The sequence below is a fragment of the Thermococcus peptonophilus genome, assembly GCF_001592435.1.
Taxonomy (GTDB): Archaea; Methanobacteriota_B; Thermococci; order Thermococcales; family Thermococcaceae; genus Thermococcus; species Thermococcus peptonophilus.
This window is the reverse complement of record NZ_CP014750.1, coordinates 390653-444347: the sequence shown is the minus strand read 5'-3', so window position 1 is coordinate 444347 and position 53695 is coordinate 390653. Positions and strand designations below refer to the sequence as shown.

65 protein-coding genes, 1 tRNA gene and 3 pseudogenes (1 of these 69 only partly in view) are annotated in these 53695 nt (G+C 52.1%); 44 read left to right on the top strand and 25 right to left on the bottom strand.

Translation table 11 applies throughout. The features are described 5' to 3' along the window. Window positions 1-147 carry the 5' portion of a cysteine--tRNA ligase gene (gene cysS, locus A0127_RS02295; protein WP_062387466.1) on the bottom strand. The gene continues 1284 nt to the left of window position 1, outside the view, so 147 of the gene's 1431 nt are visible here — the first part of the coding sequence; the start codon lies at window positions 145-147; its stop codon lies off the left edge, out of view. 109 nt (window positions 148-256) lie between these two features. Here cysS and A0127_RS02290 point away from each other — a divergent pair, with 109 nt between their 5' ends. Genes A0127_RS02290 through mrtA form a run of 3 tightly spaced genes read left to right on the top strand, consistent with a single transcriptional unit; the run spans window position 257 to window position 2848 of the window. After that, entirely contained in the window at window positions 257-1309 is a 1053-nt protein-coding gene (locus A0127_RS02290) for an FKBP-type peptidyl-prolyl cis-trans isomerase (RefSeq protein WP_062387463.1), read from the top strand. Between the two features lie 45 nt (window positions 1310-1354). Beyond that, on the top strand, window positions 1355-2257 hold the full coding sequence (locus A0127_RS02285) for a hypothetical protein (protein WP_062387460.1): 903 nt from the start codon (window positions 1355-1357) through the stop codon (window positions 2255-2257). Window positions 2258-2260: 3 nt separating this feature from the next. Further along, window positions 2261-2848 (top strand): CPBP family archaeomyxosortase MrtA, encoded by a 588-nt coding sequence (gene mrtA / locus A0127_RS02280; RefSeq protein ID WP_062387458.1) that lies wholly within the window; start codon window positions 2261-2263, stop codon window positions 2846-2848. Here the strand turns inward: mrtA and A0127_RS02275 are convergent. Next, window positions 2803-4728: a GNAT family N-acetyltransferase gene (locus A0127_RS02275; protein ID WP_062387455.1), complete on the bottom strand. Its 1926-nt coding sequence runs from the start codon at window positions 4726-4728 to the stop codon at window positions 2803-2805. The two genes, mrtA and A0127_RS02275, sit on opposite strands and share 46 nt — an antisense overlap. Before the next feature lie 98 nt (window positions 4729-4826). Here A0127_RS02275 and A0127_RS02270 point away from each other — a divergent pair, with 98 nt between their 5' ends. Beyond that, the gene (locus tag A0127_RS02270) at window positions 4827-5579 is read left to right on the top strand and encodes a heparan-alpha-glucosaminide N-acetyltransferase (protein WP_062387451.1); all 753 of its coding nucleotides are present in this window, start codon (window positions 4827-4829) and stop codon (window positions 5577-5579) included. Window positions 5580-5598: 19 nt separating this feature from the next. Here the strand turns inward: A0127_RS02270 and thiD are convergent, their stop codons facing one another. Together thiD and A0127_RS02260 are read right to left on the bottom strand one after the other, a co-directional pair. Further along, window positions 5599-6903: a bifunctional hydroxymethylpyrimidine kinase/phosphomethylpyrimidine kinase gene (thiD, locus tag A0127_RS02265; RefSeq protein WP_231855788.1), complete on the bottom strand. Its 1305-nt coding sequence runs from the start codon at window positions 6901-6903 to the stop codon at window positions 5599-5601. After that, window positions 6903-7658, bottom strand: a complete 756-nt coding sequence (locus tag A0127_RS02260) for a sulfide-dependent adenosine diphosphate thiazole synthase (protein WP_062387444.1) — start codon at window positions 7656-7658, stop codon at window positions 6903-6905. Before A0127_RS02260 ends, thiD begins: the two co-directional genes overlap by 1 nt. Window positions 7659-7753: 95 nt before the next feature. Here A0127_RS02260 and thiC point away from each other — a divergent pair, with 95 nt between their 5' ends. From thiC to A0127_RS02240, 4 genes are read left to right on the top strand one after another with little or no spacing between them, the layout of a single operon-like run. Beyond that, window positions 7754-9040 (top strand): phosphomethylpyrimidine synthase ThiC, encoded by a 1287-nt coding sequence (thiC, locus tag A0127_RS02255; protein ID WP_062387441.1) that lies wholly within the window; start codon window positions 7754-7756, stop codon window positions 9038-9040. Continuing rightward, a complete protein-coding gene (locus tag A0127_RS02250) occupies window positions 9037-9696 on the top strand; it encodes a phosphoribosylaminoimidazolesuccinocarboxamide synthase (protein WP_062387437.1) in 660 nt (219 codons plus the stop codon). Before thiC ends, A0127_RS02250 begins: the two co-directional genes overlap by 4 nt. Further along, the gene (locus A0127_RS02245; RefSeq protein ID WP_062387434.1) at window positions 9693-10625 is read left to right on the top strand and encodes a formate--phosphoribosylaminoimidazolecarboxamide ligase; all 933 of its coding nucleotides are present in this window, start codon (window positions 9693-9695) and stop codon (window positions 10623-10625) included. The genes A0127_RS02250 and A0127_RS02245 overlap by 4 nt, the downstream gene beginning before the upstream one ends. After that, window positions 10622-11212, top strand: a complete 591-nt coding sequence (locus A0127_RS02240) for an IMP cyclohydrolase (protein ID WP_062387430.1) — start codon at window positions 10622-10624, stop codon at window positions 11210-11212. Before A0127_RS02245 ends, A0127_RS02240 begins: the two co-directional genes overlap by 4 nt. On the opposite strand, the gene A0127_RS02235 is transcribed toward A0127_RS02240, so the two are convergent. The 6 genes and pseudogenes from A0127_RS02235 to ribD all read right to left on the bottom strand — a co-directional run. After that, window positions 11213-12499: a sodium:solute symporter family protein gene (locus tag A0127_RS02235; protein WP_082781377.1), complete on the bottom strand. Its 1287-nt coding sequence runs from the start codon at window positions 12497-12499 to the stop codon at window positions 11213-11215. Continuing rightward, window positions 12468-12656 (bottom strand): hypothetical protein, encoded by a 189-nt coding sequence (locus A0127_RS02230; RefSeq protein WP_054841198.1) that lies wholly within the window; start codon window positions 12654-12656, stop codon window positions 12468-12470. Before A0127_RS02230 ends, A0127_RS02235 begins: the two co-directional genes overlap by 32 nt. A 130-nt stretch (window positions 12657-12786) precedes the next feature. Next, the gene (gene ribH, locus A0127_RS02225) at window positions 12787-13251 is read right to left on the bottom strand and encodes a 6,7-dimethyl-8-ribityllumazine synthase (RefSeq protein ID WP_062387427.1); all 465 of its coding nucleotides are present in this window, start codon (window positions 13249-13251) and stop codon (window positions 12787-12789) included. A 14-nt stretch (window positions 13252-13265) separates the two neighbouring features. After that, the gene (locus tag A0127_RS02220; protein ID WP_062387425.1) at window positions 13266-14426 is read right to left on the bottom strand and encodes a bifunctional 3,4-dihydroxy-2-butanone-4-phosphate synthase/GTP cyclohydrolase II; all 1161 of its coding nucleotides are present in this window, start codon (window positions 14424-14426) and stop codon (window positions 13266-13268) included. After that, the gene (locus A0127_RS02215) at window positions 14423-14995 is read right to left on the bottom strand and encodes a riboflavin synthase (protein ID WP_062387422.1); all 573 of its coding nucleotides are present in this window, start codon (window positions 14993-14995) and stop codon (window positions 14423-14425) included. The genes A0127_RS02220 and A0127_RS02215 overlap by 4 nt, the downstream gene beginning before the upstream one ends. Then, a pseudogene (ribD, locus tag A0127_RS02210) lies at window positions 14968-15873 on the bottom strand (bifunctional diaminohydroxyphosphoribosylaminopyrimidine deaminase/5-amino-6-(5-phosphoribosylamino)uracil reductase RibD); the annotation flags it as partial. The pseudogene ribD and the gene A0127_RS02215, both read right to left, overlap by 28 nt. A gap of 129 nt (window positions 15874-16002) precedes the next feature. On the opposite strand from ribD, the pseudogene A0127_RS10380 reads away from it, so the two are divergent. After that, window positions 16003-17193 (top strand): annotated as a pseudogene (locus A0127_RS10380) (prolyl oligopeptidase family serine peptidase); the annotation flags it as partial. On the opposite strand, the gene A0127_RS02195 reads toward A0127_RS10380, so the two are convergent. The 3 genes from A0127_RS02195 to A0127_RS10465 form a co-directional block, all read right to left on the bottom strand. Further along, window positions 17191-18558 (bottom strand): MATE family efflux transporter, encoded by a 1368-nt coding sequence (locus A0127_RS02195; RefSeq protein WP_062387413.1) that lies wholly within the window; start codon window positions 18556-18558, stop codon window positions 17191-17193. The pseudogene A0127_RS10380 and the gene A0127_RS02195 overlap by 3 nt on opposite strands. Before the next feature lie 41 nt (window positions 18559-18599). Further along, window positions 18600-19727 carry a radical SAM/SPASM domain-containing protein gene (locus tag A0127_RS02190; protein WP_062387409.1) on the bottom strand — a complete coding sequence of 376 codons (1128 nt, stop codon included), beginning with the start codon at window positions 19725-19727 and terminating at the stop codon, window positions 18600-18602. Window positions 19728-19806: 79 nt separating this feature from the next. After that, on the bottom strand, window positions 19807-19977 hold the full coding sequence (locus A0127_RS10465; RefSeq protein ID WP_156471141.1) for a hypothetical protein: 171 nt from the start codon (window positions 19975-19977) through the stop codon (window positions 19807-19809). Window positions 19978-20272: 295 nt separating this feature from the next. Here A0127_RS10465 and A0127_RS10375 point away from each other — a divergent pair. Beyond that, a pseudogene (locus A0127_RS10375) lies at window positions 20273-20431 on the top strand (prolyl oligopeptidase family serine peptidase); the annotation flags it as partial. A gap of 110 nt (window positions 20432-20541) precedes the next feature. Here A0127_RS10375 and trm10 read toward each other — a convergent pair. Continuing rightward, on the bottom strand, window positions 20542-21654 hold the full coding sequence (gene trm10, locus A0127_RS02185) for a tRNA (guanine(9)-/adenine(9)-N1)-methyltransferase (RefSeq protein ID WP_062387406.1): 1113 nt from the start codon (window positions 21652-21654) through the stop codon (window positions 20542-20544). 139 nt (window positions 21655-21793) lie between these two features. Between trm10 and A0127_RS02180 the strand changes: the two genes are divergently transcribed. Beyond that, a tRNA-Glu gene (locus A0127_RS02180) sits at window positions 21794-21871 on the top strand. A 124-nt stretch (window positions 21872-21995) separates the two neighbouring features. On the opposite strand, the gene A0127_RS02175 is transcribed toward A0127_RS02180, so the two are convergent. Further along, a complete protein-coding gene (locus A0127_RS02175; RefSeq protein ID WP_156471140.1) occupies window positions 21996-23435 on the bottom strand; it encodes a hypothetical protein in 1440 nt (479 codons plus the stop codon). A 171-nt stretch (window positions 23436-23606) separates the two neighbouring features. On the opposite strand from A0127_RS02175, the gene A0127_RS02170 reads away from it, so the two are divergent. Genes A0127_RS02170 through A0127_RS02120 form a run of 11 tightly spaced genes read left to right on the top strand, consistent with a single transcriptional unit; the run spans window position 23607 to window position 28544 of the window. After that, the gene (locus A0127_RS02170) at window positions 23607-23867 is read left to right on the top strand and encodes a 50S ribosomal protein L37ae (protein WP_054841189.1); all 261 of its coding nucleotides are present in this window, start codon (window positions 23607-23609) and stop codon (window positions 23865-23867) included. Window positions 23868-23892: 25 nt separating this feature from the next. After that, entirely contained in the window at window positions 23893-24042 is a 150-nt protein-coding gene (locus A0127_RS02165) for a DNA-directed RNA polymerase subunit P (RefSeq protein WP_011249567.1), read from the top strand. Window positions 24043-24095: 53 nt separating this feature from the next. Next, complete coding sequence (locus A0127_RS02160; RefSeq protein ID WP_062387400.1) at window positions 24096-24722, top strand: ribosomal biogenesis protein; 627 nt, start codon at window positions 24096-24098, stop codon at window positions 24720-24722. 39 nt (window positions 24723-24761) lie between these two features. Further along, on the top strand, window positions 24762-25367 hold the full coding sequence (locus A0127_RS02155; protein WP_062387397.1) for a Na+/H+ antiporter subunit E: 606 nt from the start codon (window positions 24762-24764) through the stop codon (window positions 25365-25367). Beyond that, complete coding sequence (locus tag A0127_RS02150) at window positions 25343-25615, top strand: monovalent cation/H+ antiporter complex subunit F (RefSeq protein ID WP_054841186.1); 273 nt, start codon at window positions 25343-25345, stop codon at window positions 25613-25615. Before A0127_RS02155 ends, A0127_RS02150 begins: the two co-directional genes overlap by 25 nt. After that, entirely contained in the window at window positions 25612-25926 is a 315-nt protein-coding gene (gene mnhG, locus A0127_RS02145) for a monovalent cation/H(+) antiporter subunit G (RefSeq protein ID WP_062387394.1), read from the top strand. The genes A0127_RS02150 and mnhG overlap by 4 nt, the downstream gene beginning before the upstream one ends. Next, window positions 25907-26137: a hydrogenase subunit MbhD domain-containing protein gene (locus tag A0127_RS02140; RefSeq protein WP_062387391.1), complete on the top strand. Its 231-nt coding sequence runs from the start codon at window positions 25907-25909 to the stop codon at window positions 26135-26137. Before mnhG ends, A0127_RS02140 begins: the two co-directional genes overlap by 20 nt. Beyond that, window positions 26134-26379 carry a hypothetical protein gene (locus tag A0127_RS02135; protein ID WP_062387388.1) on the top strand — a complete coding sequence of 82 codons (246 nt, stop codon included), beginning with the start codon at window positions 26134-26136 and terminating at the stop codon, window positions 26377-26379. Before A0127_RS02140 ends, A0127_RS02135 begins: the two co-directional genes overlap by 4 nt. Further along, complete coding sequence (locus A0127_RS02130) at window positions 26376-26783, top strand: Na(+)/H(+) antiporter subunit B (protein ID WP_062390818.1); 408 nt, start codon at window positions 26376-26378, stop codon at window positions 26781-26783. Before A0127_RS02135 ends, A0127_RS02130 begins: the two co-directional genes overlap by 4 nt. Continuing rightward, a complete protein-coding gene (locus A0127_RS02125; protein ID WP_062387385.1) occupies window positions 26776-27066 on the top strand; it encodes a cation:proton antiporter subunit C in 291 nt (96 codons plus the stop codon). The genes A0127_RS02130 and A0127_RS02125 overlap by 8 nt, the downstream gene beginning before the upstream one ends. Then, window positions 27057-28544 carry a proton-conducting transporter transmembrane domain-containing protein gene (locus A0127_RS02120; protein WP_082781375.1) on the top strand — a complete coding sequence of 496 codons (1488 nt, stop codon included), beginning with the start codon at window positions 27057-27059 and terminating at the stop codon, window positions 28542-28544. The genes A0127_RS02125 and A0127_RS02120 overlap by 10 nt, the downstream gene beginning before the upstream one ends. Here A0127_RS02120 and A0127_RS02115 read toward each other — a convergent pair. Further along, window positions 28521-28928: an ACT domain-containing protein gene (locus tag A0127_RS02115; RefSeq protein ID WP_054841182.1), complete on the bottom strand. Its 408-nt coding sequence runs from the start codon at window positions 28926-28928 to the stop codon at window positions 28521-28523. The two genes, A0127_RS02120 and A0127_RS02115, sit on opposite strands and share 24 nt — an antisense overlap. Window positions 28929-29015: 87 nt before the next feature. On the opposite strand from A0127_RS02115, the gene A0127_RS02110 reads away from it, so the two are divergent. The 15 genes from A0127_RS02110 to A0127_RS02045 all read left to right on the top strand — a co-directional run bounded on the left by A0127_RS02110 (window position 29016) and on the right by A0127_RS02045 (window position 39502). Further along, window positions 29016-30161: a cation:proton antiporter gene (locus A0127_RS02110; protein ID WP_062387380.1), complete on the top strand. Its 1146-nt coding sequence runs from the start codon at window positions 29016-29018 to the stop codon at window positions 30159-30161. Further along, on the top strand, window positions 30154-30399 hold the full coding sequence (gene pcc1 / locus A0127_RS02105) for a KEOPS complex subunit Pcc1 (protein WP_062387377.1): 246 nt from the start codon (window positions 30154-30156) through the stop codon (window positions 30397-30399). Before A0127_RS02110 ends, pcc1 begins: the two co-directional genes overlap by 8 nt. 70 nt (window positions 30400-30469) lie before the next feature. Further along, window positions 30470-30823 carry a prefoldin subunit beta gene (locus A0127_RS02100; RefSeq protein ID WP_054841181.1) on the top strand — a complete coding sequence of 118 codons (354 nt, stop codon included), beginning with the start codon at window positions 30470-30472 and terminating at the stop codon, window positions 30821-30823. Window positions 30824-30866: 43 nt separating this feature from the next. After that, entirely contained in the window at window positions 30867-31193 is a 327-nt protein-coding gene (locus A0127_RS02095) for a DUF3194 domain-containing protein (protein ID WP_082781374.1), read from the top strand. Further along, window positions 31171-32154: a DHH family phosphoesterase gene (locus A0127_RS02090; protein ID WP_062387371.1), complete on the top strand. Its 984-nt coding sequence runs from the start codon at window positions 31171-31173 to the stop codon at window positions 32152-32154. The genes A0127_RS02095 and A0127_RS02090 overlap by 23 nt, the downstream gene beginning before the upstream one ends. Then, complete coding sequence (locus tag A0127_RS02085; protein WP_062387368.1) at window positions 32155-32481, top strand: hypothetical protein; 327 nt, start codon at window positions 32155-32157, stop codon at window positions 32479-32481. Between the two features lie 32 nt (window positions 32482-32513). Beyond that, entirely contained in the window at window positions 32514-33707 is a 1194-nt protein-coding gene (locus tag A0127_RS10670) for a tetratricopeptide repeat protein (RefSeq protein WP_231855787.1), read from the top strand. Then, complete coding sequence (locus A0127_RS02075; RefSeq protein WP_231855786.1) at window positions 33613-34290, top strand: tRNA-binding protein; 678 nt, start codon at window positions 33613-33615, stop codon at window positions 34288-34290. The genes A0127_RS10670 and A0127_RS02075 overlap by 95 nt, the downstream gene beginning before the upstream one ends. A 245-nt stretch (window positions 34291-34535) precedes the next feature. After that, complete coding sequence (gene glyA / locus A0127_RS02070; protein WP_062387362.1) at window positions 34536-35831, top strand: serine hydroxymethyltransferase; 1296 nt, start codon at window positions 34536-34538, stop codon at window positions 35829-35831. Window positions 35832-36115: 284 nt separating this feature from the next. Beyond that, a complete protein-coding gene (locus A0127_RS02065) occupies window positions 36116-36571 on the top strand; it encodes an immunoglobulin-like domain-containing protein (RefSeq protein WP_062387359.1) in 456 nt (151 codons plus the stop codon). Between the two features lie 134 nt (window positions 36572-36705). Then, a complete protein-coding gene (locus A0127_RS02060) occupies window positions 36706-37038 on the top strand; it encodes a transcription factor S (RefSeq protein ID WP_062387356.1) in 333 nt (110 codons plus the stop codon). After that, the gene (locus A0127_RS10580) at window positions 37035-37211 is read left to right on the top strand and encodes a hypothetical protein (protein ID WP_197463593.1); all 177 of its coding nucleotides are present in this window, start codon (window positions 37035-37037) and stop codon (window positions 37209-37211) included. The genes A0127_RS02060 and A0127_RS10580 overlap by 4 nt, the downstream gene beginning before the upstream one ends. A gap of 2 nt (window positions 37212-37213) precedes the next feature. Beyond that, window positions 37214-37963 carry a DNA polymerase sliding clamp gene (locus A0127_RS02055; RefSeq protein WP_062387353.1) on the top strand — a complete coding sequence of 250 codons (750 nt, stop codon included), beginning with the start codon at window positions 37214-37216 and terminating at the stop codon, window positions 37961-37963. A 30-nt stretch (window positions 37964-37993) separates the two neighbouring features. Then, window positions 37994-38560, top strand: coding sequence for a DNA replication complex subunit Gins51 (locus A0127_RS02050; RefSeq protein ID WP_054841175.1), 567 nt, complete (start codon window positions 37994-37996; stop codon window positions 38558-38560). 291 nt (window positions 38561-38851) lie between these two features. Beyond that, the gene (locus A0127_RS02045) at window positions 38852-39502 is read left to right on the top strand and encodes a peroxiredoxin (protein ID WP_062387350.1); all 651 of its coding nucleotides are present in this window, start codon (window positions 38852-38854) and stop codon (window positions 39500-39502) included. Window positions 39503-39513: 11 nt separating this feature from the next. On the opposite strand, the gene A0127_RS02040 is transcribed toward A0127_RS02045, so the two are convergent. Continuing rightward, window positions 39514-40047 (bottom strand): GNAT family N-acetyltransferase, encoded by a 534-nt coding sequence (locus A0127_RS02040; protein ID WP_062387347.1) that lies wholly within the window; start codon window positions 40045-40047, stop codon window positions 39514-39516. Between the two features lie 46 nt (window positions 40048-40093). Between A0127_RS02040 and A0127_RS02035 the strand changes: the two genes are divergently transcribed. Beyond that, a complete protein-coding gene (locus A0127_RS02035; RefSeq protein ID WP_062387343.1) occupies window positions 40094-41050 on the top strand; it encodes a transcriptional regulator in 957 nt (318 codons plus the stop codon). Here A0127_RS02035 and A0127_RS02030 read toward each other — a convergent pair. Next, window positions 41043-42302 (bottom strand): HD domain-containing protein, encoded by a 1260-nt coding sequence (locus tag A0127_RS02030; RefSeq protein WP_062387334.1) that lies wholly within the window; start codon window positions 42300-42302, stop codon window positions 41043-41045. The two genes, A0127_RS02035 and A0127_RS02030, sit on opposite strands and share 8 nt — an antisense overlap. Before the next feature lie 466 nt (window positions 42303-42768). On the opposite strand from A0127_RS02030, the gene A0127_RS02025 reads away from it, so the two are divergent. Then, window positions 42769-42984 carry a hypothetical protein gene (locus tag A0127_RS02025; RefSeq protein WP_156471138.1) on the top strand — a complete coding sequence of 72 codons (216 nt, stop codon included), beginning with the start codon at window positions 42769-42771 and terminating at the stop codon, window positions 42982-42984. A 10-nt stretch (window positions 42985-42994) separates the two neighbouring features. On the opposite strand, the gene A0127_RS02020 is transcribed toward A0127_RS02025, so the two are convergent. Both A0127_RS02020 and A0127_RS02015 read right to left on the bottom strand, forming a co-directional pair. Beyond that, window positions 42995-44185 (bottom strand): molybdopterin molybdotransferase MoeA, encoded by a 1191-nt coding sequence (locus A0127_RS02020; RefSeq protein ID WP_062387331.1) that lies wholly within the window; start codon window positions 44183-44185, stop codon window positions 42995-42997. A 1-nt stretch (window position 44186) separates the two neighbouring features. Continuing rightward, on the bottom strand, window positions 44187-44699 hold the full coding sequence (locus A0127_RS02015; protein WP_062387328.1) for a MogA/MoaB family molybdenum cofactor biosynthesis protein: 513 nt from the start codon (window positions 44697-44699) through the stop codon (window positions 44187-44189). Between the two features lie 102 nt (window positions 44700-44801). On the opposite strand from A0127_RS02015, the gene A0127_RS02010 reads away from it, so the two are divergent. Beyond that, a complete protein-coding gene (locus A0127_RS02010; protein WP_062390816.1) occupies window positions 44802-45413 on the top strand; it encodes an adenosylcobinamide amidohydrolase in 612 nt (203 codons plus the stop codon). Here A0127_RS02010 and cobT read toward each other — a convergent pair. Beyond that, the gene (cobT, locus tag A0127_RS02005) at window positions 45397-46398 is read right to left on the bottom strand and encodes a nicotinate mononucleotide-dependent phosphoribosyltransferase CobT (protein WP_062387325.1); all 1002 of its coding nucleotides are present in this window, start codon (window positions 46396-46398) and stop codon (window positions 45397-45399) included. The genes A0127_RS02010 and cobT overlap by 17 nt on opposite strands. A gap of 67 nt (window positions 46399-46465) precedes the next feature. Between cobT and A0127_RS02000 the strand changes: the two genes are divergently transcribed. Continuing rightward, on the top strand, window positions 46466-47917 hold the full coding sequence (locus A0127_RS02000) for a cobyric acid synthase (RefSeq protein ID WP_062387321.1): 1452 nt from the start codon (window positions 46466-46468) through the stop codon (window positions 47915-47917). On the opposite strand, the gene A0127_RS01995 is transcribed toward A0127_RS02000, so the two are convergent. Together A0127_RS01995 and A0127_RS01990 are read right to left on the bottom strand one after the other, a co-directional pair. After that, a complete protein-coding gene (locus A0127_RS01995; RefSeq protein ID WP_231855785.1) occupies window positions 47914-48108 on the bottom strand; it encodes a hypothetical protein in 195 nt (64 codons plus the stop codon). The genes A0127_RS02000 and A0127_RS01995 overlap by 4 nt on opposite strands. A 4-nt stretch (window positions 48109-48112) precedes the next feature. After that, the gene (locus A0127_RS01990) at window positions 48113-48685 is read right to left on the bottom strand and encodes an NTP transferase domain-containing protein (protein ID WP_062387317.1); all 573 of its coding nucleotides are present in this window, start codon (window positions 48683-48685) and stop codon (window positions 48113-48115) included. Between the two features lie 53 nt (window positions 48686-48738). Between A0127_RS01990 and A0127_RS01985 the strand changes: the two genes are divergently transcribed. Beyond that, on the top strand, window positions 48739-49779 hold the full coding sequence (locus tag A0127_RS01985; RefSeq protein WP_062387313.1) for an MJ1477/TM1410 family putative glycoside hydrolase: 1041 nt from the start codon (window positions 48739-48741) through the stop codon (window positions 49777-49779). Window positions 49780-50088: 309 nt separating this feature from the next. Next, complete coding sequence (locus tag A0127_RS01980; protein ID WP_062387310.1) at window positions 50089-51306, top strand: methionine adenosyltransferase; 1218 nt, start codon at window positions 50089-50091, stop codon at window positions 51304-51306. 68 nt (window positions 51307-51374) lie between these two features. Here A0127_RS01980 and A0127_RS01975 read toward each other — a convergent pair whose 3' ends face one another. Further along, window positions 51375-51590, bottom strand: coding sequence for a hypothetical protein (locus A0127_RS01975; protein WP_011249501.1), 216 nt, complete (start codon window positions 51588-51590; stop codon window positions 51375-51377). 129 nt (window positions 51591-51719) lie between these two features. Between A0127_RS01975 and A0127_RS01970 the strand changes: the two genes are divergently transcribed. After that, complete coding sequence (locus tag A0127_RS01970; RefSeq protein ID WP_054841424.1) at window positions 51720-52376, top strand: YfcE family phosphodiesterase; 657 nt, start codon at window positions 51720-51722, stop codon at window positions 52374-52376. Here A0127_RS01970 and A0127_RS01965 read toward each other — a convergent pair. Beyond that, a complete protein-coding gene (locus tag A0127_RS01965; protein ID WP_062387307.1) occupies window positions 52373-53542 on the bottom strand; it encodes a pyridoxal phosphate-dependent aminotransferase in 1170 nt (389 codons plus the stop codon). The two genes, A0127_RS01970 and A0127_RS01965, sit on opposite strands and share 4 nt — an antisense overlap. Window positions 53543-53695 lie beyond the last annotated feature (153 nt).

The window sequence follows — 53695 nt, the reverse complement described above, 5'->3', positions numbered from 1 at the left end:
GTCGAAGGCTATGTAAGTCCTCGCGTGGCCGATGTGGGTGTAATCGTAAACGGTTGGCCCGCAGACGTACATCCTGACCTCGCCGTCTCTCAAAGGCTTGAACTCCTCTTTCTGCCTCGTCAGGGTGTTGTAGATTTTGATCCCCATTCCCACCACCGGACGCTTTTGGGAGTGGCTTTTTATTAGCTTATCGTTGCGGGAAAGCTTAAAAACCGACCACCCAACTGGGTCTGGAAAAAGAGAGGAGGTCACGAAAATGACCAAGGTTCAGAAGGGTGACGTTATCAGGCTCAAGTACACCGGAAGGATAAAGGAGACCGGTGAAATATTTGATACAACCGAAGAGGAGATCGCAAAGGAAGCTGGAATCTACAAGGAGAACGGCGTTTATGGGCCCGTCCCAATAGCCGTCGGTGCTGGTCACGTGATCCAGGGCCTTGACGAGCAGCTTGAGGGCCTTGAGGTCGGGAAGAAGTATGAAATCGAGGTTCCGCCCGAGAAGGGCTTCGGAAAGCGCGATCCCAAACTCATCAAGACCTTCACCCTCGGTCAGTTCAGGAGGCAGGGCATCATACCCTTCCCGGGAATGCCCGTCGAGATAGAGACCGAGGGCGGCAGGAAGCTCAGGGGCAGGGTTCTGACGGTGAGTGGTGGCCGCGTCAGGGTTGACTTCAACCATCCCTACGCGGGCAAACACCTCGTTTACGAGGTCGAGATCGTCGAGAAGATTGAGGACCCGATTGAGAAGGTCAAGGCCCTCATCGAGCTTCGCCTGCCCAGGATTGATCCGAATAAGGTCGTCATAGAGGTCGGCGAGAAGGACGTTGTCGTTGACTTCACCTCTGTTAAGGACGATGTTGACAAGGGCACCCTCGTTCTCGGCGAGCTCCTTCTCGAGGGCGACCTCAAGTTCCTTGGTTACGAGGAAGTCAAGTTCAGGCCTAGCGTTGACGAGCTCCTCAAGCCACCGGAGACCGAGGAAGGCGAGGCTGCTGAGAGAGAAGCCGGTGAGGCAACCGAAGCTGCTGAAGAGAGAGAAGAGGCACCCGAACAGGAAGCCGCCGAAGAGGCCACCGAGGAAAAGACCGAGGAGAGCGTAGAGACTGAAGAGGCCGGGGAAGAAATGGAGGAGGAAAGCGAAGAGACCTCAGAAAAGGCTGAAGAGGTTGAGGAAGAAAAGCCCAAGAAGAGCACCAAGGGCAGGAAGACGAGGAGAACCACGAGGAAGAAGAGCACAACCAAGAAGAAGGCCAAGGCAGCCGAAGAGAAGAGCGAAGCCGAGGCTGAAAACCCAGAGGACTCCGAGTGAGATTTTTAACCTTCCGTTCTTTTTATTATATTGTGGGGAGATGTCATGAAGTCACGCTTTGAAGTTCTCCTTGAGGATCTTGGCGGAAGGTTCACGAAAGACGACATACCGAAAATGCGTGACGCTATACTCGCGCTCAGACAGGTAATGGAGCTTCCCGTTTCGTATTTAAACCCTTCGAGTGGCTACCATCCCGTTGTCGTGTTCAAAAAGCGCTTTGGACGGATAGTCAAGGAAGTTCCGGTTTCCCTGCTTGAGCTGAAGATCCTCAACCGCTACAACATGCCAGGGTGGAGAAGAGAGGTGGAGTTCTGGCTGGACAACGATATAGCCGTCCACGAAAGCCTTCTGGGTGTGGATGCCGTACTTATTGGCGACCCGAGAACCCTGAACAGAATTGGTGATGCCCTCAGGAGAATAGCCCAATATATGAGCGTCAGACCGAGAAAGCTCGTTCTGTTTTACAACTCCGTTTATCTGGATTACGGCGGCGGAAGATACATCCTCCTAACCCTGAGGGGCAACGACATTGAGCTTAGACTCATCAGAATGAAGCTCAGCGAGGCGGCAAGCTACCTCGGAAAGGCCGTTGAGTACATGGACTCGGCCTTTGGGAACAAGAACATCGAGTTTTACAAGGTTCTCTTCACGTATGCAACGAGCACGTACAGTACTTTTGACTGGTTCTTCCACAAATACCTATATCCAAACCTAAACCCCGAGCAGAGGGAGTTCTTCGAGGAGATGCAGGACTACCGCAACTTCCTCAGACTGCTCTACTCCTATGTGAACAGGCTCAACAAGGACAGACTAGGCGATTCCGTTGGCATCAGGGTGGTTAGAAGGGGAAACCCCCACAGGCCGCTGGAGATCGAGATAACGTTCACAAACCGGGGTATCCAAGTCGAAAGATACGTCAGAACGGCGCACATAAGCTTCATGGTGTGAGCCTTGAGGGAAGTTTTGCTCTTCATACTTTTACTGCCCCTCAGCTTCGTCCCCTGGCTTATTCATACCTCTTTCTGGGAGCACGTTGCCATAGTCAGCCTCTTTTACCTCCTAATTCCGGCGGTAGTCTCAAGACTTATGGGCTTCCAGTGGGGAGAAGTCGGCATAAGTCTACCAAACAAGGTCGGTATAAAGCTCTTTGCCGTTCTCTTTTTGGCTTCAGTCCCACTGAGTATCTACGGGAAAAGCATCCCCGAGATGAGGTCTTACTATCCGGTTTTTCCGTATTCAAGCGTTTTTGACTTCATTCTGGGCGAGCTTGCCATGGGGATTACAATGCTGGCCCACGAGGCTTTTTATCGAGGCTTTCTTCTTTTCCCTCTGGCAAAAAAGAACGAGTGGCTGGCCGTAATCCTCCAGAACCTCCCCTACACAATAGTCCACATCGGAAAGCCCAGGATAGAAGTCCCTTATGCGTTCGTTGCGGGCATTATTTTTGCAAAAATGGACTTAAAAGGAGAAAGCTTCGTCCCAAGCTTCCTCCTTCACTGGCTCGGTTCGGCTTTCTTCGACGTGCTCTGCGCGCTCTGAACCCTCGCGGTTCCGTAGCCGACGAAGAGCACCCTGTCCGGATCAAGGGCCTTTAGGACTTCCGGCCTGTGGGTGATTATGAGCGCGGTTATTCCAGCCTCTCGGATTATCTCGGCAACTTTCCTTGTAACCCTCATGGCCGTTAGAGTGTCAAGGTGTGCCGCGAACTCGTCTATGAGGAGTAGATTAGGTTTCTCAGCGAGGAGCGAGGCTATTCTAGCCCTCTCCTTCTGCCCCGTGCTCAGTTCGGAGTACTTCGCCCTGTAGAGGACTGCGTCGCTCAGTCCAGCCCTGTTAAGGACTTCAACTGCCGCGTTAAGGTCGCCTATCTTCCTGTAAACGTGCTCAAGTATGCTCTCAGTCCCAAAGCTCGGCTCGAACTCACCGGGTATCATAACGGAGACCTTAACGTTCTTGGGGACTTCTATCTCTCCAGTCGTCGGCCTGAAGCGCTCCTCCCACCAGCCGTTGGCCGCCCCCAAAATTAGCCTCAGGAGGGTGGTCTTTCCAGCTCCGCTCGCACCCACGACCGCTATGAGCTCGCCGGGTTTTATCTCGAAGTTGAGGTTCCGAAGGACGGGCCTCTGGATGACGCGGTGCCTGACGCCGAACGCCTCCAAAAGCTCCCTTATCTCCTTTGGAAGACCCTTCACGTCGAGCTCACTCTCGAAGACCTTGCTGACGTCTTTAAAGGCTATCGGCCCGCTCAGAGGCTCGACCTTTCCGTAGCTCGGACGCCAGAGCCTTCCGTCCTTTGGGGCGTGCGGGTCTTCCTTCAGGAAGCGTTCTATGTACTCCCTCGCCTCCTCGGTCAGCGGGTAGAAGAGCACGGGTCTTCCGCTTGCAGTCTCCCAGAGGAACTTGAAGCCAACCTTCTCGAAGAACGGGTTGTAGCGGGCCATCTGGGCTATTGTCTCGACTATGTGCTTCCTCTTCCTCATCTCCGGAATTCTGCGCTCGGCTATCCACTCGAGCGCGGCCTTAACGCTCAGCTGGCCGAGGCCGTCGGAGCGGTAGTCGGGATGAACTACAACCCTGGCTATCCTCGCCCCCGCGGTGTTCGTCTCCTTCAGAGCCTTCCACTTGGCCTCCTCCCAGAGGTACGAGCGGGCAACCCTCTTCTTGTACTTCTTCTTCAGCTCCTCGTAGAGCTCGCGCATTATCCTCTCCGGCCAGAATGCCGGGTGGAACCAGTCCTCTGGGAAGACCCTCTCGCGGATGTTCTTCTCGATTTCTCCGTTCGGCAGTCTGCGGTGCATTAGAGGTATAGGCGGGTCAACGCGGACGTAGCTGAGAATCCTCGGCTCGTACTCCTCTCTCTCAACGAGCTCGAGGATCAGGAAGCGTGAGGCCGGAGTTGAGCCCTTGATTTCGAGTATGTGGACATCCTCGCTCCCACAGACGGGACAGGCCTGCTTCGTGTTAGCCTCGAAGATGTGGCCGTTCTCACAGCGCCACAGCGCTACCTTCTCCTTCTGGCTCGCGTAGTGGTACTGCTCGAGCTCGGCTATCGCCTCGAAGTCGGACTCGTATTTAGCTTCTCTCGCCCGGATTTTGTAGGTATAGAGGAGCTCGCCCGTCAGCGGAGAATAGCGCTTTGCTTCAAGCTCCTTCTCCCAGAGGGGCCAGACCGGGATCTTCTCGCCGTTGTAGAACTTCCAAAGACGGTAGTCGTCGAAGTCAAGAACCTTAACGCCGTTTCTTTCCTTCGGCTTTCCGAGGACTTCAATCTCAACCTCGTCACCGGTCAGAAACCACTGGGCTGCGTTTCCAGTCATATAGAGCCTGTACTTCTCTCCGGCATCAACATCAAGAACGCCGAACCAGCGGTGCTTGAACCTCGGGATTTCGTTTCCAGTGACCTTTCCTCGCACTATCATGAGAGCCACCAGTAAAAATAGGGAAAAGATGTTATAACGTTAGCTCCAAGAGAGGACAAACGAAAACACTATTAACATTTCTTCCAAAAGTAACTCCAATGCTGGGCGCTGAGGTGTATGGAAGGGGACGCTACTGGGAGATAGACCTGCTTAGAGGAGTAGGCATAACGATGATGATAGTCTCGAACTTTGTGACTGATCTACAGCTTTTTCTGGGTTACAATGAACACCGGATGTTCTGGCTTCTCTTTGCGATTGCCACGGCAACGATATTCGTTTTTACTTCAGGTCTCTCCTTCTGGGTGAGCTATTCAAGGGCCCTGAAGCGAAGCTCTTCCCCCTACACCAAGTATTTCAGGCGCTTTCTCAAGCTCTTCGGTCTCGGGATGATCATAACTCTCATCACTTCCTTCCTTCCCGAAAGAATGACGATACACTTTGGGATTCTTCACTTTCTCGGTGCAGCGGCTCTTCTTGGTATTCCGTTTTACAGGTTCGGCATAACAAACATAATTTGGGCGTTGTTTTTCCTTCTTGGGTATTTTCTCGTAAGGAACATCCACGATGGCATTTTTCTCCTTCCCCTGGGCATTATGCCCAAGGATTACTTTGCCCCTGACTACTTCCCTATATTCCCATGGTTCGGTGTCTACCTGCTTGGAATGGCTGGGGGGAGCTTTTTCTATCCAAACGGGACAAGAAAACGACACCTTCCCCTTCCTCAAAGTCCAGCGGTTCACTTCCTGACCTTTATGGGCAGGCATACCCTGAAGGTGTACCTCATCCACCAGCCAATCTTTGTTGGGCTTTTGAGGCTTCTCTATGGCCCAATCCCCGGTCTTCCGTTTTGAATAAATGAAAAGACGAGAACTACTGACTGGCAAAAATAAGGTTTCTTATTCTCTCGACGATCTCTTCAGCATTCCTGCCAAACACGAGTATCATCGGCTCCTTTCCCCAGTCGCCGAGGTGATAGATCACGTTGGGCTTCTCTCCAAGCCTTTTCACGGCGCTCTCAATGCCCCACTCCATTGTACCCCTCTCGGCCCTCTTGACTTCCTCCGGCTCTTCCCTGCGGTCGTAGAAGGAAACCTTCAGTCCAAGCTTTTCTGCCCTCTTGATGAGCTTCTCTGAATAGCGGAGGTTGATAACCGCTCTGACCTCGGGGTAGAACTCCCTCATCTTCAGGAGAGCTCTCCTGAGGTGATCGCTGGCGTTGAGCTCAACCGGCCCCACTGGCTTTATCGTTTTGCCGTAGCGGACAATGCGGCCCTTAACTGCGAAGACTTCGCCGAAGTCAGTTGCCAGGGCAAAGTTGGTGCCTACCTCAGCAACGTGCGGGTTCAGGAGTTCGCCGAGTTTCACAAGCTCACCGACTGCTTTTTCAAGATCTTCCTTGGCCATCCACCTCTGAGTATCTCTCTGAAGCTCCCAGAGAGGATTGACGGCCTCTCCTTCTCCCCCTGAGAACCTTATCGCCCCCTCGACGAAGCGCTTTGCCCTCTCGACGGCCTTCGGAAGCTCAAGGCCCTTGGCTATGAAAGCTGCCAGAGCCGAAGAGAAGACGCAGCCCGTCCCGTGAGTGAAGCCCTCAACCCTCTCCCCTGAAAACTTGAAGACCTCCCCATTCCAGTAGAGGACGTCGGTGAAGTTCAGGTGTCCACCCTTGACAATAGCAGCCTCTGCGCCCAGCTCCTCTACTAGAACTCGTGCAACCCTTTTTATGTCCTCTATGGAGTTTATTTTCAGGCCCGTTAGAACCTCTGCCTCAGGGACGTTCGGGGTAACTATCGAGCCTGGGAGGAGCTCTCTCTTCAGTATCTCGACATCTTCAGGGCTTAAAAACCGAAAGCCTGAAGAGGAAGCTATGACCGGATCGAGGACTCTAATGAGCCCTTTCGTCTCCTCGGCTATGACCTTCACTGCACCGCCGTGAAGAAGGCCTATTTTGACAGCCCTAATTTCAAAGACACCCTTAACGGCCCTTATCTGTTCCCTGATAGTATTTGGTGGTACTGGAAAGACCCCCCTAACCTCGTCCGGGTTTTGATAGGTTATCGCGGAAACTACCGGGAGCGGGTGCTCGCCAAGGGCCGAGACGGTTTCGATGTCAGCCTTCAGCCCTGCCCCGCCGCCAGTGTCGAGGCCAGCTATGATGAGCACGGCCATGGACATCACTTTTCGAGCTTCTGAAGGATTTCAAGGGCAGCTTTCCTCCCGCTCAGGAGCATGCCACCGAATATCGGACCCATCCTCGGAGCTCCGGCCAGGGCGTTAGCCGCCATCCCCGTTGCGTAGAGCCCCGGGAAGACCTCCTTTGTGTGCTCAACGGTGAGTTCCTCGCCCTTCTCGGCCCACATCGGACCCTCTCCTGGTATGGCCTTTATCAGGCCGCGCTTGAGAAGGTGCTGGCTGATCTGCGCTCCGTGACCGGTTGAATCAATCACGAACTTCGCCTCAACGGTGAGCGGATCAACGTGAAGGCCCGTCATCATAACGGGGGTCCAGTTTATTACCAGTCCCGAGACCCTGCCGTCCTTAACCACGAGGTCTTCTACCTCTACCATGTTGAATATCTTCACCCCCATCTTCACCGCCTTGCTGGCGAGCGTCGAGGCGAGCTCTATCGAGTCGAGAACGTAGAGGCCGTTTCCAACTGACCTGTAATCCACGCCAAACTCGTCGAGAACCTCCCTCGCGCTCTCCTGGACGACGACACGGTTGAATCCCATCGCCCCGCCCCAGATTCCTCCTCCCACGGAGAGCTTCTTCTCGAAGATGGCTACTTTCGCGCCGCCCTTGGCGAGGTAATATCCGGCCACCATTCCTGACGGGCCAGCCCCGACTATGGCAACGTCAAGCTGGAGGTTCTGGAGGAAGTCGTTGAAGTATGCCTCAACTATCGCCCTGCTTATCTCTATCTCCCTCATGACCACCACCTAAAACCTTTTAAACCGCGCTCAAAACTTAGTTTTGAAATTTAAAAACTTTGTTATAAACAGGTTTTAAAAACCGGGTGATAGGCATGACCCAGCTTGAGGAAGCCCGGAAGGGCAGCATAACAGAGGAAATGAAGTTTATCGCCGAAAGGGAAGGAATAGACACCGAAAAGCTGAGGAGGAACGTCGCCAAAGGCTATACCGTCATCTTCCGCAACGTCCGCCACGACTGGGTTATGCCTGTGGCTGTAGGTGAAGGCGTCAGGGTCAAGGTGAACGCGAACATTGGCACCTCGCGAGACATCGTAGATGTCAAGGCAGAGATAGAGAAGGCGAAGGTGGCCGTAAAGTATGGCGCCGACACGATAATGGATCTCTCAACCGGCGGCAATCTCGACGAGATAAGGAGGACCATAATGCACGCCGTTGATGTACCCGTTGGTACCGTTCCCATATACCAGGCCGCTGAAGAGATGCTGGCAAAGGGCAAGGCTATCATAGAGATGACCGAGGAGGACATGTGGAGGGCCGTTGAGAAGCACTTCAGGGACGGAGTTGACTACACCACGATTCACGTAGGCGTTACAAAAGAAGTCGTCGAGAAGATGAAGAGAACGAAGAGAGCCGTCGGAATGGTCTCGCGCGGCGGAACGTTTCTGGCAGCTTGGATACTCCACTGGGGAGAGGAGAACCCATTCTATAAGGACTACGACTACCTTCTTGAGCTCGCCAGGGAGTACGACGTTGTCCTGAGCCTCGGCGACGGACTTAGGCCCGGCGGCCTTCCTGACGCCGGGGACGAACTCCAGATGGCTGAGCTTTATACCCTCGGAAGGCTCGTGAAGAGGGCTAGAGAGGCTGGAGTCCAGACCATGGTCGAGGGGCCGGGCCACATCCCCATAGACCAAATAGCAGCCCAGGTGAAGCTAGCCAAAGTAGCCACCGACAACGCGCCTTTCTACGTTCTCGGGCCGATAGTTACGGACATCTTTCCGGGCTACGACCACATAACGGCCGCGATAGGAGGTGCCATAGCTGCCCTCAACGGAGCTGACTTCCTCTGCTACGTGACTCCCGCCGAGCACCTCGGTCTTCCAAATGTGGAGCACGTGAGGGAGGGTGTTATAGCGGCAAAGATAGCGGCCCACGCGGTCAACTTAACCCGCTTCGAGGCCGACTTTAAGAAGGACTACCTCATGGCACTGGCGAGGGGGAAGCTGAACTGGGCTAGGCAGTACGAGCTTTCAATGGATAAGGAGAGGTTCATCGAGATAAGGAAGGAGAGACCGACGAAGACTGAAGCATGCTCCATGTGCGGCGACCTCTGCGCCATAAAGCTCATCAACGACATGCTCGCGGGTGAGAGGGAGTGAGATTAATCTACCGCGGAAAGACAAAGGATGTGTACGAGGACGGCCCTTACCTCGTCTTCTACTTCAAGGATTCGATACTTGGTGAGGATGGGAAAGAGGACACCGGCGGCAACGAGGTAGTAGGCGAGCGAGAAGGAAAGGGAAGCGCAGTCCTCGATGAAACCGAGTTCTTCTTCCGCCTTCTTCAGAAGAACGGGATAAGGACGCACTTCGTCGAGCGGATTGACGGGAGGAGGGCGCGCTTCCTGAAGGCGGAGAGGATACCACTTGAAGTCATCTACCGCGAGCTTGCCTACGGGAGCTTCCTGAGGCGCTATCGCGGCTGGGTGGAGGAGCTGAAGCCGCTCGGGATAGCGGAGTTCACCCTGAAAGACGACTCCCTGAAGGACCCGCTGATAACTGAAGAGGCCATAGTGAAGCTCGGGATAGCGAGTGAGGAAGAAATCCAGGAGATGAAAGAGAAAACCCTGAAAGTGGCAGGGATTCTGAGGGAGTTCTTCTCCTCGAAGGGCCTTCAGCTCGTTGATTTCAAGCTGGAGTTCGGCCGGAGAAACGGCGAGCTTATCATCATAGACGAGCTGAGCGGCGACACGATGCGGATTATGAGGAATGGGAAGCTCCTGAGCCAGGAGGAGCTGAGGGAGGTGATAGTGTGATACTCTCCACGATAGCATCCCACTCCTCGCTCCAGATACTCCTGGGGGCGAAGAAAGAAGGATTTAAGACGAGGCTCTACGTCTCACCTAAGAGAAGGCTCTTCTACTCTTCACTGCCGGTCGTTGATGAGCTCCTAGTCACTGATGACATGAGCGCCATCCTCAGCGATGATGGCATAGTTGTTCCGCACGGCTCCTTCGTTGCCTACCTCGGGCTTGAGGCGATAGAAAACGCTAAAGCAAAGTTCTTCGGGAACAGGCGCTTCCTCAAGTGGGAGACGACCTTTGAGCTCCAGGATAGGGCCCTCGATAGGGCCGGAATTCCGAGGGTTGGGGTGGTTGAGCCAGAGGACGTTAAGCCGGATGAGCTCTACTTCGTCAGGATCGAGGGGCCGAGGGGAGGAAGCGGCCACTTCATAGCCAGGGGCAGCGAGCTCGAGGAGAGGCTTTCCACAGTTGATGACCCTTACCGGGTCGAGCGCTTCATCCCTGGCGTTTACATCTACGTCCACTTCTTCTATTCGCCCGTCCTGGAGAGGCTTGAGCTAATCGGCGTTGACGAGAGGGTTCTAATAGCCGACGGGAACGCCCGCTGGCCTGTGAAGCCGCTCCCCTACACGATAGCAGGCAACAGGGCAGTTGTGCTTAGAGAGTCGCTTCTTCCACAGCTATACGACTATGGAAAAGCTTTCGTTGAGGCCATGAGGGAGCTTGAACCGCCGGGGGTTATCGGCCCGTTCGCCCTCCACTTCGCCTACGACGGCTCTTTCAGGGCGATAGGTATAGCATCGCGCATAGACGGGGGCAGTAATGCTGACCACTGGTACTCCGAGCTCTACTGGGGCGAGAGGCTGAGCATGGGACGGAGGATAGCGAGGGAGCTTAAGCTTGCCGAGGACGAAGACAGGCTTGAGGAGGTGGTAACGTGAGGTACGTGGGGAGAACCCTTGGAATAGGGCTGAACAGCGGAAGGCCATTCGCCTTCTACCTCCTCTGCTCCCGCTCATTCCCGAACAGAAGGGCAGTGGTAGAGGGGAACGCGGTTTACATCCTCAACCAGACCGAGACGGATAATCCTTACGTGAGCTATCCCGTCGTGAGATTAACTAAGGACTACGCGGTCGTCACCAACGGCCTTCATACGGACTTCATAGCTCAGGCCCTTGATTGGGAGAAGCCGAGGAAGGCCCTCGTCCACGTTTTAGATGCCCTCGACTACGAGAGGGACGACTACAACACCCCGAGAATAGCGGGAATAATTCAGCGCGGAGAAAGGAGAGGGTGGCTCGGCTTCGTCGGAAGGGATAAGCTCTGGGTCAGGGAGCTTGAGCTTGAAGAGGGAAAAGCGTTCCTGACGGCGACGTATAGCATTGACAGCTTTGAAGAGGTGGAGATGAGCTTCTCAACGGCCCGGGAGCTGGCGGAGAGAGCTATGAGACTTCCCTTTGAGAACAGGGTGCTGGCGATTGGTGTGGTGGAAAGGAAAGAGGAATGGGAGCTTGGGACGGCTGAGTAGCTAACCGAAGGCCGCCTCAAGCTCCTCGTCGATTTCCTCGACCTTCGTCAGCACGCTGACGGCCACCATAACGAGGGCCGAGACTATAGCCCCGCTCACGTAGATGTACTCCCAGTACGGGAAGTTCAGGACTCCCGCCGCTCCGAGCACCGCCACCAGCGACCCGGCGACCATTCCTGCCAAAGCCCCCTCCTTGGTTGCCCTCTTCCAGTAGAGGCCGAGCACCAGCGGGACGAAGACGCCGGAGGTGTAGACGTCGTAGGAGTATATGAGGAGCTCCACGATTCCCTGGATTGCCAGCGCCGCCCCCAGCGATAGCAGTCCGACAGCTATCGTGGTGAGCATCGAGAGCCGTAGGAGCTTTTTCTCGTCGCTGGTTGTCCCTACCAGTCCCTCGTAGAAGTCCTTGACCACGTGCGAGGTAGCCGCTGAGAGCAGAGAGTCCGCGGTGCTCATTATGGCAGCTAGGACAGCCGCCACGAATATCGCTCCCACAGTTCCGCCGAAGACGGAGATGACGAGCCTCGGAACTGCGGTCTTCGGCGAGTCTATCACCGCTTCGGGGTTGCCGGAAAGGGCTATTGCCAGCATCCCCGCGAGGGCTGGGAACACCGAGAGGGCCATGAGCAGTATTCCAGCATAGATTGCTCCCTTTCTGGCAGTTTTCTCGTCCTTTGCCGCGAAAAGCCTCTGGTAGAAGTCCTGGCCGATTAGGGTGTACATGACTGTTGCTATCAGTGTCAGCGCCAGCAGCGACGGGCCGAGGGAGGTAAGGCTGAAGTACTGATCAGCCGGTTGCGGAAGTCCGCTTATTCCGTCCAGTGTCGCCTCCAGTCCCGAGATGCCTCCGACCTTAATCAGGCCCAGGACCACCGCCACTAGTATCCCTATGCTCCCGATTATGATCTGTATGAAATCCGTTAAGGCCACCGCCCACAGTCCCGAGAGTGCTGTGTAGGCTATGAACACGAGCGTCGCGAAGACCGCTCCAGCTGTCCCTGGAAGGCCTATCGCCTCGAAGACCGCCGAAGCTGCCCACACCTGCGCTCCCAGAATTCCAACGAGTGCCAGCAGAGACAGCGTCGCCGCGAGCAGGCGAATCGCTTTGCTCCTGTAGCGCATCTCAAGGACTTCGGGGACGGTGTAGCGTGCCAGAACGCGCATTGGTCGCGCAAGGGTCAGTCCGAGAATCAAAAGCCCGAGACCGCAGGCGAAGCCGTACCAGATACCGCCTAACCCGTACGTTGCACCCCAGCTAGCTCCGCCCAGGATGAAAGCCACCACCATAGTGGGTGGCTGCGAGGGTTCCTACGAGAAGTCCCAGTCCCAGCCGCCTCCCTGCTAAGAGGAAGTCGGCCGAGGTCTTGACGTACTTCCGCGCGTACGCTGAAACTGCTAGCATTGCTCCCATGTAAACCACTATTGTCGTCCATATCACGTCCATGGCTGACACCTCATGTGTGTCAGCGGGGGAATTCGGGAAGGTTTATATGTCTTTCCGAAAAGATTTCAGAAAAATGATGAAAAATGGAAAGTTTGAACAGGAATTTCCGTCATTCTGCCGAAAAGAGCGCTTATTTTTTCAGTTTTTCCATAAGGTTTGCCATTTCCAGTGCGGCCATCGCATACTCGAAGCCCTTGTTGCTCTTTATCCCTGCCCTGTTCAGTCCCTGGAGCTCGTCTTCAACGGTTATCACCCCGAAGATAACCGGAACGCCACTGTCGAGGGAGACCTTTGCGACGCCCTTTGCAACCTCGTTGGCAACGAGGTCGAAGTGCTTTGTCTCACCCCTGACGACTGCCCCAAGGGCAAGAACCGCGTCGTACTTTCCGCTCTCGGCGAGTTTTTTGGCTACCAATGGGATCTCGAAGCTTCCGGGCACCTTTACGACGTCCACCTTTTCAACGCCGTGCCTCTCAAAGCAGTCGAGGGCACCGCTGAGTAGCTCGTTGGTTAAGAGGTCGTTGAACCTTGCAACCACAATCCCAATCTTTAGACCTTCACCATTGAATTCACCTTCAATCGTGTGGACGTTCATTCCCATCACCCCAATCACAATTCTAAGGGAAGCTTGTGACCGAGCTTCTCAGCCTTAACCTTCAAGTACATCCTGTTGTACTCCGTGACCTCCCCAGGGGCAGGAACTACCTCAACGACTTTGATTCCGAGCTCTTCAAGGGCCTTGGCCTTCCTCGGGTTGTTGGTTATCAGCCTGACCTTCGAAACACCAAGCGCGCGGAGCATCTGAAAGGCCGCTTCGTAAGTTCTCTCGTCCTCTGCATGTCCGAGAGCCTTGTTTGCTTCGACTGTGTCTAGACCTTTGTCCTGGAGCTCGTAGGCCTTTATTTTCTCCTTCAGACCGATCCCCCTGCCTTCCTGGTCCATATAAAGGAGTATTCCACCATCCTGGGCTATCATCCTGAGGGCGTTGGCTAGCTGACTTCCGCAGTCGCACTTGAGTGAAGCCAGAGTGTCCCCGGTGAGACACTTGGAGTGAACCCTGACGAGCGGGACTTCTCCGTAGGGCTCCTTGACTATTGCCACGTGCTCCTTAAAGTCGAGTTCATTGTCGAAGGCAATTATCCTGAAGTCGCCGTACCTAGTCGGGAGCCTCGCGTTGGCGTAAATCCTAATCAACTGCTTCCTCTTCACAAACTCCTTCCAGACATCGTCCGTTGTGAGAACCGGAAGGCCGTACTCCTCTGCAAGCTTTAGGGCGTACTCTCTGTTGTGCGAGTCCCCCTTCTCGTCGAGTATCTCAACTATCAGGGCGTACCTCTTGAAGCCGAGTATCTCCATCAGCTCAAGGGAGCTCTCCGTGTGTCCACGCCTCCTGTTGAGGCCTATCCCCCCGAGTAGGTGGAGATGTCCAGGATAGCGGAAGGCATCTACGCCAAGCCCTTCAGCTATCTTCTTCGCTGTTAGTGCCCTCTCCTTTGCAGTTATGCCTGTGAACGTTTCCTTGTAATCAACTGGAACCAGAAAGTTCGTCTCTCCCTCCTTGCTCGGAAGCTGGAAGAAGCCCCTCCTTAAGGCATCGTCCATGTCCATCGTGAGGCAGAGGAGGTCTTTCATGGAGAGCATGAAGTTGACGACCTCAGGAGAGGCTATCTCGGCCGGATAAACAAGGTCGGCCTCGAACTCCCTTCGGTCGTCTATGAGAACAACCGGCTTCCCCTCAAGGACTTTTCTCCGTATTTCCTCCCAGTTCATCCTCTTACCTCCAGAATTCTCTTCACGTACCTCACCAGGACGTCTATCTCGTAGTTGACCTTTTCTCCCGGTCTGAGAAGGCCGAGATTCGTCTTTTCCAGGGTGTAAGGGATGACCTGAACCCAAAAGCGGCTCGCCTCGATCCTTGCTACAGTCAGGGAGACGCCGTTGAGGGCTATAGAGCCTTTTTCAGCGACCCCCCATTTCTCCTTCGGCATCTCAAAGGCCATCCAGGTCGTGTTTCCGCTTTCTCTTTTCGCTATGAATCTTATCGTTCCATCCACATGACCCGTAACTATGTGACCGTCGAAGCGGCCATTGGCAGGTAAAGCCCTTTCTAAGTTGACGACCCCCGCCTCCCTGAGGTTTGTCCTCGCTAAGGTTTCCTCGCCAATGTCAAAAACTGCCGTCTTTCCGTCGAAGGAAACCACCGTTAGACAGGCCCCGTTTACCGCTACGCTGTCTCCGTCGTTCACCTCAAAGGGGAGCTCAACGTAGAGCTTTCCAGCCGAATAGCGGGCTCTTCCGGTTCCCTCAACTACTTGTCCGCTAAAGGAAGGAACTGACAGGCTATCCTGCCGCCCTCTATCAGGACACTGTCTATACCAAGCTCGCCGACCTTCTTCAGGATCTCCATTGGCTCGGTTATTGGATATGCCTCTGCTATCCCTTTGAATTTCTCAGGCTTTTCCGTGAAGAAGATGGCCCTCCCGTCCTCGAAGAGGCGGAACTTCCGTCCCTTTCTTACCTTATCTGCCACCCTGCCGGAGCGGTCGAGGATGACCTTAACCTTCTCAGGACAGTTCTCAAGCCTGCAGTTGAGTCTTGGGTCGTCGGCTAAAACAGTCCCCGAACCAACCATTATCGCCATGTGCTTCCTCCTGAGTTCCTGAACCCTCTGGCGGGCCTTTTCTCCGGTTATCCACTGGGAAGAACCGGTTTCAGTGGCTATGAAGCCATCTAGAGTGAGGGCGAGCTTTATCGAGACGAAGGGAAGCTTAGTTGTGATGTACTTAAGAAAGATTTCATTGAGCTTCCTCGCTTCCTCTTCTAAGAGACCAACCTCAACCTCTATTCCAGCCTTCCTTATCTTCTCTATTCCCTGGCCGGCAACGAGCGGATTCGGGTCCTTCATCGCCACGACGACACGCTTAAAGCCTTCCTTGATTATTCTATCGGCGCACGGGGGTTGTTTCCCCCAGTGGGAGCAGGGTTCAAGGGTTACGTACATAGTCGCCCCTCTGACGTCGTAACCTTTGGCCTTGGCGTCCTCTATGGCGTTGACCTCGGCGTGCTTCTCACCGAACTTTTTATGCCAACCCACACCTATTATCTTTCCATCCTTGACTATCACTGCCCCAACCATGGGGTTCGGATTTACCCAGCCCTCTCCACGCTTTGCCAGCTCAAGGGCGAGCCTCATGAACTTCTCGTCTTCCTCCCTCATGTTCTCAGATTTGTGACAGTACTTATAAGAATTTGTCTCAAATCTGGAACATTTTCCCAATAAGGCTCGCTGGCGACTCTGAGACAACCTTTTTATTGCTGGAGACTCAACGTTAAGATGGTGGTTTTCATGGAAGATCCCTACATCTGGATGGAGAACCTCCAGGATGAGCGCGTTCTGAAGCTCGTCGAGGAAGAAAACAGGCGTTTTAGGGAATTCATCGGGAAGCTGAGCGACGAGCTGTTCCCGGAGTTATGGGAGCTGTATTCACTTCCAACTCTCCACAGTGCCAGGCTCACGGAGAAGGGCATCATCGCAATGTTCAAGGAGAAGGAGGGGCAGGTTATAAGGTGGCTTAATGGCGATGTCATAGTTAACTCAAAGGCGCTTGAGGCCGAAATCGGCGATGAAGTTCTTCTTCAGGGATTTACTGCCTACGGAAAGGGCAAAAGGTCGTATACAGCTTCTCAATCGACAGGGCGGACGAAGGTGTTACGAGGATAATTAACCTTGAGAGTGGCGAGCTCCTAGATGTGCTCAAGCCCTCTGTGGGGAACGTAACCTTCCTAGAGAACGGCTACTACTTTTCACGCTTTTACAGGTACGGCGAGACTCCAGATGGATGCAAAGCGCCCGCGGTGAGGCTCTTCTGGAAGGACAAGAGCAGAGAGAAAATGGTTTCATCCCAGAGGGGGAGTTACCGCTCGAATGGGCACTGGTCGTTGGCGACAGAATCCTTGCCGGCAGGCTTGTCCACGCGAGCCACAGGCTTGAGGTTTATTCGCTCAACGGTGAAAAGCTCGATGAGATAGCCTTTGATCTTCCCGGGAGTGTATATCCCCTCGGTTCTGATGGCAAAAAGGCTCTCCTCCGCTACGAGAGCTTTACGGTTCCCTACAGGCTCTACGAGTTTGAGGGCGAGCTGAAGCTCATTGGGGAGCAAGAGATCGAAGAGGAGTTCACGGTTGAAGAGGACTTTGCAACATCAAAGGACGGTACCAAGATTCACTACTTCCACGTCAGGGGTGAGAAGGACGATAAAAAGGTCTGGTCTTCGGATACGGAGGATTCAACATCTCGCTCACCCCAAGGTTTTTCCCGCAGGCGATTCCGTTCATCAGACGCGGCGGAACCTTTGCAATGGCCAACCTGCGTGGGGGTAGTGAATACGGCGAGGAGTGGCACAGGGCGGGAATGAGGGAGAACAAGCAGAACGTCTTCGATGATTTCATAGCCGTCCTTGAGAAGCTCAAGAAAAACGGTTACAAGGTCGCTGCATGGGGTAGGAGCAACGGCAGATTATTGAGTTGGTCTACACTAAATAATTTTTTTTGTCCAGGGGATCATGAGGAAGAAAATTATGGCAATGAATGCTGAGACCACATTGCTCATTCCTAAGCCCCAAAACAAACCTGCAGACGAGTTGAAAATAATATATCCAAAAAGATATGCTAGTGGCAATCTAAGGCCCCAAAGCCTTATCATTCTAAGCACCAGGGACTCCCTTGTGTGTCCAGAATACTTGAAGACGTTGTTCACTATTAAGAATATCCCCGTAAAGAAAGGCACCGAGAGAATTAAAGGAATGACATTCTTACTCTCAATCAAGACCTGAACGTCGCTTACAAATACTCTTACAATATACTCTCTTGAAACAACTAAGGATAGAGCTACAATACTAGAAACCCCGAAATTCAATACCATGGCCCTTCTTGCTATTTTTTTTGCCCTTTCATATTTTTCAGCCCCGATATTTTGGGAGATCATTATACCTGTGCCACTTGCTATTCCAACAGTGAAACTCTCTAAGAGCTTCACTATTCTTATAATGATCAAATAAGCTGCGTATGTTGCTATCCCAAATCCATAGATCAATCTAATCATAATGATTGTTGTTATGTCATTTACCAATGAACCAAAGGCGAGTGGTATACCCTTTCTCAGAATTTTCCCATAGAACCTCAAATCAGGTTTAAGGTCCTGAACTTTTACCGATATCTCCATCCCCCCAGAGAAGACAATATAAAGGGAGATTATACAGACGATTACATCCGCTGTAACAGTTGATAGAGCAGCACCCCTAACGCCCAGGCGTGGAAGACTGAACAGACCAAAAATCATTACTGGATCAAGAATCATGTTAATAACAATTGCTAAAATGCTGAGCTTCATAGCAAGTTTGGTTCTCCCGAATGCCTTTATTACAGACAAACTTGCCGCAAACAAAAAAGAGAAGGGAATCCCAATATAGAGTATTATAAGATACTCCCTAACATACGAATAAGCGGAAGGAGGGACCCTCATGAACTCCAAGGCGTAAGGGATTATAAGTATCCCCAAGATTAAGGTGATAACAGAAGAAATAAGCATAAAAGAATAGACCGCACCAATTAATTTTCCGTACTTTTTATATTCCCCCGCTCCAACGTATTGTCCAATGAATATTGCACCCACTGCTGAAAACTCTAGACCAACGTGCATTAAGGTCGTTACCAACGGCAGTGCAGTTCCGGGTGTGGAGAGAGCGATTTTTCCAAAAAATCCGAGCCAAAAAGTATCGACTAAGTTATAAAGCTGCTGAATCAATGTTGAAAAAACTAGAGGCAAAGAAAGTTTAAGAATAGTTTTTGTTATATCTCCAGTAAGTATCTCCTGTCTAATTTCTTGGATTTTGTTGTGCTGCATTTTTCTCACCGCAGGAGAAAAATCAACACAGAGTATTCTGGCTAAGTCAAGTATCCCTCTATCAACTCCCTGCTTTTCCTTGGCAAATAGGGCAATATCTCACTATCAAAAAACTCCATCATCTTGCAGGTAACAGGATCCACTTCAATGAGTTTTCCTGTTTCTAAAAATGCATTAGCTCTACAACCAGCACCGCAGATTTTTACATACTTACAACTTAAGCATTTTTTGATGTCCCTTACTCGTATTCCCAGCACTCTTTCACTACCCGGATCCGGACTCTTCAGAATATCCCTCAGGGGTCTCTCTCGAACATTTCCTATACTAAATGGCAAACTTGGGCAAAGTGTTACAGAACCATCCGTTCTAATTGTTACTGAGGGCAAATAGCTGCATGGATGGGACTCTAGGTCAAAACTATAGATTCTATCTTTGATTTTGTCAGGGTATAGTAGGCTCTCCCTAAATATTGAGAATATTGCAAATTTGAACGGGGGTCTCTCGTCAATGTAACGTAAGATCAATCTTTTTAAAACTGGTGCCATATTTGACCAAGAGGGTCTAAGCGCATCCATCACGGAGATATATCTTCCTCTGATGATTGGAAGATCAATTGACCAACCGGAGATTGCTTCATGTTGCTCAATCCATTCATACATTTTTTCAAGTTCGTGGAGATTTTCAGTTGTTATCATAGTATTTATGTGCACTGGTATATCAGTCATTTTGCCAATAAAGTCAATATTCCGTACGATAACTTTTGCATCCACTCCTCTAACTTTTTTATTTGCATCAAAACCGTCCAGAGAAACTCTTAATTCTAGAAGTTTTGGAATATTTCCCAATTTTCCTACTGTTTGTTCGTCGAGAAGAGTTCCATTAGTTATAATTGTTTTCCAGAAATTCTCTGAAGTTTCACTGCTAAGAATCTCCAAGAAATCCTGTCTCATAAATGCTTCTCCCCCAGAAAAAGTCAGAAACTTAACTCCAACTTCTGCCAACTGGTTCATCCAATCCAAGATTTCATCTTTTGAGGGATCTCCATTAGGCAATTGGACGTAAGGATCCTCATAATAAAAGCAGTACATACATTTCAAATTACATTTATTAGTGACATCTATATGGGCTGAAATCGGTTCAAGATAAAAGCTGCCATTGATGTATCTCATTTAATCACCCCCAACCCTTTTCATTCTACAATGCTGAACATTGTTAGATGATCTCAAAAAATAAAATTATTATTGAAATTCAGAACTCCATTAAAAACGGGTCTGCATTATTGTGATTTGCAAGATGTCCTTTCAGAGTCACCCCAACGAATTTTCCTTCGTCGACTTCACTCCATGCCTGTGCCAATCTTCCTTCAAATCGTTTTATCTTGAAGTTTTCATCCATAGGGCCATCACCAATATTTACCATTAGAATTTGAAATTTAAATTTTTTTGTTGCCATTAAGTTATTAACCAAAAGTTATTAACACTATTATGAGCAATAGTTCTAACTAACCTTTAGAATTATGGATTATGATGAATTAAAGGACTGTGGAAAGTTCCAGGAATCTCGTTAGAGAACTAAAATAATACTAGCATAATGGAGTATTAACAGAGCCTGAAGAAGCATGCAATCCAGCAAAACGAAAGTTGTCTGATTTTTATGGGGGATTAAGACTCTGTTTTTAAACTTCCTTGGATTCCTGTTAGAATGACAGCGTCCACCGGCTCACGCCCTCAAGTTCTTTATGAAGCTGAAGGAGGTTGGAGCACCGGTCTATCTCAGAGTTGAGACAAAGAGCGGGCACATGGGCACATCGCCGGAGACGAGGGTGAGGGAGCTTACGGATTTGCTGGCCTTTGTCGTTAAGACGCTCGGATGAACGGCGGTGCGAACTTAAGTTGCTTGATCTTCGTTTTCGTTTTTTCTTTGTTCACTTTTAGAGTGCTGTAAAACAGTGGGAAAACGGGTAGAAATTACCCAATGCAACGTTCAGCAGTTGTAGCAGAGCATTGCCGCCCTCTTCAGCAGTATGACGCGGTGGAGCTTGCCGTTGATTATCCTAGCGTTGGATATCTTGTTGAGGTGGTGAATCCGCTTCCTCTCAAGCGCCACCAGATCGAGCTCGCGAAGAACCTTAACGAAGTCCTCCCAGCGGATTTTCAGCCACTTGGAGTACTCGTCGAAAAGCTCCTTCTCGACTACGCGGTAGGTCTTCCCATCAACCATGTAACGCTTTGCGTGCTTTGGAAGCTCCTTCCTCAGGCGCCAGCGGGCGTGGAGGGGCTCCTGCATCTCATAGACGGCCTCGTCCATGGACTCGCCCTCTACCATCATCTTGAGGATTATCCCGAGGATTCTGTTTATCCTGTCTGGGACGCCGACGACGTCTCCCCTCAGGACTATTCTCCTTCTCCTAACTCTAATGCCTTCCTTCTCCAGCTCTTCGCCGATTTTTGGTGTCGTCTTCTTCTTGTTCCCCCCAGTATCAACGATGCCGCCGATTATGAACGCCTTAACGTCAAAGTCCTTCTCGCTCAGGACTTCGTCCGCCCAGGGATCGAGCAGGACAACTTCATTGATGCCCTTCTCCTTGAGAAACTCTGAAGTAGGGCCTTCATAGGTCGTTATCCTGTCCAGCGGGCCGTGGAACATCTCTCTGAACTCTTCGTTTGCCCAGGTGACTGCCAGTTCGCTTCCCGTGAAGTAGTCCCTCAAAAGACCGTAGCTCTGGTTCACCTGAAGGCAGATTTTGCCCTTTTCCTTTTGGGTGTGCTTGTCCCAGTGGTAGAGGTCGATTATGAAGTACGGCCAGTCCGGGAGCTTTTCTCTCAGCTCCTCGGGTGTGAGAACGGGTTCAAACTTCTCCATCATGCAGAGGGGGGCGTAAGCGTAGTAAGAGCCATCAACCCTGTTTCCGTTTAAATCCCATGCAACGGCTGTCTTCTCCGGAACCCTGAAGATGGCACCCTTTCCGTGGACTATCTCAATCGCTATGTCTTGGAGCTTGTTCTTTGATTTCCTGAAGCGTTTTGACAGCGTTCCTATGCTGGATATGCCTTTTTCCTTAAGCGCCTCTCTGAAAACATCTGCGAGGGTCTTCATGGGCATCGCTTTCGGCTTATGAGAACGGTTAAAAAGATTTCCGTCCAGCGTGGAATCCGCCAACTCTAATGCAGTGGCGTTCTAGCAGGTGTACCCTGACCCGAAAGATTTTTAAACGGTCTTCCTTCCCTAATATCGAGCCCCGGTGGTGTAGCCCGGTCAAACATGCGGGCCTTTCGAGCCCGCGCCCCGGGTTCAAATCCCGGCCGGGGCACCAGAGTTCTTCCGCACGCTTTTCTGATAAGTTGTAAACTCACATGGTTGTTGAGTGTTATTCGTATCTTTAAGGGAGACCAGACAAAAGAGACAATAATCTCGACATGAAAGAAAAAGAACAAAAATCAGCCATATATAACTTTCACGATTTTTCCATACTCTGTCACGACAACGGCTGTAACCTGAAGCTTGAACCCGCTGCTTGGCCCTGCAGCAGTAGTAAACGCCTGAACGGGGTCATCACCGAACAGCAGCAGCATTCTGCTTTGGAACTCGATGAAGTACTCAAGCTCTGAAATCGAGTCTCCACTGAGAATCGGGGCTATGAACCCTCTCTGAAGGAGATTGCAGGCAGCATACGTCCCCTTCCTGTCCAAGCCCGCAACCACAACATCCGCTACCTTTACTTGTCCCTCCGTAAGCCTCTTCTGAAGTTCCACAACACTGTCGGCCGCAGGAATTATGAGGATTACCCCATAGCTTCCGCTCCACCTGTCTCCAGATTTGCTGACGAGGTACCACTTGCCGTTCTCTTTGACGAACTTGACTGGCAGTCTATCCTCGTTCTTTTCCAGGATCAGCTTCGTGTACTGGTTTGCCGCAGGTCCTCCAACAGTATAAACCACGGGCGCTATATTGTCTGGGTCACTAACTTCGGTATCGAGCATTGCGTCGGCGTTCAGGTTTTGGACGGGGGCAAGGACTGACTTTGATATAAGGTCACTTAAGCTCCTAAATTCTGGGGAGGGTATTCCCCCGTCCTTCTCCATGACGATGTCTATCCACTTCTGAACTGCTATCCCGACCTTTGCACCGGCCGCTACATCGGCTCCTGCGGCGTTTTCACCGACAACTACTACCGCTGGAGGAACGTTCGGCTTTAAGGGGGCTAACGCACTCTCACTTCCCACCTCAGTTCCTGGCGGGTAGCCCGAGTTTGGGTACAGTTCGACAACGGCGCTTGTTGCAGTTGTGTGGTGGATTACGAGAAGGGCCTTGGCCCCATCCGCTGTTGCTTTTATGCTACTGAGCTCGAGGACCGTCTTCTCGGAGATACCCCCTCCTGAGAAAGCTCCGGAGATATCTATTTTGTCCCCTACCCTGAGAACATAGGTGTCCCCACTGTACTCGCTGTACACTGTGATTTTCCCAGCACTCGCATCTATTGACTTCACTACAAGCCCATACCAGCGCTCCTGGGGAGCAAGCTCGTTGCTTTCAATGGTTTCAGTGGTCTGGATGTCCTTGAGAACCCAGATGTACTTCCCGTCGCCGTCAACGTAGCCCCTCTCTGTTGCAAAGACATCGTAGGTGTTCCCGGTATCTTCAAAGTACACAGAGAAGAGTGCTGACCACTCTTCCGATGAGTAGTAGAACTCACCTGTCCAGTGAATCTGGACTGATATTGACCCAATTGGAATTACCTTAGTCCATGTTTGCTGAGAGACAACTTGAAACCTTACTAGTGGCTGGCCTTCAAACGCGCTGACGTTTTCGGCCGAGGCAGCTATTGCCCCGGTCAGAAGGAGTGCCAGAAGCAATGCAAGCCGCCGCATGGTGAGCATCACCCTCAGTTTTTTATTGGTTCATCTCAAAAAACTTTTCGAGTAGCACCTTATATTCATAATTCGAATATCTCTGGAATTCATTCCCAATTATGGCCATGCAAAGATTTATAAAACGTCTCCAGGAAAACACTCCAGTCCGCAAATAGCGATAATCTAGAGGTGATGCTCATGGGAAGGACCACCAAGGTTGGTTCAGCTGGAAGGTTTGGCCCCAGGTACGGTCTTAAGATAAGGAGAAGGGTCGCGGCCGTTGAGGCCAGGATGAAGCAGAAGCACGTCTGCCCGGTCTGCGGAAGGAGGGCCGTCAGGAGGATAAGCACTGGAATATGGCAGTGCCAGAAGTGCGGTGCCACCTTTGCCGGCGGTGCCTACCTGCCGACCACCCCGGCAGGAAAGGTCGCCAAGCGCGTTACGGCCTCCAAGGCCTGATCCTTTTTCATCTTGAGGTGATACTATGGCGACCGCCGTTTATCGCTGTGCAAAATGCGGTAAGGAAGTCGAGCTTGACCTCGCGACCGCGAGGGAAGTTCGCTGCCCGTACTGCGGCAGCAAGATACTGTACAAGCCCAGGCCTCGCGTTGCCCGCAGGGTCAAGGCCATCTGAACTATTTTTCCCTGCGAAAAGCTTTTATCAAGCATTCCAAACAAGTGATTGCCATGATGCTGATAACGACATCCCACCGGCCGACCAGGAGAACGAGAAGCTTCGGCCACGATCTGGAGAAAGTCTTTCCCAACTCACTTTACTTGACTAGAGGTAAGAAGACCATCCAGGATCTTCTCATGGAGGCCTACGACAGGGGCTATGAGAGACTTCTAATAATCAACGTCTGGAAGGGCAACCCGCTCAAGATGACCTTCATCAAGGTTGATCCCGAAGACTGGGGATACCTTGGCTACCTCTACCTCCACGGCATAAAGCTCCAGCGCGAGATTGGCTTCAGGAACATACCGCCGATAAGGGAGGAGATGCCCTTCGTGGTTACGACGGCCAAGAGAGTCGGGATAGATCATACGGCCTTCGCCCAGGTCTTCGCAGAACTAACCGGTGGAAAGTTCGTTCCGAGGGGCAACAAGAGCCTTCAGACGATAGCGGACAAGAACAACACCGACGTTATCGGCGTCATAGAGAACTATCCGCGAGGAATGGCCGTGAACTTCTACCGCTTTGACATAACCAAAGAGCGCCCGGTCGGCCCGCTCATCCTCGTCAAAATATGGATAATGGAAGACGGCCGGAGATGGGACTACAAGGAAGCCCTCGGCATCAAGCCGAAGGGGTAGTCCGAAACCGTTTTTAACATCGGGAACCTAAACAACCCTATGAGCCGCATGCATTTCTACCTCAGACAGCGTCTTGAAGAAGTCCGAAAGAGGGTTCTCTACGAGAGCTATGAGGCCCAAAAGCTTCCAGCATGGGAACGGGTTGGGATAACGTGGCTAACCCTTCTTGTATTCTGGATAATCATAAGCGGGAAGTTCTCGCCATCGCACGTAATTACCGGGGCCCTCGTGACGCTTCTGATAGCGATTATAACGAGGGACTTTCTCACCGACGATATAAGGCGGACTGGGCATCTCCTCTCGAAGGCGACCTACATATTCCTCTTCCTTGTCCCACAGTACCTCTTCATCATGGCCTTTCGACTGCTCGAGAGCAACCTCAGGGTCGTCAAAAACGTGATCTTCATGGACATAAACCCTGGGATAGTGAAGGTAAAGGCGGATCTTCACTCAGATACTGGTCTAACTGTCCTTGCGAACTCTATAACGCTCACACCTGGAACTCTAACGCTCGATGTCAGCAAAAAGCTTGGTGAGTCCTACCTTTACGTTCACTGGATTGATGTTGAGACCCTCGACCAGGAGAGGGCTGGAGTAAAGATAAAGGGGGAGCTCGAGGAATGGCTCAAGAAAATCTTCTGGTAATTCTGCCCTACGCGGTGGCTTTCCTCGTGTTTACTGCCACTCTGGTTAGCTACCGCGTTATCTTCGGCCCGACGCTTGCGGATAGGGCAGTTGCCCTGAACACCGCTACCACTAAGGCTGTGGTAATAATAGCAATGCTCTCGCTCCTCTACGACGCTCCCTATCTCCTCGACGTGAGTTTGGTCTTACTCATGGTCAACGCCGTAGGAGGGCTCATCATAGCGAAGTACATGGAGGTGAGGGCGTGATAGAATGGGCCTTCCTTCTCTTCGGGCTCTTCATAATGTTCTTTGGGGCCCTCGGTCTGCTGCGCTTCCCCGACGTCTATACGAGGCTTCACGCGACTGCAAAGTGCGATACTGGAGGGGCGATAAGTATCCTTCTGGCGCTGGCCATAGCATCGAATTTCCCAGTTACTGGAAAGCTCAAGTTCCTCGTAATAGCCTTCATGATAGCTATGATAAACCCAATGGTCAGCCACGCGATAGCGAGGGCCGCCTATAAGAGTGGGGTGAAGCCGAAAGCGGTGGTGGACATGTATGCTTGGGACAATCCATGAAATTCTCCTCGTGGCGATAATACTCCTCTCGGCCTCGGTGGTCGAAGCTGAAAAGCTTACCTCCGCGGTGCTACGCTACGGTCTCTTGAGTTTAGCATTTGTAATCGTCTTAATCCAGCTCAAAGCCCCCGATGTTGCTCTCTCAGCGGTGGTCGTGGGTGCCATAGTCACGGGTCTCTTCCTCTACACAATAAAGGAGGTGGGGGAGTGAAGCGCCTTGTCGGAGTGCTCCTCAGTTCGGCCCTCCTGCTGGAGCTCCTCGGGCTTGATTACGCCAAAGTTTCGGGGGGCAGCTACGCCTACTACCTGGCCCACTGGCACGAGGTGGGAATACCAAACCTCGTTACGGCCATACTCGCCGACTGGAGGGGCTACGACAGCCTGGGTGAGGCGACGCTCCTTTTTGCGGCGGCCACCGGCTTTTACCTGCTCCTTGGAGGGAAGTGGAAGTGAAGATGAGCCTCGTTGTGAGGACGACGACAAAGCTTGTCGCCCCGTTCTTGGTCACCTATGGGGCCTATCTTACCATCTACGGCTACGAGAGCCCCGGGGGCGGCTTTCAAGCAGGAGTTATCTTTGCCGTGAGCGTTATCCTGCTCATGACAGCCTACGGATACAGGAGAACGAGAAAGCACTTTCCGCTCATGACCGTCCAGCTCGTGGAGTCCTCTGCGGCCCTCTTCATAGTGGGGGTCGCGCTTATGGGGCTGGTCTTCGGGTCCTTCTTCCTCAACTTCCTCCGCCCCTACATCCCCGGAGGCACCATAATGACGTTCAACATAGGCGTTGCCCTCAAGGTGGGAACATCCTTCATCCTCGTCTTCTACATCCTTTCGAGGTGGGCTGACCGTGATTAACGCCGAGACAGCCGGAATAATTGTGATGCTCATCGGCCTCTACGGCCTGATATCAAAGGAGAACCCGATAAAGCAGGTGCTTTCAATCAACGTGATCTCCCTCGGTTTAGTACTCTTCTTCATAGGCGCAGGCTACGTTGAGGGTGGGAGCTTCCCGATAATGCCCTCCAATCCGGTTGACCCGCTTCCGGCGACACTAATGCTGACGACGCTTGTAGTTGATGTTGCCATAACCGCGTTGGCTCTTGCGATGATACTGCGCATCGGGAGGGGGTGGGCTTGATAGCTGTCTTGGTGGCCCTTCCACTCCTCTTCGCGTTCCTCACGGCACTCACGATACCTTTGAGGATGGAAAAGTACGCTAGGTACTTTTTCTTGGCAGGTGCGCTGTTCCCGTGGTTGGTCTACCTTCTCATAGGGGAAGGAAGCGAGGTTGTGGGTGGCTGGCCGAAAATAGGGGGGATAGAGGTCGCGCTCGATACCTATAACTCTCTCCTCGTCTTCGGTGAGCTGATCCTCTTCTCTGCCGTTGCCCTGTACTCCATTGACTACTTCAAAAAAGACGTGAAGCCCCTCGTACTACTTCTCCTGGTTCATGCGGGCCTCCTCGGGGCGTTCATAAGCAGGGACCTCTTCAACTTCTACATCTTCATGGAGATAGCGTCGGTCTCGGCTTTTTCCCTGGTGGGCTTCTCCGGAGGGAAAGAAGCACTCAAGGCTGCCTACAAATACCTCATGCTCTCCCTCCTTGCCTCCTACTTCTTTGTTTTCTCCATAGGCATAATCTACCTCAAGACGGGCTACCTGAACCTCGAACTGATTTCCCAATCTCCCCTCTATCCTGAGGTGGAGGTTGCCGTCGCAGTTGCATTCACTTCACTCCTCCTCAAGGCCGGAATCTTCCCGCTCCACACCTGGCTTCCTGATGCCCACGCCAACGCTCCCTCTCCAGTTTCGGCGCTCCTATCCGGGGCTGTTGTTAAGGCCCCGGCTTACGGCATGGTGCTCCTCTCGCTCTACCTTCCCCTCCAGGAGAACGTCAAAAATGCCCTTATTGTTCTGGCATTCTCTTCGATGTTTTTTGGCGTTGGGGTCATGTTGTTGGAAAGGGACATAAAACGCTTTTTAGCTTACTCGACGGTTTCCCAGATGGGCTACGTCCTCCTCGGTATAGCGACCCTCAACCCGATGGGGGCCGTCTACTATGCCTTCGCCCATATGCTCTTTAAGGGCGGTCTCTTCCTCGCAGCTGGAGTTCTGGTGGACAAATTCAAAACGAGGAAACTTGAGAAGCTTTCCTACAGGGGCGACCCCATATTAATGGTCTCTATCCTGACGCTCAGCCTCGCGATAGGCGGAATATGGCCCTTCGTCGGCTCACCTGCAAAAGCTGCCCTCCTCAAAGGACTGCCGTATGGTAAAGAACTGTTTTACGTAGCTGGCCTGGGAACTCTTATCTCGTTTACAAAGCTCAACTACTATCTAATGAGAGGGAAAAGAAGACGGTACGGCTTTACAGTGCTCCCATCTTTAATAATGGCGCTCGCGGCACTCTTCGCGGGGATTTCGCTTGGGGGCTCCCCAAAGGCAATGGATGCCTGTCTGCTCCTGGGGGGAGTGGTGCTATTCCTTCTGCTTAAAGCGAGCGGTCTTCTTGGAGTGAAGCTTCCTAAAAGGGAGATGACGCCGAAGGAAGTGAACATCGGAGCAGCCCTTTTCTCTCTCTTCCTTCTCCTACTACTCTACCTCTCTCAGGGTTAGCTCCTTGACTTCTTCTAGCCCCATAAGGGCCCTTTTAAGTTCCTCAAGAGAAATTCTACTTCCGCTGACGTCCATTATCGCAACTATCGCCGCGAGGCCCAGCTCGGAGAGCTCCTCGCTCTCGTTGAAGAGGATGTTTATCCCGTGCTTCCCAAAGAGCCCGCTAACTTTGGCCAGAACTCCGGGCCTGTCCTCCACAACGAGTTCGACCTCGACGAGCTTTTTACCTGGGAGGGCTATCCTCTCGAGGTGAGCCTCCTTGAGGTCAGTGTCAATCTCAACTAGGAAGTACGCTCCCTTAACGAGTCCCAGCTCGTAGGCTAGCTCGAGGGGAAGTTCAATCTTTCCATCTTCCCTGACTTTTACAAGCTCGTAGTGTCTCATATTTGTTCATTTATCTAGACATCCTAAAAAAAGTTTGGCATCTCAAAATATTTAAAGGGAAAAAGGTAAAGCCTCTGGGGATGCATATTGGCATTCGACGTCATAGGCTACGTCTTCATAATAATCGCAGTCGCGAGGATTTTCGCTGAGGTCTTTGAGAGGATAGGCTATCCTGGATTTCTCGGCGAGATTACGGCGGGTTTGATGCTTGGCGTCTTCCTCCACGACCTCCCGAGAGAAGACCTCACCCTAATGGCAGAGTTCGGTGTGTTCTTTCTTATGATGTACGCCGGGCTGGAGCTGACTCCTGAGGAGGTTCGTATCGGCGGAAAGAAGAGCCTCCCGATATATGTGATCACGCTCGTTGTTATGTTCTTCCTCACGCTCCCCTTCACGGGTTATAGGATAGAGACCGACAACTTCATAGTTGCATCTATTCTCGCCGTTGCTTCGGCGCCGATAGTCATACGCTTAACGCGTTTCTTCGGCCAGGAGTTCCTCCACGTTGCGCTGTCCTACGCCGTTATAAGTGAGGTCGGAACCCTTGTAATCCTCTATCTTCTCATAAACTTCGAGCTACACCACCTCAGCTACTTTGAGCTCTTCCTTGAACTTCTAAAAGACGCCGTCTTCCTGACTGTTGTTCTCGGCCTGAACTACGTAATTGGAATAAAGCAGAGACTCAAAATAATCCGGGCCCTCAGGAGGCTCCAGAGCGACGAGGCCGTTTTCGGCATGGTCATGATCCTCGCAACTTCCCTGGCCCTGATCAGCGAGGAGCTTGGGCTTCACTTCAGCATAGGGGCCTTTCTGGTGGGGTTAATGCTCCACAGCGATCTGCTGGGCACCAAGCAGTATGAGAGAGTGCACACTATTATTTCCGGCATAACATACGGCATCTTTGCTCCCATATTCTTCGCGTGGAGGGGGATAAACTTCGAGACGGAGTTTTCGCTTGAGGTCGTATACTTCTTCGTCGTAATCTACCTCGTTAGGGTACTCATAACCACGGTTCTCGTCTGGGAGAAAGACCTCAAGGTCTCACTCACGAGGGCCGCCGGCATCTCGAGTTTCGGCGTACTAGGTCTGCTCGTCGGTGAGGTTGGCTACTCCTACGGCGTACTTAGTGAGCACATGTATGCTCTGGCCTCGCTGGCCAGCGTCCTCGGAATCTTTGTCTCGGCCACAATTGGGCTCGTACTGAGTCATATAGGGGGGAACAAAGGTGAGTGAACCCATACACGGATACATTGAGATTGAATTTCCGAACGAAGAAGTTGCAAGGATCGCCTATGAAAGCGTCAGGATAGAGCACGAGACAGTGCCGTACAGGAGAACGAAGGGGGAGTTTACACTCGAGGGAAAGAAGATACGGTTCGAGTTTACCGCAGAGGATAACTCCGCCCTAAGGGGGACTCTCAACTCCTACCTGAGGTGGATAAAAGTCGCCTTGGACTCCATTGAAGTCTGAGTTTCTCCACCGAAACTATTTAAAGCCTCTCCCTTATTCTCACCGGGATTACGATTACGGAGGTGTTGGTATGCAGAACATTCCGCCGCAGGTTCAGGCGATGTTGGGCCAGCTCGAGAGCTACCAGCAGCAGCTCCAGCTCGTTGTTCAGCAGAAGCAAAAAGTACAGCTTGAGCTCACCGAGGCCAAGAAGGCCCTCGAGGAGATAGAGAACCTTCCGGAGGATGCCGTCGTTTACAAGACCGTTGGCACGCTCATCGTCAAGACCACCAAGGACAAGGCCATTGAGGAGCTGAAGGAGAAAATAGAGACCCTTGAGGTAAGGCTCAACGCCCTTGAAAGACAGGAAAAGAAGCTCAACGAGAAGCTCAAGGAGCTTACCGCTCAGATACAGTCGGCCCTGAGACCGCCGACTGCCGGCTGACTCTCTTCTTTCTTACAGGTTATTTCTGTCAGTGGTGATGACTATGGAGAGCGAGGGAAGGAGAGTAGTCCACATAGGTCTGCCGGAGCTTACCGAGGAGCAGATAATCGAGGTAGGTGAGCTCGCACAGAAAGTCGTGATAAAGCACGTCTTTGATGCCCTCAACAGGAGCGACGTGAAAGACATAGAGGTAACGACGAGAATAAACAGGGGCGAAACCCTCGACCTTGAGCTTGAGGTATACCTTGAGGTTCCAGTTTTCGTGAAAGTTGACGTGGAGAAGCTGATTGACGAGGCGGTTGAAAAGGCCTACGCGACCGTCGAGAAAAAGCTGAGGGAGATCGCAAATGAAGGGCAAGATAAAGCTTAGACGCTTCCTTGAGGCAGCTAGAGACAGGTCGTTTCTCCTTCTCTGCCACCACAATGCTGATCCCGATTCTCTCGGCTCTGCAATAGCGTTTGCCCGTTTTCTGAAGGCGAGAGGAGTTGGAAAAGTTAGAATAGGCGTCGCCCAGAGCGTTTCTTCCTACGCGAAGAGGCTTCTCACGCTTTCTCCCGTCCCGGTCGAGAAGAACCCTTCCGTTGATGAAGACGTAGTTGTTATATTCGACACATCCTCCCTCGAACAGCTTGAGCCGATTGAGATTCCAAAGGATAAGTTTACAATCCTAATAGACCACCACGTCGAGAAGAAGAACCCGGTAAAAGCAGATATTTCTGTCGTTGATTCAACGCGAACATCCACGGCTGAGATCGTATGGGAGCTCTTTAATTACCTTGGGTTTGCAGACGAGCTCTCCGTTAAAGCCCTTCTGGCTGGGATAGTGACCGATACCGCCAACTTCAGGTTCGCGAACTCGAAAACGTTCAAGTCTGTATCCGAGATGCTTGAGGCTTTTCCAGTTCAGATGGGTGAGATTTTCCAGCTGGTTGCCCCGGTGAACGACGAGAACATTGACCAGGCAAAGAGGATGGCCGTGCTGAAGGCCTGCCAGAGGATGGAGATAAGGAAGTTCCGGAAGTACATAATAGCCGTCTCAAAGGTATCGGCCTACGAGTCCCTCGCCTGCAAGGTCTTCCTCCAGCTTGGGGCAGATATAGCCATCGTTGGAAGCGAGAAGAACGGCGTCAGGATTTCCGCGAGAGCAAAAGAAAGCCTCGTCAGGAAGGGTCTTCACCTTGGAAAGATAATGGAGAAAGTAGGGCCAATTATTGACGGCTCGGGCGGGGGACATGCCGGGGCCGCTGGAGCGAACGGAAAGAAGAACCTTGATGAGGCAATTAAGCTTATACTAAAAGAGATTGAGAAGTTTTTGAGGGAGGTGGAGTGAGTGGCGCGCTGTCCTCTCTGTGGAAAGGCCCTTGACTGGGCCGAGCTGATAAACCAGATGCTCGAGAAGGACGTTGGTAAGGACGTTTTCAAGGACAAGGATAAGTTCATGGAGACCTTCAGCGACTTCGTTTTTAAATGCCCACACTGCGGTGAGGAGTTCTACGGAAGAAACCTTCCGGCTTCAGAGGCAGAAAAGGTGTTCGAGCTGTTGAACGACTTCAAAGGCTCAATAGACTGGGACAATAAAAGGGTACGCCTCAGGCTCAACAGCCTCCTGGCACTCAATTCGATGCTCGAGAACTGGGACAAGAAGATGAGGGGTTAGGCTTTTAGGCCCTACGCATATTTTCTTCATTGGTGGTTTCTGTGGAGGCGGTAAAGAGATACCTCTCACGGAAGGACTTCAAGAGTGCTCTCAATTCTGCACTAAAAATTGAGGATAGTTTTGAGCGTCTTCTGGCACTCCTCAGGATTTTTGATGAGTTCCCGAGAGAGGAAGTTCTCTCCGAGATGCTCCAAGCCCTTGAGGGCATCGAGGACAAGAGGGAGAAAGCGCTTGCCTATTCTATAGTGGGAAGGGCTTTCTATCAGCTCGGACGCGAGAGCGCCGGGGAGAGGTACATGACACTGGCGGTTTCCCTTGCCAAGGAATTTTCACCTCCAAGGGTTAGGGGGGAACTTCTCGCAGGCATTGCCAGAAACCTCGCACTCTCCGACAGATATAAGGACGCTTATCTGCTCTTCTGGGAGGCTGTTGAGACCCTCCAGTCTGCGAGGGGGCTTTCATCGGCCGCTCTCTCTTCGCTCCTTAGGGTGGCGAGGCTAATAGAGAAGACTGCCGACGAGATAAACGCCCCAATTGCCCTCGACTACTACCGCCTGGCAAGGGAAGTGTATGAGTCCCTCTTCTTCAACCTCCAGGCCAAAGAGCTTTCCGAGAGAATAGAACTTATAGAAGAAGTTCTCCGCAGGGGAAAGAGCGTGGTTGATTCCCTTGTGGAGAGAGGAGACGTTGAGAAGGCAGTGGACTTAATCCGATTTTTAGACCTCAGGGAGAGGGCCTCGGAAATGCTGAAGCTCAGCTACTGGCTCTTCCTCCACGAGAGGCCGGACCTCGGAAGGAGGGTCTTTGAAGACGCCATGAACCTCATACTCGTTGGAAAGTTCAGACCCTCGGACGAGGAGCTTTTCAAAATAGCAAGGAGAATGCTCCGCATCGGCCTCGTCGAAGAGCCGCTTGTCCTCGCGGGCATCATTGAGGACTCCCACCTCGCCTCTGAGCTTTTAGGGGAAGTGGCCATCGCCTACAGGCGGATGGGAGAGCTCTCAAAGGCCCGCTCGATAGCGGAGGGAATTCCCGACGAAAGTGTTAAGAACCGCGTTTTGAAGGCACTGGAAGGTGGTGAAGATGTGGGACACGAGCAAGGATTACCGCTTACTGGTCGCGGAGAAGAGCGTGGAGCTGTTTTTGAAGACGATAGAGGGAGCGAAGTTCAAGGGGAAGTGGGACAAGAAGAGGGCAATCCAGCTGGCAAAGGAGATGATCCCTGAGATACAGGCTATGCGCTACAGCTACATTGATCCGAACGAACTGGTTGATACACCTCAGATGAAGGCCCTCAAGGAGAAAGCCCTTGAGATAATCGAAGCTCTGGGTGGCGAGGACTGGCACCATAAGTTTCTCCGCTTAGCGGACAAGAGCGAGCGCGAGAAGGTCGAGGAAGCCGTTGCAAAAGTCCGCTTCTTCCTGAATACGATCCTTGGACTTGACAGGAGACTGGCCTTAGGGAAGATAAACGACCCCGTCATAGCTGTTGATATCAAAGTCGGGGAAGTCATGAGCGTCGCGAAGCACCCGAACGCTGACCGCTTGCTGGTTACGAACGTCAACATCGGCGACAGGGCGATAACAGTCGTTACAAACGACCTCACCGTTAAGGAAGGCAACCGCGTTGCCGTTGCGCTACTGCCACCAGCAAACTTCCGCGGAATAGTCAGCGAAGGTATGTTCCTCGGTGCAGGAGAGGGTGTTTTGAAGGACGTCAAGGGTGAAATCGGTGGCCTTCCGAAGGGAATCCCTCTTGAGGCCCTCAATGAGACAAGGAATATCGTCGAGGCGTTTTTGAAGGGATAACCCCTTTCTCTTTAGCCTTTCGCAGAAAGTCCTGTGAGAGGGCGAATTACACTGTAGCATTTTATTTTCATTCAGGTTAATTTTTGCGTTCTGACTTTTCGCTTACTTCCCCTTCAAACACTTCGGAAAGTGTCCATTAGGGCTTAATTTCCCCATATATACTCTCAATGCACAAGTCTAAACACATGCACACTCCCGGTAAAGTTTATATCCCCCCCGTTTAAACAACCATCGAGGTGTTTCCAATGGCTGAAGGATATGGGGAGTACAGGGATAAGGTTCTGGAGTTTATTGAAGACCACGAGAACTGGAGGAAGCACACAATAAACCTCATCGCGAGCGAAAACGTGACTTCTCCTAGCGTTACCAGAGCAGTTGCCTCTGGTTTTATGCACAAGTACGCCGAGGGCTGGCCGAGACAGAGGTACTACCAGGGTTGTAAGTATGTTGACGAAGTTGAACTCATCGGTGTTGAGCTCTTCACTAAGCTCTTCGGAAGCGACTTCGCCGACTTAAGGCCGATCTCCGGAACGAACGCAAACCAGGCAGCCTTCTTCGGGCTCACTCAGCCGGGTGACAAGGCGATAGTTCTTCACACCAGCCACGGCGGCCACATAAGCCACATGCCCTTCGGTGCCGCCGGAATGCGCGGCCTTGAAGTCCATACCTGGCCCTTCGACAACGAGGAGTTCAACATCGACGTTGACAAGGCCGAGAAGCTCATCAGGGAGCTTGAACCCAAGATAGTCGTCTTTGGAGGTTCTCTCTTTCCGTTCCCGCACCCGGTTAAGGAGCTCGCTCCAGTTGCCAAGGAAGTCGGCGCCTACGTCATGTACGACGCAGCCCACGTTCTCGGCCTTATAGCTGGAAAGCAGTTCCAGGACCCGTTGCGTGAGGGAGCTGATATAATGACAGCCTCTACCCACAAGACCTTCCCTGGACCACAGGGAGGTGTTATCCTCTACAAGAAGTTCGGCGAGACCGAGGAGATAGCCAAGCTCCAGTGGGCAATCTTCCCGGGTGTCCTCAGCAACCACCACCTCCACCACATGGCAGGTAAGGTAATCACAGCCGCTGAGATGCTCGAGTACGGTGAGAAGTACGCAAAGCAGATAGTCAAGAACGCTAAGGCCCTTGCCGAGGCCCTCGCGGAGGAGGGTTTCAGGGTCATCGGCGAGGACAAGGGCTACACCGAGAGCCACCAGGTCATCGTTGACGTTTCGGACCTCCATCCGGCCGCTGGGGGATGGGCCGCCCCGCTACTTGAGGAAGCCGGAATAATCCTCAACAAGAACCTCCTTCCGTGGGACCCGCTTGAGAAGGTTAACGAGCCGAGTGGCCTCAGAATAGGCGTCCAGGAGATGACAAGGGTTGGAATGATGGAGGACGAGATGAAGGAGATAGCCCACTTTATTAGACGCGTCCTCATAGACAAGGAAGACCCGAAGAAAGTCAGGAGAGACGTCTACGGCTTCCGTGCGGAGTACCAGAAGGTCTACTACTCCTTCGACCACGGTCTCCCGCTCAGGCTCAGGGAGTGAATTGGAACTTTTCCACGTTTTTATTTCTAATTTCTATTGTATTCAGAATGGGGATATCTCCGCTGGATTTTTTTGAAGAAAATGTTATAAACAACCTTCTCTAGCCGTTTTCAGCGGTACCGTGTCTTCATTAGCCACGCGCCCCCGGTACCGCTGACTTTCCTGAGAACAGAGTAAAATCAGAGTATTAAATCTAGGTGCTCAAATCATCCAACGTTTCGAAACCTCTTGAAGTGAACGAAAGGGTTATTATTCCGGAGGTTCAACGGTTTCTGGTGAAATCAATGAAGAAGGCGCTTGTGATAGGAATAGCCATTGTTGTTTTGGTCGTAGCGGGATACGGAGCACTCAGCTGGACTGGAAAGGAGGCAAGCGGTTCGCCGCAGGACAACCACGCGAAGTTCGTCAAAATGGAGCTCGACAAGTCCGTCTACAGTCCTTCTGACACTATGACCATCAGGATAACCAACGAGGGCAAGGTAAATGTGACTACCAGCTACCACTTCAGGCTCTACCGGGAAGAAAACGGTGAGTGGAAGGAGGTTCCCGTTAACCTCATGTTCATAGCGGTTGCCGTTTCGATAGAGCCTGGAAAGAGCTGGGAGCAGAAGGTCAATCTCGCAGACCTGAAGCTTTCTCCGGGACACTACAAGATCACAAAAAAGGTCATTTTGAATTCCCCTGGGACCAAAGACAATGCTAGCTACGAGGTCAGTGTGGAGTTTGAAGTTAAGGGGTGATGCATTTCTTCTTTTCTGCTGGCCTGTTCTCTAATTTTCCATAAAAAATGAGAGTTATCCGGAGTTAAGGAGTTGGCAAAACTTTTTATTCTCTTCCAACATACCGAACCCTCGGCTAAAGGGGGTGGTGAGAGATGAAGTTCTGTCCAAAGTGCGGGAACCTGATGCTCCCTGACAGAAAGAGAAAGGTATGGGTCTGTCGTTCATGTGGCTATGAAGAGCCCTTCGACGAGGAAAAGGACAGGGAGAAAACAAAGATCACCAAGAAAGTCGAGCACAAGCCGGACGAGGAAATCATAGTGGTGGAGCAGGATCTTAAGACCCTGCCAATAGCTCACGTTACCTGTCCAAAGTGTGGCAATGATACTGCCTACTGGTGGGAGCTTCAGACCAGAGCTGGAGACGAACCAAGCACAATATTCTACAAGTGCACCAAGTGTGGCTACGTCTGGAGGTCGTATGAGTGAACGAGATCGAGCTTGAAACCCTGAAAAAGCTCGCTCAGAAGGCCCTCAAAGAGCTTGAGGAGGCGTACCTCCGCTTACCCGACACCGACAATGGAAAGACTTATTTATTCCGCGGGAAAGAAAGGGTTAGGCTCATGCTTCAGATATTGGAGTCAGCTAAAAAGGAGGGGTAGAAATGCCGTTCGAAGTTGTTTTTGATGGGGCCAAGGAATTTGCAGACCTGATAGCGACCGCAAGCAACCTCATTGACGAGGCCGCCTTTAAGTTCACTGAGGAAGGCATAAGTATGCGCGCAATGGACCCGAGCAGGGTCGTTCTCATTGACCTTAACTTGCCCGAAAGCATCTTCTCCAAGTATGAGGTGGAAGAGCCTGAGACAATCGGCATCAACATGGGCCAGTTCAAGAAGATCCTCAAGCGCGGAAAGGCCAAGGACACCCTCATACTCAAGAAGGGCGACGAGAACTTCCTCGAAATAACCTTTGAGGGAACCGCCAAGAGGACATTCAGGCTTCCGCTGATAGATGTGGAAGAGCTTGAGCTGGAGCTTCCCGAGCTTCCTTTCACAGCCAAGGTAGTCCTCCTTGGCGAAGTCCTCAAGGAGGGTATAAAGGACGCTTCCCTCGTCAGCGACGCCATCAAGTTCATAGCGAAGGAGAACGAGTTCACTATGAAGGCCGAGGGCGAGACCAACGAGGTTGAGATAAGGCTTACCCTTGAGGACGAGGGCCTGCTCGACCTCGAGGTTGAGGAAGAGACCAAGAGCGCCTATGGAATAAGCTACCTCAGCGACATGGTCAAGGGCATCGGAAAGGCCGACGAGGTGATCATCCGCTTCGGCAACGAGATGCCCCTCCAGATGGAGTACATGATCAGAGACGAGGGCAGACTGACTTTCCTGCTCGCCCCGCGCGTTGAGGAGTGACTCTCCCAACTCTTTTTTTGAGGTGGGAACGTGGACATAGTGAAGCTCAGGGAACTCCTGGAGGCAGAGCTTTCAAGTACGGATTTAAACGAACTTGATGAAGACTTCTACGTTGAGTTCGACAGCCTGATAAAGGCTCTGAAGCTGAGCGCGGAGAGCTCCAGGGAACGCGGAGAAGACGTCGAGGAGAGGCTTTACCTTGCCCAGCTCAAAATAGCGGAGTCCCTTATGAAGGAGATCATCAAGCTCAGACTCCACAAGATAGTTGATCTAGCAGTCGAGGGTAAAATCGCTGAGATGACAGCCGAGGAAAAGAGGCTCTTCAACGTCATAAGAGCCTTTATCGAGAGGGAAGAACTCCCGGAAATTTCGGAGGAAGTCCAACCTCAGGAGGAGAGTGAGGTCGAGGCGGAGTACAGGCCCAAGGACGTCCCAAAGGAAGCTTACATTATCCAGATAGACCTCCCAGCCGTTCTTGGCCCGGACATGAAAGAGTATGGACCCTTCATGGCTGGGGATATGGCCATTATCCCTGCCGTTATTGGGCGTGCCCTAGTTGAGAGAGAAGTCGCCAGAAAAGTGAGGATATCCTTCTGAAGTAAGCTCTTTTGGGTTGCAATTTCAGTTCTCTAAAGCAAACCTGTCCAAAGGGGGATATATTTGAGTCTACCAAGGGCTATATTTTTTGAAATTATGACCATAATTTGGGTAAAACTGATTAATTATGACAATCAAAGAGTTATGATTTAGATGTTCATAAAACAGATGCTCATCTTAATTCGTCTTTCCGTCAAATCTGTTCCCAAAACCAAACCGAAAACTTTATATATTCGAACCACATTGGTTTATAGTGAAGACGACACAGGGAAAGGAAAGAGGTGATGAAAGATGGTCGTCATAGGAGAAAAGTTCCCAGAGGTTGAGGTCAAGACTACCCACGGAGTGATAAAGCTCCCGGACTACTTCGCCGAGCAGGGCAAGTGGTTCATACTCTTCAGCCACCCGGCCGACTTCACCCCGGTCTGTACGACCGAGTTCTATGCCATGCAGAAGAGGGTTGACCAGTTCAGGGAGCTCGGCGTCGAGCCCATCGGACTCAGCGTTGACCAGGTCTTCAGCCACATCAAGTGGATGGAGTGGATCAAGGAGAACCTCGGCGAGGAGATAACCTTCCCAATCATCGCCGACGACAGGGGCGACCTTGCAGAGAAGCTCGGCATGATTCCAAGCGGTTCAACCGCAACCGCCAGGGCTGTCTTCGTCGTTGACGACAAGGGCGTCATAAGGGCCATCGTCTACTACCCGGCCGAGGTCGGCAGGGATTGGGACGAGATACTCCGCCTTGTTAAGGCCCTCAAGATCAGCGACGAGAAGGGCGTTGCCCTGCCGCACAAGTGGCCGAACAACGAGCTCATCGGCGACAAGGTCATCGTCCCACCGGCCAGCAACATCGAGGAGAAGAAGGCCAGGGAAGAGGCCAAGGCCAAGGGCGAGATCGAGTGCTACGACTGGTGGTTCTGCTACAAGAAGCTCGAGTGAGCTCCTTTCCCTTATTCTTCTCTGAACTTCTCGAATATCAGCTCATCCACGAACCCGTAGCCAGGTATGTGGGAGTGCTTCTTCATCCTGCCCACAAGTTCGAAGCCGTTCTTTTCCAGGACGCGGATTGATGCGATGTTTGGCTCATAGACCCTCGCATAGACCTTTCTCAAGTTAAGCCACTCAAAGGCGTATTTCAGAGCCAGCTCAACAGCCTCGGTGGCGTAGCCCCTGTTCCAGTACTCCTTCGCTATGAAGTATCCAAGTTCAGCGTGACCGTCTTTGTGGTTTATTTTGTGCAGGCCCACAAACCCGACCGGGCTTTTGGACGAGGTCTCCAGAACAGTAAAGACCCTGTTCTCGCGTTTCCCTCTCCTCACGGCCTCGTACCACTCAAGCTCGTCCTCAAAAAAGAACAGCCCATCCGGATCACTCAAAAACCTTCTCACATCGCGGTCGTTATACCAGAGCCAGGCCCTCCTCACGTCATCTTTAGTTGGAACGGCCAGCGAGACCAGTTTTCCCTTTATCACCACGGGGCGCATTGACCACACCTTAAATTTATTAAGGTGTTATGGGTATTTAAAAACGATGGAAAGGGAGAGACTCATAAAGACCGTTGAAGCGATACTCCGAGGTGCAGGGTACCGCGTTGCCAGGTTAGACCTTAAGGGGTCGTGCTTTGACCTAGTGGCGAGTAGGCTCTTCCTCCTGCTTTTCATAAAGGCGGCTGTGAACATCGACACGATAACGGAAGAGCAGGCAGAGGACTTAAAGCGTCTTTCCAAGTTCTTCAAGGCTTCTCCGCTTATTGTTGGGTTAAGGAGTAAGAGCGGCGAGCTTGAAGAGGGTGTGGTGTACGAACGCTTTGGGATATATGCCCTCCGCCCCGAAACTCTCTACGACGCCCTCCTGAACAACGAGTTGCCGGCCGTTTTCGCGGAGCGCGGCGGCCTGTACGTCAGAATAAACGGAGAGCTGTTGAGAGAACTCAGGGAGAAGCACGGCTATTCTGTAACTGAACTGGCACAGTTGCTCGGCGTATCCAGAAAGAGCCTGCTCAACTACGAACGCGGCGAACAGGCGGTTTCGCTTGAGGTAGCCATCCAGCTTGAAGAGATATTTGATGAAGCCCTCGCGGAGCCGATAGACATCTTGAGGGCCAAAGTTGAAGCTGACCTCAACGTTAAGCCCGAAACACCGCTCGAGCGCGAGGTTTTTGAGAGGCTAAAGAAACTTGGCCTGGGCCTCGTGAAGGTGAAAAAGGCACCTTTCAACGCGATTTCAACTGAAGATGACATACACCTTCTCACCGGTATAGATGAGAGGAAGACGCGCTCCACCATAAAACGTGCCGAGATGGTATCAGAGGTCAGCAGAATAGTTAACAGCGGGGGCGTTTTCATACTGGAAAAAACAAAGGCAGATGTTGTTTCAGAAGTCCCTCTCATCCCAAAGGAGAGCCTTGAGGAAGTCAGAGACGCCGACGAGCTTATAGAACTCATTGACAAGCTGAAGAAGGAGATAAAGGAAAAGCTCTTCAGCTGAAGATAACCCTTCTCCAGACTTCCCTCAGTCTGTCCACGTACTTTTCGGGGGAGGCTATCATGACCGCCCACCTGGGGGTCTGCCTCCTCTTGAGTGCGTTAGCTAAAGGCGTCACCTTCGTCAGGGGCTGAATCTCGCCGTTATCTAGGAGAACGTTTATCCCCGTCTCCTTGAGCCTCGGCTCGCTCAGCATGAGGTCGGCGATGCTGAACTCCAGAATAACCTCACCCTCGCTCGCTCCGACGGCATCTGCCAGGTTTCTTTCGATCTCCTGTCTCTTCTTGACGTTTCTGTAGGCGTTTAGAAGCTCCCTCTTTTCCTCGGTGCTGAGTTCCTCTGCAGTTATCAAAACGGCTGCCTTGTAGAGTTTTCTGTGTAAGACTCTCTTTGTAAGCTCCGCAGGAAGGCCCTCAAGGTCTTCAAGTTCTACCAGGACCCTGCAGTCTGTCATCCTCCAGAAGTCCCACAGGTGCCCCTCGTCGAGGGCGAACTCAAGGGCCCTCGTCAGCATTCCTTCGGCTATCTTAACAGTGTGGTGGAAGTACACCCTCGAGTACATGAGCGCCCTGGCGACCATCATCCCCTCAACGGCCTCAACGCCCTTCTCATCAACAACGAGCTGGCCATCGTGGATTTTCATAACCTTAAGGAGCCTCTCCAGGTCTATTATACCGTGAGCGACGCCGGTGTAGTGAGCATCCCTCACTAAGTAGTCGAGCTGGTCAACGTCAACGCCCCCGTGGAGCATCTGGCCGAGGTAGGGCTTCTCAGCCTTTCCAAGGATTATACCAGAAACGGCCTTTGGGTCTATGCCGTATTTCTCAAGTATTTCGGGTATTCTTCCACCATCCTCATCCCCCGTTATGTTGATGTTGCCGAGGATTATGTCCTGGCCCAGGCGCATGTGATCGCGCTCCTTCACGTAGTGCTTGTAGATGCCCTCAAAGGTGTGGCTGAGCGGCCCGTGGCCGATGTCGTGGAGGAGCGCACCCACCTGAAGTATTTCGGACTCCTCTTTCGGGAGGCCAACTTCCTCAGAAAGGCGTTTGGCCAGGTGCCAGGCCCCAAGTGAGTGTTCAAAGCGCGAGTGGTTGGCACCTGGGTAAACGAGGTACGCAAGCCCAAGCTGCTTTATCTGTCTCAGCCTCTGGAATTCAGGCGTTTTTATAAGGTCGAGGATGACTCCGGAGACCTTCATGCTCCCGTGAATGCCGTCATGGATGATCTTGTAGCCTCCAGCTTTGTCATCCATTCTCATCACCGGCTGAAGATTTGAGAAGTTCCTTAAATAAGTTTTCGGCGATATGACAAAGAACGGCCGATTTGAGAAGGGTAATTGCAGACCATCAATTTATAAACCTGACAGTGAATAGTAAATTGCCCCTGCGCGAGGACCCCGGGGAGAATGAACCGGGGGGCGATGCGGGGGCAACAGCCCGGCCTCAGCGAGGTCCCCGCGGGAGGGCCTTCCGCGTCCCGGAGCGCGATGACCAAGGGAAACCCAGGCCGGGCACAGTTATTGGCCCGCCAGGGTTAGCCCGCCCAAGGGTGGCGTACGCCTTCGATGAGGGCGGGAGTTACCGGCGGGCTATATCCTCGACGAATTCTGGAGTCCTGGTGTAGAGAGTTTAAGCTCTTTCCAGATTTTGGAAACTATTGCTAATAGTATGCAAATTATGAATAGAAAAGGTTATTAATGCCAGAGACTATGCATGAGCATGAAGCCTGAGGAAAAACCAAAAGAGAGCGTATTAACTGAGGTACCATGGCTTTCCGAAGATTACCGGGGCTATCTGAGGAGAATACTCGAAGAAAAGGAAAGAGAGAGGAAAGAGGTTCTTAGGTGTTTAAGGGAATTAAACGCGAGTGCACGAAAGCTTCTACCCAAAGAGCTTATTGATGTCATACCCTCTAGTGAGTGCATAAACGAATGAGAAGTAAAGTTCAGTACAGCACAACCTCCACCTCTTCTCCCTCTAAGTAGCCTTCACTGTCCTCTGGAACCCCAATGTAACCGTTGCTCTCCACGAGCGAGCTGATTATGCCGCTGCCCTTCTTCTTTATCGGCCTTGCCTTACCATCTTCGTACCAGACCTTGACGAACTCGTAGCGGCCGAGCTGGCTTGGAATCCTTTCGATGAGCCTTGCCCTGACCTTGGTTTCATAGTTCCGTGCACCCACGAGCTTCGCAAGCGCGTGCTTGACGTAGAGGTGGAACTGTGTGAAGACCGCTGCCGGATAGCCGCTCATTACAAAGACCCTCTCCCCGTACCCTATTGGCCTTCCGGGCTTTATCGTCGTCCCGTGGAACAGGAGATTCACAAAGCGGTGAGCAAAGTCCATGTCACCGAAAGCTGAGCCGCCCGTGACAAGGACGAGGTCGTTCTCGGAGCGGGCTTTCCTTATTGCTGCTCCTATTTTCTCCTCGTCATCTGGGATTACTCCATAGAACCTCGGCTCTCCAAAGTACTGCCTGACGAGACCTTTCAGCATAACGGAGTTGCTCTCAAGTATCTTTCCGTGGTTCAGGGCCTCTTCATCAAACTCCTCGATGAGCTCGCTTCCTGTAACGATTATGCCGACTCTAGGCTTCCTTTTAACTCTGACCGTCTTGAAGCCTATGCTCTTGAGAATTGCCAGATCCTGCGGCCTTAGAATCTGGCCCTTTTTGAGGACAACCTGCCCCTTCCTGACGTCTTCACCCTTCATTGCAACGTTCTGGCCTGGAGCAACCGGGCGAAGAACCCTTATGACATCCCCTTCGCGCTCGGCCATCTCCTGCATTAGAACGGCGTTTGCCCCGTCAGGAATTTTGACTCCAGTCAGGAGCTTGACCGCAGTGCCCGGCTTAACTGTCTTCTTGCTCTCTCCGCCTGCGGGGATTTCGTCTATTACTTTAAGTTCAACTGGATTGTACTCCCTCGCCGGGAACGTATCTTCAGCTCTCACAGCATAGCCGTCAACGGCAGCTCTGTCAAAGGGGGGACTATCTATTGGTGAGGCAACATCCTCGGCCAGGACTCTTCCAAGTGCCTCATCGAGAGGGACTTCCTCAACTTCTTGAATCTCGCTCAGATCATTAAGGAGAAGGCTCAGGGCCTCTTTGTAGGGAGTAAGCTTCTTGAACTCCCTCATTTCACTCCCTCCCGTGCTTTAGCACGTGGCCAGCCTCCGCTAGTATTAGCTTTATCCCAGTCTTAGCGGCACCTAGGCTTCCGGGAAGGCAGAAGACCGCCATTGCCCTGCCCGAGCTCCTTATTATCCCTCCTGTGGCCCTCGTCATTATCGCAGCAGTCCCTATCTCCTCGTAGCTAACGAGCCTGAATATGTCCCCAAAGGAGAGCTCCTTATCAAAGATCGGTCTAAGGCTCTCTATGGTCACGTCCCTGCTCGCTATCCCCGTTCCTCCGGAGGTTACCACAACATCTGCGCCCGCACGGAATGCATCAACAACTGCTCCGATAATCTCCATCTTCTCGTCTGGCACTATCCTGTAGAGAACCTTCTCGTGGCCGGCCTTCTCAAGCTCCTCAACCAGAAACTTTCCGCTTTTATCCTCCTTCTCTCCCCTGCTCGCCGTGTCGCTGACCGTTATGACGGCGAACCTAAACCTCCTCGGGGCCTTTTCCTTGTGATCCTTAACGCCCATGATACCACCCAGTTAAACTGCTCTTTGGTCTTAATAACCTTTCAGAAAACAGTACTGCTTAACACAGCAAGGGTTATATTGGGGCTCTCGAAAGGAACGTTCATGAGGTTCACCCATTTCATAAATCCATTCAAAGAACCAATGCTCGCACTCAGCAACGCACCCCACAACGGGGGTCTCTCTAGGGCAAACGGCTTCTTCTTCATGATGGTTCCCAAGAACTATTCGGGTGACTACAGGGAAGATTGCCAGAAGTTTGAGTGGGAGAACGGCATTAAAAACTTCGTCGGCTTCATGACGGCGGCGGAGATTGGAGAGGTTTTAGCCATCTCAAGGAGCGGAAGCGTTACAGCCTATGTGACGGCAGGAGTTACCAATCCGGCAATAGCTGGCGAAGTACCACCTCCCTGGAAGCCAGGGACAATAAACATTGTACTAGTGATTGAGGAGGGTCTGACCGTTGGAGCAATGGCCAACGCGATAATGACGGCAACTGAAGCGAAGACCTACACTTTGCTGAGGCTCGGATACAATGCGACAGGGACGACGAGCGATGGAATAGGAGTCTTCGCCTTTGAAGGAGATAAAGAATGGGCCGGAACTGCGACGGAGCTCGGAATAAACATCGGCCGGACCGTTAGGAAAGCCCTTGAAGAGAGCCTGAGGAAGTGGGAAAAGAGCAGAAATAAGAAGGCATTCACTTCATCTCCATGAGTCTCCTGTAAAGCTCCTCGACCTTTGCAGATACTTCCTCTGGCGAAAAGCCGACCTTGACGGCTAGCCAGGTGGCTCCCCCAGCTCCGACGCCTTCTTTAACGTAGCCGTTCTCATAATCCCTTAGCCCCTTGAACTCGCTCTTCGAGAAGTCGAGGTCGGCCGCGTAGGTGATTATGCCTATTTCCTTTGCCGTTTCAAGGAAGGTGGCGCTCTTATCGTTGACCACCCACTTTGTGGTGGCTATCATGAACCTGCTCAGGTCTTCGCCGAGCGCCTTGAGGAGGGCTGATACAGCGAGCATCTGCGTTCCGCCGGCTAAGACGATGTTTTTCTTGAATCCCATCGCAAGACCGACTACAGTCGCCATCATCGGATCCCCAAACTGCCTTAGAGCCTCAAGGGGGTTGTCCCTCAACTGACCCCTCTCGATCCCTACTCTTTTGAACCCTTCGTTAATTACCTCCTCCTTGAGGCTCTGTGGGTTCTCAGGTGAAGCTGAGCTCGTCCTCGCTTCGTAGCCCATAGCCCAGAGGACGGCCTGAGCTGTTGTAGTTCCGCCAGGGGTCGATTCGCCAATGACCAGCTCTTCTATATCCGTCTTATTAAGCTCCTCACCGAGAAGCTTTGCCATCCTGATGATCTCTCCAAACTCCGGAAGGGCAGGCTCCTTCCTGAAGTCCCTTCCCACCGCGGAGCTTATGTGGACGTGGGGCACGAAGGGAGCGAGATAAGTTCCGCCCCTGACCACGAGAACCGGGAAGTTGGCGAGTTCCTTTGCGGCTTTCGTTATTATGGCCGGCGTCGGGTGTCCTTCAGGGGTTACTGGGATGGCATCTATAATCCTCGGCTTCTCGTAGAACAGGTACTCGGCATCGGCTGGAGGAGTCAGCTTCGTAAGCTCGGGTGTTGCTCCAGCGACACTTATTCCAGGTATCAGGCTGACCTCGGTATTTCCCAGGACTAAAACGAAGAGGCTCTTCATCGGATCACCGCTGGAATTTTTATCCAAGACTTTATATGCCCTTCGGCAAACATCTACCGGTGAAAACATGGGTATGGCCTTAATGGTTCAGGGAACTATGTCCGGGGCAGGGAAGTCCCTCCTCGTTGCGGCCCTCTGCAGGATATTCACGAACCTCGGCTACGACGTCGTTCCCTTTAAGAGCCAGAACATGAGCCTCAACTCCGCCCCGAGCATTGAGGGGGGCGAGATAAGTCGCGCTCAGTATCTCCAGGCTATAGCTTGCAGAAAAAAGCCGAGCGTGAAGTTCAACCCAATCCTACTCAAGCCGGAGGGCAACATGAGAAGCCAGGTCGTCTTCATGGGAAAGCCCATTGGAAGCGTCTCGGCTAGGGATTACATGCTCTCAAGGAAGGCGGAGCTTTTTGAGAAGGCCATTGAAGTTTTGAGAGAGCTTATGGAGAAGCACGACCTTGTTATAATCGAAGGGGCAGGCTCGCCGGTCGAGATAAACCTCAAGGACTACGACATAGCCAACATGCGGGTTGCGAGGGTTGTTAACGCCCCCGTCATTCTAGTGGCTGACATAGACAGGGGCGGGAGCTTCGCCCAGATCGTTGGGACTATGGAACTCTTGAGCGAGAAGGAGCGGAACCTTGTCATCGGCTTTGTCTTCAACAAGTTCCGCGGCGATCCTTCCCTGCTGGAGCCCGGCTTTGAGTTCCTTGAAAAGCGTTACGGAAAGCCCGTTCTCGGCGTTGTTCCCTACGTTGAGCACCGCCTACCGGAGGAAGACTCCCTTATCGAATTTCCGAAGGTTAAGGGCGATCTCCACATCCAGATAATTAAGCTACCCCACATAAGCAACTTTACCGATTTTGAGCCTCTCCACTGGGCGAATGGCGTGGACTACGTGACGAGGGCGGAGGAAATAAAGGGCGACCTCATAATCGTCCCCGGGAGCAAGAATACTGTAGAGGATTTGCTCTGGATGAGGGAGAACGGGATTGAGGATGCGATAATCGAGGCTCACCGCGAAGGCTCCTTTGTAGTTGGAATCTGCGGCGGCTTCCAGATGCTTGGGAAAGAGATTATTGACGAGGTCGAATCTGGGAGGGGTAGAGTTAGGGGTATGGGGCTCCTCCCAGCTAAAACCGTCTTTACCAGGGAAAAGAGAACGAACCATCTGAGGGCCGAGGTGCTCTGGGCACCTGTGAGGGGGATGGCCGTTGAGGGGTATGAGATACGGATGGGACGTTCGAAGTCTGAAAGGCCATTCTCGGTGATAAACTCAATAAACGGAGCTAAAGCCTTCGAGCCAGAGGGGGCAATAGGGGAGAGGGCCTTCGGCACTTACCTCCACGGTATCTTCCACAACTTTGCCTTCACGGAGAGGTTTCTCAATATGCTGAGAGCTGAGAAGGGCCTTGAACCGGTTAAGGTCAAGGAATGGAGCATCGAGGAGGAGATAGAGAGGTTTGCTAGGGTTGTGGAGAAGAGTGTTGATGTTAGGTACATAATGGAAAAACTGGGCCTCTAAAAATAGTCCTCCGGCCCTTCCAGAACCTTAGGTGGATGCCTCCTATACCACCAGAGCTTCAGGCGTATGTAAGCGTAAAGGCCAACGATAAGGACGAGGAAAACGGCGACCAGCATGAGGGCAAAGAGCAGGAAGCCTGTTAGCAGGACAGCTCCAACTATCACCAGAAGGATTAGGATTAATGCACTCAACACCCTATTGCGGCTCCTCACTTTCACCACTCCCCTTGACGAGTCTCGCTATCCTCCCCGCGAGCTTTAACTCTTGTGGCGTGTTGACGTTTAAGGCCAAAAGCGGGTTCTCAAGCTCAAAGAACCTTTCACCATCAACTCCAACAGCGTTGAGGCCCACTATCGCGTAGCCCTGATACATGAGCGGATTGAGATCCTTCGGAATTTTCTGGAGGGGTAAGACTCCTGTGAGGCTCGTTCTCCCTTCGAAGGCTTTTTTAACGGCGTAAAAGTCGCTCGGCTTTACGAAGGGAATGTCTGCGGAGGAGCTGATAAAAGGCCCGAACTCCTCCAAAAGCCATCGAACGTCCTCAACGTACCCTTTACCAGGAGTTTCAACGAAGGGAATCCCCTCATGGATGCACAGCTCTTTGGTCTTCGGCGTGTTCTTTGAGAGGGCCACGATGGTTTCCCCAATTCGTGAAGCCGTTCCATAAACCCAGAGGAGCATTTCCCTGCCAGCTATCTTCAGGACGGGCTTTTCTCGGCCCATGCGCGTTGATTTTCCGCCTGCCATGATAATGATTGGGAAGCTCATGGTTCTGGTTTCGCTCAAAACCGTTATAAAGAATTTGGGAGAATTTTTTTGATATGCGTGGATACTGGTATGTTACAGTACTGTTGCTTCTCATTCTGGCTTCTGGATGCATGGGCGGAGGTAACAACCCCCAGAAAGCGAACTCCGAGGGGCAGGGGCCTACACTAACCTCTGACTATTCAGATTATTCAGAGACAAACTCCACGTCTCAGACAGTCAGTAGCAGTATCGTGGAGCACGGAAATGAAGAGCACGTCTCGTTGAACATAACGAGCTGGGCATACTGGCTCCAGAATGCTAGCCCGGAGGAAATAGCGAAGAGCGGCTTTAAGCTCGTCGTCATTGATTACTCGCGGGATGGAAGCGACGAAGGAGCCTACTCGAAGGAGGAAATAGAATCCATAAAACGCGCGGGAAAGATTCCGATAGCCTACATCAGCATCGGTGAGGCTGAGGATTACCGCTTCTACTGGAACGAAAGCTGGTTTGAGGATCCACCGGATTGGCTCGGGCCAGAGAACCCGGATTGGAAGGGAAACTACGCAGTCAAATACTGGGATGAGCGGTGGAAGAGAATCGTCTTTGGCTACCTTGACAGGATTATCTCGCAGGGCTTCTCCGGAGTTTATCTGGACAAGGTTGACGAGTTCGAGTACTGGGCGGATAACGGCTACGACGAGAACTGGACGGCGGAGCAGATGATAGACTTCATCCTTGAGATAGCGAACTACACACGCTCAAAGGTCAGGAAGGACTTCCTCATAATCTCCCAGAACGGGGAGAGGCTTTTAGTATACGACGATGGGAGGCTTTTGAAAACAATATCTGGGTGGGCGAGCGAAGACGTTTTCTACGACGGTCTCGAGCCAAGTCCCTGGACTGAGGAAAAGGTTCTATACTTGGAAAGGGTTATCAAGGCTGGAAAGTTTGTTCTGGTGGTTGACTATGTATACAGGGGAGGTAACTCCCCGGAAGAACTCTCGCTGGTTAAAGACTTCATATCAAAGGCCCGGAAGAGGGGCTACGTCCCCTACGCGGCGATGGAGGACAGGGAACTCAACGAACTCGTTGTTATCCCGGGGATTCAGCCTTAGGTGGTAACCTTGTAGGCCCGGCTGATCCCCCGCTCTCATGGCAGGCTAAGCGCCCTCTCCAGCGGTCCGGAGACCGGGCCCTGTCCGCCCGGCATCGTCTCATCCCTTCACCGCGGGCTTCGGCCCCCTCTGGGACACGGGCCACCGGGCGGGACCGTCGTAGAAAATTCTTCGAAGGATATTTTAACGTTTTCGAAATATATAACCCACAGGAATAGAGACGTTTCACGTTCATGCCGAAAAGTATATAAGATGACGCACAGACCCGACCACTGCACTGATTAAGTTAAGTTGAGAAGGGTGATGCTCATGGCTGGAAAGGTCAGGAACATAGTCGTTGAGGAGCTCGTCAGGACTCCGGTCGAGATGCAGCAGGTTGAGCTCGTTGAGAGAAAGGGTATTGGTCACCCTGACAGCATAGCCGACGGTATCGCTGAGGCCGTCAGCAGGGCACTCTCCAGGGAGTACATGAAGAGGTACGGAATTATACTCCACCACAACACTGACCAGGTCGAGGTTGTCGGCGGAAGGGCCTACCCGCAGTTCGGCGGCGGTGAAGTCATCAAGCCGATTTACATCCTCCTCTCCGGAAGGGCCGTTGAAATGGTTGACAGAGAGTTCTTCCCCGTTCACGAGGTTGCCCTCAAAGCGGCGAAAGACTACCTCAGGAAGGCCGTTAGGCATCTTGACCTCGAGCATCACGTCGTCATAGACTCCCGCATCGGACAGGGAAGTGTTGACCTCGTTGGAGTCTTCAACAAGGCCAAAAAGAACCCGATCCCGCTCGCCAACGACACATCCTTCGGTGTTGGCTACGCCCCGCTCAGCGAGACCGAGAGGATAGTTCTTGAGACCGAGAAGTACCTCAACAGCGACGAGTTCAAGAAGAAGTACCCGGCTGTTGGTGAGGACATCAAGGTCATGGGTCTCAGGAAGGGAGACGAGATAGACCTCACCATCGCCGCTGCCATCGTTGACAGCGAGGTTGACAACCCCGACGACTACATGGCCGTGAAGGAGGCCATCTACGAGGCCGCCAAGGAGATCGTTGAGTCCCACACCGAGAGGCCGACCAACATCTACGTGAACACTGCCGATGATCCGAAGGAGGGCATCTACTACATAACCGTCACAGGAACGAGCGCCGAGGCCGGCGACGACGGTTCCGTCGGAAGGGGCAACAGGGTTAATGGCCTCATCACTCCCAACAGGCACATGAGCATGGAGGCAGCAGCGGGTAAGAACCCGGTGAGCCACGTGGGTAAGATCTACAACATCCTCTCGATGCTTATAGCAAACGACATAGCCGAGCAGGTCGAGGGTGTTGAGGAAGTCTACGTGAGAATCCTCAGCCAGATTGGAAAACCGATAGACGAGCCGCTCGTCGCCAGCGTTCAGATAATCCCGAAGAAGGGCTACTCAATCGATGTCCTCCAGAAGCCGGCCTACGAGATAGCCGACGAGTGGCTGGCCAACATAACGAAGATACAGAAAATGATCCTCGAGGACAAGATAAACGTCTTCTAAAGTCCTCAACTTTTTCTTCTACCTTTTGGCCACTTCTTGAGTTGATAATGGACAGAAAGTGTTGAAAGTCAGACCGCAGGAGCGCTCTGCTTGAGCGCCCTGAGGACTTTTGCCTCCTCAGCCATAAGGGCGAGCTTCTCCTTCTTAACCTTGGCAAGAACCATTGCAACGTCCCTCTTCTGGCGGGCAAGCCTTATGAGCCTGGCCTCCTCGCGGAGAACGGCCTCCTTTCTCCTCCTTACGACCTCAAGGCGTCTCTCAAGCACGGACTTAACCTTCTCCATATTGTATCACCTGCATAAATAGGTGGCCCTAATCCTTAAAAGGTTTTCGGTAAACGCTTAAGTTAATATCGCCTTTTGTCGAAAAAACTTCTTAAGGTGTGGCCGCTAAATCCCTTTGGAGGTGAGAAAATGAGGATAGCGGCGGTCACTGACATCCACGGGAAGCTTGAAAAGGTGAAGAGGCTCGCAAGGATTCTTGAGGAAGAAAGGCCAGACATTATCCTCATTGCTGGCGACATAACGAACTTCAGCGGCGCAGAGGTTGCCAGAAAAGTCCTTAAACCGCTTATGGATCTTGGTGTCTCACTCTTAGCCGTTCACGGAAACTGCGACGGCAGGGATGTCCCTGAGCTGCTGGAGGAACTCGGAATATCACTTCACAACAAGAGAAAGGAAGTAAACAACACAGGCTTCGTGGGGGTAGGAGGCTCAAACATAACACCCTTCAATACCATCTGGGAGCTCACGGAGGATGAGATAATGGAAATCTTAAGGAGGAATTACAAGCCAGGAGACATCATTCTCTCCCACGCTCCTCCGAAGGACACTAAAGCTGATAGAGTCCACTCAGGCCTCCACGTCGGGAGCACAGCTCTCAGGGAGTTCATAGAGAAGAACCAACCGCCGCTCGTTGTTACGGGACACATCCACGAGGCGAGAAGCGTTGATGAGCTTGGAAAGACAGTCATAGTGAACCCAGGCCCGCTCTTCAGAGGATATTATGCGGTTATAGACTTCGACGAAAAGGAAAAAGTCGTGAAAAACGTTGAGCTAAGGGAGCTTTAAACGAGCTTTTTCTCCTTCAGGACTTTTTCCATCCTGTCCATAGCTTCCTCAAGCTTCTCGTAGGCAGTAGCGTAGCTTATCCTGATGTAGCCCTCTCCGGCTTTCCCGAAGGCAGAGCCGGGAACCACTGCAACCCTGGCCTCCTTGAGCATAAGCTCGCTGAACTGGTGATCTGTGAGACCCGTATCCCGTATCCGCGGGAAGATGTAGAAGGCTCCTTTCGGCTTTACGGTCGGAAGGCCCATTTCATTTAAGCGCTTCCAGACTAGGCTCCTCCTCCTGTCGTATTCCTTCCTCATCTCCTCCACGGCCTTCCAGCTCCTTGGGTCTTCAAGGGCCTTAGCGGCTGCGTACTGAACGAAGGTAACCGGGCAGGTAGAATTGTACATCTGGAAGCGCGTCATCTTTTCGATTATCCACGCTGGAGCGGCGACGAAACCAAGTCTCCAACCGGTCATGGCGAAGGTCTTTGAGAAGCCATTTACCGTGATGGTTCTCTCGAACATGCCGTCGAGCGAAGCGATGCTGTGGTTCTTAACACCGTCGTAGACGAAGTGCTCGTAAACTTCATCGCTGATTACCATAAGGTCGTGCTCAACGGCGAAGTCGGCTATCTCCTCAAGGTCTTTCTTAGTGAGAACGGAGCCAGTGGGGTTGTTTGGGGTGTTTATGATGAGAGCTCTCGTCTTATCAGTAACGTGCTTTTCCAGATCGTCAACTGAAAGCCTGAACTCGTTTTCCTCGTAGGTTGGAACCTCAACGGGCTTTCCTCCTGCCAGAATGACCGCCGGGGCGTAACTTACGAACATCGGAGAGGGGATGAGGACTTCCTCACCATCCTTAAGAAACGTTGCCAGACCCATGAGGAACGCCTGGTTGGCTCCGGTTAGGATCATAACTTCGGTTTTTGGATCGACCTCTATGCCGTTCTGCTCCTTGAGCTTTTTGGCAACGGCCTCCCTAAGCATTGGCAGGCCGGCGTTCGGGCCATAGTGGGTATACCCTTTGTCGAGGGCCTCTTTTGCGTATTCTTTGATATGCTCAGGGGTGTCAAAATCGGGCTCACCGATGCCGAGTGAGATAACATCCTGCATCCCAGCGGCGAGGTCGAAAAGCTTCCTAATCTCAGAAGGATTAACCATATCAAGCCTGTCGCTCAGCGCCATTACCATCACCGCTCTCTCTTCTCCGCGATGTTTATAACGTTACCTCAATGAAAAAATGGGCATCGCAGCATGGAAATGCTCATTGAAGTCCAAGAATGCCACATTCAACAGGCTTTGAGAAGTATTTTTAGAGTCTCAATTCGCAACTAAACA

Bases quoted from the DNA above. Each gene is read 5' to 3' on its own strand.
- thiC (WP_062387441.1), top strand. From the start codon at position 7,754: ATGACCCAGCTTGAGGAAGCCCGGAAGGGCAGCATAACAGAGGAAATG.
- A0127_RS02040 (WP_062387347.1), bottom strand. From the start codon at position 40,047: ATGCGCCCCGTGGTGATAAAGGGAAAACTGGTCTCGCTGGCCGTTCCA.
- A0127_RS02235 (WP_082781377.1), bottom strand. From the start codon at position 12,499: ATGGTGGTGGCTTTCATCCTGGGCGGAGCTAGCTGGGGTGCAACGTAC.
- A0127_RS02150 (WP_054841186.1), top strand. From the start codon at position 25,343: ATGGCTCAAGAAAATCTTCTGGTAATTCTGCCCTACGCGGTGGCTTTC.
- A0127_RS02165 (WP_011249567.1), top strand. From the start codon at position 23,893: ATGGCGACCGCCGTTTATCGCTGTGCAAAATGCGGTAAGGAAGTCGAG.
- A0127_RS02065 (WP_062387359.1), top strand. From the start codon at position 36,116: ATGAAGAAGGCGCTTGTGATAGGAATAGCCATTGTTGTTTTGGTCGTA.
- A0127_RS02140 (WP_062387391.1), top strand. From the start codon at position 25,907: ATGCTTGGGACAATCCATGAAATTCTCCTCGTGGCGATAATACTCCTC.
- A0127_RS01980 (WP_062387310.1), top strand. From the start codon at position 50,089: ATGGCTGGAAAGGTCAGGAACATAGTCGTTGAGGAGCTCGTCAGGACT.
- A0127_RS02285 (WP_062387460.1), top strand. From the start codon at position 1,355: ATGAAGTCACGCTTTGAAGTTCTCCTTGAGGATCTTGGCGGAAGGTTC.
- A0127_RS02090 (WP_062387371.1), top strand. From the start codon at position 31,171: ATGAAGGGCAAGATAAAGCTTAGACGCTTCCTTGAGGCAGCTAGAGAC.
- glyA (WP_062387362.1), top strand. From the start codon at position 34,536: ATGGCTGAAGGATATGGGGAGTACAGGGATAAGGTTCTGGAGTTTATT.
- A0127_RS02290 (WP_062387463.1), top strand. From the start codon at position 257: ATGACCAAGGTTCAGAAGGGTGACGTTATCAGGCTCAAGTACACCGGA.
- A0127_RS02010 (WP_062390816.1), top strand. From the start codon at position 44,802: ATGAGGTTCACCCATTTCATAAATCCATTCAAAGAACCAATGCTCGCA.
- A0127_RS02270 (WP_062387451.1), top strand. From the start codon at position 4,827: ATGCTGGGCGCTGAGGTGTATGGAAGGGGACGCTACTGGGAGATAGAC.
- A0127_RS02055 (WP_062387353.1), top strand. From the start codon at position 37,214: ATGCCGTTCGAAGTTGTTTTTGATGGGGCCAAGGAATTTGCAGACCTG.
- A0127_RS02100 (WP_054841181.1), top strand. From the start codon at position 30,470: ATGCAGAACATTCCGCCGCAGGTTCAGGCGATGTTGGGCCAGCTCGAG.
- A0127_RS02175 (WP_156471140.1), bottom strand. From the start codon at position 23,435: ATGCTCACCATGCGGCGGCTTGCATTGCTTCTGGCACTCCTTCTGACC.
- A0127_RS10465 (WP_156471141.1), bottom strand. From the start codon at position 19,977: ATGGTAAATATTGGTGATGGCCCTATGGATGAAAACTTCAAGATAAAA.
- A0127_RS02170 (WP_054841189.1), top strand. From the start codon at position 23,607: ATGGGAAGGACCACCAAGGTTGGTTCAGCTGGAAGGTTTGGCCCCAGG.
- A0127_RS02195 (WP_062387413.1), bottom strand. From the start codon at position 18,558: ATGCAGCACAACAAAATCCAAGAAATTAGACAGGAGATACTTACTGGA.
- A0127_RS01975 (WP_011249501.1), bottom strand. From the start codon at position 51,590: ATGGAGAAGGTTAAGTCCGTGCTTGAGAGACGCCTTGAGGTCGTAAGG.
- A0127_RS02015 (WP_062387328.1), bottom strand. From the start codon at position 44,699: ATGGGCGTTAAGGATCACAAGGAAAAGGCCCCGAGGAGGTTTAGGTTC.
- A0127_RS01985 (WP_062387313.1), top strand. From the start codon at position 48,739: ATGCGTGGATACTGGTATGTTACAGTACTGTTGCTTCTCATTCTGGCT.
- A0127_RS02260 (WP_062387444.1), bottom strand. From the start codon at position 7,658: ATGAGGGAGATAGAGATAAGCAGGGCGATAGTTGAGGCATACTTCAAC.
- A0127_RS02030 (WP_062387334.1), bottom strand. From the start codon at position 42,302: ATGGATGACAAAGCTGGAGGCTACAAGATCATCCATGACGGCATTCAC.
- A0127_RS02020 (WP_062387331.1), bottom strand. From the start codon at position 44,185: ATGAGGGAGTTCAAGAAGCTTACTCCCTACAAAGAGGCCCTGAGCCTT.
- A0127_RS01990 (WP_062387317.1), bottom strand. From the start codon at position 48,685: ATGAGCTTCCCAATCATTATCATGGCAGGCGGAAAATCAACGCGCATG.
- cobT (WP_062387325.1), bottom strand. From the start codon at position 46,398: ATGAAGAGCCTCTTCGTTTTAGTCCTGGGAAATACCGAGGTCAGCCTG.
- A0127_RS02035 (WP_062387343.1), top strand. From the start codon at position 40,094: ATGGAAAGGGAGAGACTCATAAAGACCGTTGAAGCGATACTCCGAGGT.
- A0127_RS02230 (WP_054841198.1), bottom strand. From the start codon at position 12,656: ATGGACGTGATATGGACGACAATAGTGGTTTACATGGGAGCAATGCTA.
- A0127_RS02060 (WP_062387356.1), top strand. From the start codon at position 36,706: ATGAAGTTCTGTCCAAAGTGCGGGAACCTGATGCTCCCTGACAGAAAG.
- A0127_RS02275 (WP_062387455.1), bottom strand. From the start codon at position 4,728: ATGATAGTGCGAGGAAAGGTCACTGGAAACGAAATCCCGAGGTTCAAG.
- thiD (WP_231855788.1), bottom strand. From the start codon at position 6,903: ATGTCCATGGCCGTGCTCATCATAGCTGGCCTCGACACTGGCGGCGGG.
- A0127_RS02095 (WP_082781374.1), top strand. From the start codon at position 30,867: ATGGAGAGCGAGGGAAGGAGAGTAGTCCACATAGGTCTGCCGGAGCTT.
- A0127_RS02220 (WP_062387425.1), bottom strand. From the start codon at position 14,426: ATGAACTGGGAGGAAATACGGAGAAAAGTCCTTGAGGGGAAGCCGGTT.
- A0127_RS02115 (WP_054841182.1), bottom strand. From the start codon at position 28,928: ATGAGACACTACGAGCTTGTAAAAGTCAGGGAAGATGGAAAGATTGAA.
- A0127_RS02000 (WP_062387321.1), top strand. From the start codon at position 46,466: ATGGGTATGGCCTTAATGGTTCAGGGAACTATGTCCGGGGCAGGGAAG.
- trm10 (WP_062387406.1), bottom strand. From the start codon at position 21,654: ATGAAGACCCTCGCAGATGTTTTCAGAGAGGCGCTTAAGGAAAAAGGC.
- A0127_RS02190 (WP_062387409.1), bottom strand. From the start codon at position 19,727: ATGAGATACATCAATGGCAGCTTTTATCTTGAACCGATTTCAGCCCAT.
- A0127_RS02155 (WP_062387397.1), top strand. From the start codon at position 24,762: ATGAGCCGCATGCATTTCTACCTCAGACAGCGTCTTGAAGAAGTCCGA.
- A0127_RS02160 (WP_062387400.1), top strand. From the start codon at position 24,096: ATGATGCTGATAACGACATCCCACCGGCCGACCAGGAGAACGAGAAGC.
- A0127_RS02025 (WP_156471138.1), top strand. From the start codon at position 42,769: ATGAAGCCTGAGGAAAAACCAAAAGAGAGCGTATTAACTGAGGTACCA.
- A0127_RS02045 (WP_062387350.1), top strand. From the start codon at position 38,852: ATGGTCGTCATAGGAGAAAAGTTCCCAGAGGTTGAGGTCAAGACTACC.
- ribH (WP_062387427.1), bottom strand. From the start codon at position 13,251: ATGAACGTCCACACGATTGAAGGTGAATTCAATGGTGAAGGTCTAAAG.
- A0127_RS01965 (WP_062387307.1), bottom strand. From the start codon at position 53,542: ATGGCGCTGAGCGACAGGCTTGATATGGTTAATCCTTCTGAGATTAGG.
- A0127_RS01970 (WP_054841424.1), top strand. From the start codon at position 51,720: ATGAGGATAGCGGCGGTCACTGACATCCACGGGAAGCTTGAAAAGGTG.